The following is a 56,214-nucleotide window of genomic DNA, read 5'->3' on the forward strand; positions in this document are numbered from 1 at the left end:
CTCGGACGCCACCATCAACCGGCACGGCATCCGCATGGGCACCAGCGAGTTGTACCGCGTGGTGGAAGACCTGCCGGAAGTGCTCGACAGCATGGTGGTCGACCTGGAATACCTGGGCCGCGAGTCCTATATGCCGCTGTTCGTGGTGCTGCGCGAAGGCATGGTGCTGGACGACACACTGCGCGACACGCTGCGCGCGCGCATCCGCGACGCCTTGTCGTCGCGCCACGTGCCCAACGAGATCGTGCAGGCGCCCGGCGTGCCGCGCACGCTGTCAGGCAAGAAGATGGAGGTGCCGATCAAGAAGCTGCTGCTTGGCCATGCACCCGAGAGCATTGCCAACCGCGATGCGATGGCCAACCCGGATACGCTCGACTGGTATTTCGATTACGCCGCGCGCTTCCTGAAGGCGCGGCAGGATGAGTCGGCGACGACCTGAGTCCCGATGCGCCGGCCAGCTATGATGTGGCCGGCGCATCGACCATTCACTGCCATGCCATCGCTTCCGATTCAAGACTTCCAGGGCCAGCCGCTGGTCCGCGTCGGCACCGCCGATTCTTTCCTGCTGCTGGCCCCGCAATATGGCGGGCGCCTGGTCCGCTGGGTGCACCGCGGGCAGGACATCCTGTACTGGCCCGAGGGCGCGGACTGGAGCCGCCCGGCCAAGGTGCGCGGCGGCAATCCGCTGCTGTTCCCGTTTATCGGCCGGCATTTCGTCGATGGCCAGCCCGGCCAATGGCGCGACCCGCACGGCATGGTGCATACGCTGGCGCAACACGGCTTTGCCCGCGATCTGCCGTTCGATGTCAGCGCCATCGATGCGCAAGCCGCAATCACGATGACGCTGCGCGACAGCGAAGCGACGCATGCCGGCTACCCGTATGCGTTCGTGTTCGACGCGGCCTACGCCTTGCTGCCGGACGGGCTGGAAGTCACGCTGTGTACCACCAATACCGGCGACCAGCGCCTGCCGTGCTACCCCGGCCATCACTTCTATTTCACGCTGCCGCATGCGCAGCGCGCATCGGCATCGCTCACGCTGGCGCGCGCCGATCGCGTGCGCCAGCTGCCCGATGGCAAACCCGGCCCGGCTGAAGCGGGAGAGCCAGGGTACCGCCTCGACGATCCGCGGCTGCAGGACACCTTCCATGTCTTTCGCGATGCAGCCGCCGCCACGCTGGCGATGCCGGCGCGCACCATCGCCTTCGAGCTCGGCCTGCCCGGCAGTACGCCATGGCATGCGGTGACCACGTGGTCCGAAAGCGAGAGCTCGGATTTCTATTGCGTCGAGCCGTGGGTAGGGCTGCCCGATGCCATCCACCACGGCCAGGGGCTGCGGTGGATCGAGCCGGGGCAGACGGAAAGCGCGGTGTGCCGGCTGCGGATATCCGCCTGACAAAGCCAGCCCGGCGGGCACTTCAGCGCTCGAAATCCAGCCCGCCGATCAGGATTGCCGCGTCCACCTGCGACAGCGAACTGAAGTCAATGCCGCGCGGCTCCTGCCAGGCGCGCAGCTTGCCCGGCAGCGCGGCCAGGTAGCCGTCAAAGCGCGCCTCGCCGCCGGCAGCGAACAGCCGCTGCACTTCCAGCCCGTCCCAGGCCAGCGTGATGTCGAGCGCAAACGGATGGCGCCGCAGGTCCGGCGACACCTCGCCGGTCACGTGCAGGCGCGCGGACCGGCCGGGTGCATCGGCGGGCAAGGTGTGGAGTCGCACGCGCCGGTCCAGCTGGCCGATGGCGGTGGCAATCCGTGGCAGGTATTCCGCTTCAAAGCGGGCGAAAAAATCCGTGGTCAAGGTTGGGGCGTCCTGACGTTGCAAGTGGAGCGATGGCGAAACACTAACGTGTGCCATGCAGGCAGAAACTATACGCCGTACGCCGGCCTTGGGCCTGCGGACTTCAGCGCTGATTTGCCGCTGCATTGCGGCTGGCCTGTTGCTGGGCATCGACCGTCGCGATATCGTCGCGAGCCTTCACCAGTCCATGGTCAAGCGCGGCTTCAACGGTCGGGAAGAGATCCGTACCCACGTTGAGCTCATAGGAACTCACCGTCGGGAAGCCCGGGCGCACCGGCGCCCCGTCGGTGCGCGCCAGCGTGTACCGCACGGAATAGCCCGTGACCCTACCCGGCTCGTCGCCCTCGCATTTGGGCTCCGCCTGCAGCGAAACCCGATAGTGGCCAACGACAACTTCTCTTTGCATGGCTACCTCCGTTCCATGGGGACAGGTCGGTGCACGGCGAAAAAACCAGGGCGGCGAGCGCCATGCCGCCATCGGAGTATAGGTGCCCGTCACGACGGGTCCGGCTGCTGCCCGGCCAGCCCGGTGCCGTCCATATGCGCTGGAATGCACTTCCCGCGCCGCCGCGATCTTGTATTGCTTGCGCCCTGGCCGGAATTCCGCATAGAATCGCGGGTTCGCGGGCGTCGTATAATGGCTATTACCTTAGCTTCCCAAGCTAAAGACGTGGGTTCGATTCCCATCGCCCGCTCCACCTCCAGTCGAGACAAGCCGCCTTTGCCACCGTTACGGTGATGTGCCCGGCGGCTTTTTTGTTGCCATGCTTCCCCAAGACCCCAGCACCGAACCGACGCCGGCCGATGACGCCGCGCCGGTAGACAGCGCCGGACCAGCGTCCGCTCCCTCCCCTGCCGATCCCGAAGGCGTTGCGCATCCGCGCCGGATCCGTTCGTTCGTGCGCCGCGCGGGACGGACTTCTACGGGGCAGCAGCGTGCCATCGACGAAGTCGGTCCGCGCATGATGGTGCCGTACGCGCCGCAGCCGCTGGACTGGGAAGCGACGTTCGGGCGCAAGGCGCCGTCGATCCTGGAAATCGGCTTCGGCATGGGCGAAACCACCGCGCATATCGCCGGGCTGCGGCCGCAGGACAACTTCCTCGGCTGCGAGGTGCATGAGCCGGGTGTAGGCGCGCTGCTGAAGCTGATCGACGAGCGCGGCCTGACCAATGTGCGCATCATCCAGCACGATGCGGTGGAAGTGATCGCGCATATGCTGACCGACAACAGCCTCGACGGCGTGCATATCTATTTCCCCGACCCCTGGCACAAGAAGCGCCACAACAAGCGCCGGCTGGTGCAGCCGCCGCTGGTCAAGGTGCTGGCCGCGCGGCTGAAGCCGGGCGGCTATATCCATTGCGCGACGGACTGGGAGGAGTATGCGCACCAGATGGTGGAAGTGCTGTCGGGCGAGCCGCTGCTGGAGAACACCTCGACCGCACCAGGGGGTTTTGCCGAGCGGCCCGAGTACCGGCCCGTGACCAAGTTCGAGCGCCGCGGCGTGCGGCTCGGGCATGGGGTGTGGGACGTGGTGTTCCGCAAGCACGGGTAAGGATTCCGACAGGCAAATAAAAAGGCGTGGCAAGTGCCACGCCTTTTTGCACTGGAACATCGCTCTGGGTGCTCCCCTCTCCCGCAAGCGGGAGAGGGGAGCAAACCCTCAGCAAGCGAAAGCCGCCACCGCCATCACGCGTGCCAGCTCACCAACCCCGAGTAAGCCGTCGCCAGCACCACGATCCCGAACGCGATCCGATACCACGCAAACGGCTTGAAATCATGCGTGGCGACAAACCGCAGCAGCCAGCGCACGCACAGGAACGCCGACAGGAACGCAAAGACAAAGCCCACCGCGAAGATGCCAAAGTCGTCGCCGTTCAGCAGCGCGCGCGCCTTGTACAACTCGTACACGGTAGCGCCGAAAATCACCGGGATCGCCAGGAAGAACGAGAACTCTGTGGCCACCTTGCGCGACAGGCCGAACAGCATGCCGCCGATGATGGTGGCGCCCGAGCGCGACGTGCCCGGCACCAGCGCGAAGCATTGCGCCACGCCGACCTTCAGCGCATCGCGCCAGTCCAGGTCGTCGACCGATTCGATCCGCGGCGCGCCGGCCTTGGCGGCTTCCAGCAGCGCATTGCCCTGCGGATGCGAGACCGTGCCGCGGCGCGCGTCGCGCCATTCGGCCAGCAGGATCACCACGCCGCCGACGATAAAGGCCAGCGCCACCGAGATCGGGTTGAACAGGTGGGCCTTGATCCATTTGCCGAAAATAAAGGCCAGCATGATGGCCGGCACCGAGGCGATCACCACGTTGCAGGCAAAGCGCTGCGCCAGCGGATCGGAGCCCAGGCCGCGCACCACGTTGCCGATGCGTTCGCGGAATTCCCAGCAGACCGCCAGGATCGCGCCGAACTGGATCACGATCTCGAAGATCTTGCCCTTCTCGTCGTTGAAGTCGAGCAGCTGGCCGGCCAGGATCAGGTGGCCGGTGCTCGAGATGGGGAGGAACTCGGTCAGTCCTTCGACGATGCCGAGTATCACGGCTTTCAGGGCAAGTGCGATTTCCATGCGGAACGGAGAAACGTTGTCATCGGCGTTGCCCGGCATGCGTGCCGGGCCGCCTGGATTGTTGTTCGGGAGCGCCCCGGTCAGGGGCGGTTGATCTTGACGTTGATGCCGTCAGGCAAGACGGTGATTGTACCGGGCTCCACATGCGTGCCGGCTACACGGAGCTGGTCGTCGCGGAAGGTATAGAGCGGATAGCCCTGCAGCAGCTGCTCGGCAAGGATACCGCCCAGCGCGTTGAGCTGGCGCGAGAACTGCGCGGGCATGCCCTGCACGTCGAAACGCTGCACTTCGGGGTCCTGCAGCACCAACGACCGCGTCGGCTCGTCATAGCGCAGGCCGCTGTCCAGCGCGAAGCGGCCGTTCAGCGCCTGGCTGAAGAACAGCTTGTTGTCGATGCTGGCATCGAACTGCACGTTGACGCGGTTGCGGGTCGGATCCAGCGTCAGGCGCGGGTTGGTGAGCTGGATATCGAACAGCTCCATATAGCGCTTGTTGAACGGAAACTTGCGCTCCAGCGCGGCCTGTAGCTGGCTTTGCGAGAAAGTGTACTCGTTGCGGAAGGCGCCGCAGGCGGCGAGCCCCACCGCCAGCGTGGCAGCGGCGGCGAGTGCCAGCCAGCGCCGTCGGGAAGTCCGGATCATGTTGCCTCCGATTGCAGGATGTCAGGCGTGCGCGCCGGCACGGCGGCGGGCGTCATGCACGCGCAACCGGCCGCACGGGCGAAGCCTGCGGCGCGGTCAGGATTTCGAGTCGGGTCAGCCAGCGCAGCGCCGCCTCGCGCGACGCGCCGCACATCTCGGCCGACGGCTTCAGGCCGGCGCAGAACGCGGGCCGGTCGGGCCTGCCGAACACCGCGCAGCGCATGTCGGGCATCAGCTGCACGCACGGCTCGCCGGCCGGCTTGCCGTCGGGCATACCGGGCAACGGCGAGGCGATCGAGGGCGCGATGCAGCAGGCGCCGCAGCCCTCGCGGCAGGGAAAGTCTGACCGACAAGTCATGGCAATGGTTCAGGAATGGCCGCCCGCGAGGCGGCCTGCATGGAAGGCGTCATTGTGCCCGAAGGGCCGCCGGCGTCCTGTAAGAAAAGGCAAGCACTGTGTCAGCCGGCGCGCTGCCCGCGCGATTGACGAGCATCTTCAGGCACTTTCCCGCAATTTAGGGCCGACGGGTATCGCTTGTGTCGACTACAAGGTAGCTTGACCCCTCCCATAGCGCTCCTCTACATTACTGACCGACAAGTTATTAACACACCACCTCCCGTTTCACGTGCCCCGCAGTGCCCGCAACCCATCCTTGAAGCCCCCCGCCGATCCGCATAAGGACACCGACGCCCCGCGCTGGAGCCGGCGCAAGGCCGCGCGTCCGCAGGAGCTGGTGGCCGCCGCGCTCGAGCTGTTCGTGGAGCGCGGCTACGCCGCCACGCGCCTGGAAGACGTGGCGGCGGCAGCCGGTGTATCCAAGGGCACGGTCTACCTGTATTTCGCCAACAAGGAAGAACTGTTCAAGTCGGTGGTGCGCGAGAATCTGGTGCCGACACTGGCGCGCGGCACGGATCTGGTCGAGACCTATACCGGCAGCACGCCCGAACTGCTGCGCGAGCTGCTGCGCGGCTGGTGGGGCCTGATCGGCTCCACCCCGGTGGCCGGGCTGACCAAGCTGATCATGGCCGAGTCGGGCAATTTCCCCGACATCGCGCGCTTCTACAACGACGAAGTGATGGTGGCGGGCGACGAACTGTTCGCCAAGGTGCTGGCCCGCGGCGTGGCGCGCGGCGAATTCCGCCCGATGCCGCCCAATCCGACCACCACGCTGATCTGCGCGCCGCTGGTATTCCTGATGCTGTGGCAGCGCGCACTGCGCGCCACCTCGGAACGTGACATCGATCCCGAGGCCTTTCTCGACAGCCTGCTCGACACGCTGCTGTTCGGCCTTACCACCGGCGAGGCCCGCAACCGCCCGCTGGCGCCGCAGACCGGCCCCTACGTCTGGGAACAGATCCGCGATGAAATGCTGGCGCAGCGCGCCGCCGCGGACGCCGAACCGGACGCCTCAGCGCCGCGCGCCGGCGCCCGCACATGACGCGCAAGACCCCGCCGATCCGAGCGCCCCGCCGGCCACCCGCGGCCGGCATCCGGCCAGCCTCCTGCCTGGAATTGCCGGCGCCGCCGGAGGCCAGCACGGAATGAGCCTGGCGGCGTGCGCAAGGTTAAAATAGTGAGTTTGATAAGACTGTCCGGCCGTGGGCACCGCGCGGCCGGCGCACAGAACGACAGCGGTTGGCATTGGTAAGGAATGGCAAGATGGATCTCGAAAAAGCCCGATTCAACATGATCGAACAGCAAATCCGCCCTTGGGACGTGCTGGACCAGGAAATCCTGGACCTGCTGGCGGTGGTCAAGCGGGAGCAGTTCGTGCCGCGCGCGTACGCCTCGCTGGCGTTCGTCGACATGGAGATTCCGCTGCCCGCCGGGCAGAACATGCTGGCACCCCGCGTAGAAGCCCGCATCCTGCAGGACCTGGCCGTGCGCAAGCATGAGAACGTGCTGGAAATCGGCGCCGGCTCCGGCTACATGGCCGCGCTGCTGGCCAACCGCGCCCGCCACGTGCTGACCGTGGACATCGTCCCCGAGCTGGTCGAACTGGCCCGCACCAACCTGGCCAACGCCGGCATCACCAACGTGGACGTGGCCGAAGGCAATGCCGCCGACGGCTGGAGCGCCGCCGCGCCGTACGACGTGATCTGCATCTCGGGCTCGCTGCCGGCCATTCCGCAGTCGATCCTGTCGCAGGTGAAGGTGGGCGGGCGCATCGCCGCCTTCGTGGGCGATCTGCCGGTGATGGAAGCGCGCCTGGTCACGCGCGTGTCCGAGAGCGAATACCAGGTCGTCAACCTGTTCGAGACCGCGGTCAAGCCGCTGCAGGGCGCGGCCCGGCCGTCGCAATTCCAGTTCTGAGGACGGAGGCACCATGCAGGTCATCAAGCCGACCGAGCTGGCCCAGTGGCTGGCCGATGCCAGCCGCGCCCAGCCGGTCCTGCTCGACGTGCGCGAAGGCTGGGAGGTGCAGACCTGCGCCATGCCCGGCATCACCCACATCCCGATGCGAGACATCCCCGCGCGCGCGGCCGAACTGGATGAAGACGCCGACATCGTCTGCATCTGCCACCACGGCATGCGCAGCATGCAGGTCGCCAACTACCTGGAGCGCCAGGGCTACGGCAAGGTCTACAACCTGACCGGCGGCGTCGACGCTTGGGCTCACGAGGTCGATCCGGCGATGCCGAAGTACTGAAGCGCCGGCCGCACGCCAAGCAGCAAATCCGAAGAAGAAGCTACCGTAGGTCGTGGCCAGCGCCCGGCCAACCTGGAGGTGTCATGACGTTTGCGCCCAACGCCCTGCCCGGAGCAATCCGGAAGCGCCTGGCGATCGCGGTTTCCCTGCTTGCCCCGCTGGCTGTGATGCCCGCGGCACCGGCAGGCGCGGCCGACCTGCTGCAGGTCTATCGCGATGCGCAAGCCAATGACGCGCAGTTCGCCAGCGCCCGTTCGCAGCTGCTCGCCACGCGCGAGAAGCTGCCGCAGGGGCGCGCCGGGCTGCTGCCGCAGGTCGTCGGCGTCGCGGGCGCCAGCCGCACCAAGCTCGACCAGACCGCGTCGGTGCCGATCGGCACGGGCGGCAGCGCCACCGGCACGCGCTTCTTCAACAATAACAACTGGCAGCTTCAGCTGAGCCAGCCGCTGTTCCGCTGGGACCGCTGGGAAACCTACAAGCAGGGCGAGCTGGCCGCGCTGGCGGGCGAAGTCAGCTTCCACCAGGCCGAGCTCGACCTGATCACGCGCGCGTCGCAGGCCTACTTCGACGTGCTGGCCGCGCAGGACAACCTGTACCTGGCGCGCGCACAGAAAAAGGCGATCGGCGAGCAGCTGGAACAGGCCAAGCGCAATTTCGAGGTCGGCACCGCCACCATCGTCGACACCAACGACGCCCAGGCGCGCTACGACCTGGCCACTTCGACCGAGATCGCCGCGCAGAGCGACCTGGAAATCCGGCGCGCGACGCTGCAGCAGATCACCGGCAAGCCGGTCGACGAACTGATGGGCCTGCGCACCGAGGCTCCCATCCCCGGGCCGCAACCGCCCGACGTCAACGCGTGGGCCGCGCAGGCCGAGACCAGCAATCCGCAGGTCAACCTGGCCAGCTACAACCTGGAGACCGCGCAGCGCGAAACCAACAAGGCCAAGGCCGGGCACCTGCCCTCGGTCGACCTGGTGGCGTCGTACGGCTTCAACAACCAGACCGGCAGCGCCACGCAGGCGGTCTCGACCCACTACAACGCCTCGCAGATCGGCGTGCAACTGACCATGCCGATCTTTGCCGGCGGCCAGATCCAGTCGCGCGTGCGCGAAACCCTGGCGCTGGCCGACAAGGCCGCCAGCGACCTGGAGTTCGCCCGCCGTACCGCCGCGCAGACCGCGCGGCAGACGTACTCGGGCGTGTCTAACGGCCTGGCACAGGTGAAAGCGCTGGAAGCCGCCGAACGTTCGGCGCAGAGCGCGGTGGAGTCCAACCAGCTTGGCTATGAAGTGGGGGTGCGCATCAATATCGATGTGCTCAATGCCGAGGCGCAGCTTTTTTCCACCCGCCGCGACCTGGCCAGGGCCCGCTACGACACCATCATGAACGGGCTGCGGCTGAAGGCCACCACCGGCGTGCTGCAGGAGGCCGATGTCGTGCAGATCAATACGCTGCTGACTTCGTCGCCGGGGGCGTTGTACCAGTTGCCGGTGCCGGCGCAGGCTGGGGGCAAGGGGGCGGTGAAGCCGGGGGCTACGGCGGATCGGCGCGAAACCGGCGCCAACCGCAAGCCACGCTCCTGAGCGGGACAATAACGAGAACGGGCCGCTGATGCGGCCTGTTTTGCTAAGTACGGTGAAGGGCGACGGTTCTCTCCCCTCTCCCATTTATGCCCATTTATGGGAGAGGGGGCTACTGCGCCCGGGTCCTCGACTCCACATTCAGCAACTGCCACCGGATCGCCGGCGCATCCGCCGGCGGGTTCGGCACCTGGTATTCGCGCACGCGCAACCTGTAGGACACGCCCTGCTCGAAATCCAGCCCCTCGATCGGCCCATACCAGAGCTGCCACGGCGCCTCAGGCGATTCGCGCCAGCGGTAGCACATCATCTTGCCCACACCCGGGCACTCCACGCGCTGCGAATCGATATAGACAATCTTTTCGACACCGCCAGCATCCATGCGCGCACCGCGCTTGCCCACGCCTTCGCGCTCGACAAACTGCAGCAGGTCGCCGCTGGCGGTCTTCCAGATGATCTGCCGCCCGGTGCTGCCCGCCGACGGCTGCGTGCCGACGGTGGCGAACGGCGTCTGCATCGCATTGAGCAGCGTGGATTCCAGCGCCATGCGCGGCGGCGGGCAGGCCATGCGCGTACCGGCCACGCGATCGAAGCGGATGCCGGTATCGGTCTTGCCATAGCTGCCGGTAAAGCGGTTGCAGCCGCTGGTGCCGCTGACCGTGCCCTGCGCGGCATCGATGCCTTCGCTGAACTCAAAGATGATGGGCTCGCCGGTGTCGCCATGCGGGATGTCGCGCTGTGTGCCATCGGGCTGCTGCCAGCGCACCAGTTCCCAGCGGCTGGGGCCGGAAGGTTGGGTCTGGCTCAGGCTGGCGCCCGCGCTGGGCAGGTCCGGGGCCGGGCCGGTGGCGCAGGCGGCAAGTGTGGCGGCGGTGACGAGGACAAGGGCGGCACTGCGCAGGCCGGTCGCCCGACAGGTACCGCGAAGGGATGTCTGCATAGGGTAAGCTCCTGTGAACAAGGCGGGAAGGCCATTTCGGACACTGGCAGCTTCCATCGCTACATGCTGGCTTAGAGCCTGGCGCAATCCTGCAAGTTCAGCATTGCCGGCCTGGCGATGCTGTCAGGCAGTGTACCGCGCAGGCATCTGACATCACGAATGCCACCGGCACAGGCCAAAGCAAGGATAATTGCACGCCTCCGCCGCAGCCTTGCCCTGTTCACCTTGCCAGCCACAAACCGCCACATCTCCGAGCCGCGCCCATGATGACGGGCCGCAATATCTGCTTCCTGACCGGCACGCTGAACGCGATGGCGGGCGCCGAGCGCATGACCGCGACCATCGCCAATGCGCTGGCGGAGCTCGGCCACAACGTCACCATCGTCAGCCTGTGGGACGCGGCCAGCCAGTTCGCGCTGCATCCGCGCATCCGCCATGAAGCGCTGTTTGCGCGGCGGCCGTCGTTCAAGCGGCAGTATGCCGCCACTGTGGCCGGCATCCGCCGGCATTGCGTCGAGCATCGCATCCACGTGCTGGTGCAGGTCGACACCATGCTTGAACTGTTCGTGCTGCCGGCCACCATCGGCCTGGGCCTGCACCATATCGCCTGGGAGCACTGCCACTTCGACGAGGATCTCGGCAAGCCAGCACGCAAGGTTGCGCGACGGCTGGCGGCGCTCTTCTGCCGGCAGGTGGTGGTGCTGACGGAACGGGATCGCAGCCGCTGGCTGGAAGCGCTGCGCCCGCGCAGCGAGGTCGTCTGCATTGCAAACCCGCTGCCGTTCCCGCTGCCCGCCGCACCGGCGCCGCGCGCGAACAAGACAGTGCTGGCGATGGGCCGGCTGGTGGCCGCCAAAGGCTTCGATGTGCTGCTGCACGCCTGGCGCAAGGTGGCCGCGCAGGAGCCGGACTGGCAACTGGTCATCCATGGCGAAGGCGAGGAACGCCCTGCCCTGGCCGCGCTGATCGACAAGCTGCGGCTTGCAGGCCGGGCCAGCCTGCCGGGCGTCTGCCACGATCCAACGCTGGCCTACGGGCAAGCATCGGTCTTCTGTCTCAGTTCGCGCTATGAAGGCTTCGGGCTGGTGCTGATCGAGGCGATGGCCTTTGGCCTGCCGATCGTCTCGACCGATTGCGAAACCGGCCCGCGCGAACTGCTGACGCCGGGGCAGGATGCACTGGTCGTCCCGGTGGAGGATGCCGATGCACTGGCCAGGGCGCTGCTGACCGTGATCCGGCAACCGGATCTGGCCCACCGCCTCGGCGCCGGCGGCCGCGGCAAGGCGGGCGCATTCACGCTTGAGCAGATCGCCATGCAGTGGGATGCGCTGGTCAGGGCGCCGCGGTAGCCGACGGTTTCAGTCTTCCAGCGCCGGCGCAACCGCGGCGAGCGTGCGCACGGTGGCGCCGCGATGCAGGCTGGCAAACGTCTGCGCATGCGCGCGCATGTCCGCGAGCCGCGCCGGATCGGCCAGCACGCTGGCGGCGGTACGCACCAGCTCATCGGCATTGCCGACGCGCAGGCAGGCCCCCGCCGCAATGGCGTCTTCCGTCGCCTGCGCAAAGTTGAAGGTATGCGGGCCGATCAGCACCGGCGTGCCGACCGCGCAGGCTTCGATCAGGTTCTGCCCGCCCAGCGGCAGCAGGCTGCCACCGATAAAGGCCAGGTCCGACGCGGCAAAGTACATGGCCATCTCGCCCATCGAATCGCCAAGGACGATATCCGCGGTCACCGGTCCCCGCACCTTGTCGAGATCCAGCGCGCTGCGGCGCTCGACCGAGAAGCCGGCGCGTGCCGCCATCGCCGCCACCTCATCGAAGCGCTGCGGATGGCGCGGGATCAGCAGCAATGCCGGCCGCGGCACGTCCCCGGCCAGTTGCTGCCAGCGCGCGAAGGCGTCGAGCAGCAACGGCTCTTCCCCTTCCCGCGTACTGGCCGCCGCCAGCACCACGCGGCCGCCAAACACCTTGCGCAGCCGTTCGCCCAGCGCCACGCCGGCCGGCGCCGGCTGCATGTCGAACTTCAGGTTGCCGGTGATCTGCACCGCCGGCACACCCAGCGCGCGAAAGCGCTCGGCATCGCCCGCTGTCTGCGCCAGCACGCCCTTGAAATCCCGATACATCGCCGCCGCCGCGCGCCCGAAACGCGCCGTGCGCCGGAAGCTGCGCGGCGACAGGCGCGCGTTGACCAGGTACAGCGGCACCCCCGCCTTGCGCGCGCCGCGCACGACATTGGGCCACACTTCGGTTTCCATCAGCATGCCCGCCTCTGGCCGGAAATACCGCATAAACCGTCCCACCAGCCACGGCAGGTCGTACGGCAGGTAGCACTGCTGGATGCGTGGCTCGTGGCCGAACAACTGCGCGCCGGTCTGGCGGCCGGTCGGCGTCATGTGGGTGAGCAGCAGCCGGTGATGCGGATAGGCGCCGAGCAGCGCCTCGATCAGCGGTTGCGCGGCGCGGGTCTCGCCGACCGATACCGCGTGGACCCATAGCCACGGGCCCTTGCGCGGCAGGCCACCGTAGACGCCCAGGCGCTCGCCGACATGGTGCACATAGCCCGGCTCCTTGCGTGCGCGCCATGCCAGGCGCAGCAGCGCGAGCGGCAGCACCACCACCCATAGCAAGCTGTAGATCAGGCGCAGCATCAGGCAGGCACCCCGCGCACGCGGCAGGCCGCTTCGTAGACTTCATCGACCGACGGCACCACGCCGTCGTCGCCGACATTGGCAATGCGTTCGGACCAGTAGCCCTCGGTCTTCCAGCGCCAGGTGGCGGTGTAGATCTCCACCGTCGGCCGGCACAGCGCCGCGGCGATATGCACCAGGCCGGTATCGACGCCGATTACCACCTCGGCGCGGTTGATCAGGCCGAAGCCCTGCATCACCGAGAAGCGCGGCAGCACCCGCGCCTGCGGCACGCCGGCGGCGATCTCTTCGGCGGCGTGGCGCTCCTTGTCATTGCCCCACGGCAGCAGCATGGCCAGGCCCTCGGCCTGCAGCCGCTGGCCGAGCGCATGCCAGTTCTGTACCGCCCATTTCTTGCGCGCGCCGGCGGTGGCGTGAAAGCACACCGCATAGCGCGCCGGCAGGTCCGCCCACAGCGGATCGTCGACATGCAGCGATTGCGCCGCCGCGCCGAAGAACCGCGGCGGCTCCGCCGGTTCGAGCCCGGTCAGCGCGGCACCCAGCAGGCGCGAGCGCCGTACCGAATGGGTCTGCCGGGGCACCTGCACCGGATCGGTATAAAGCAGGCGCGCCGCCGGCTCATAGCCAGAGCCCTGCGTGGCATTGCCCAGTCCGATGATCGGCGCACCCGGCGCGCGCGAGGCCACGCGCGCCACCACTGCGGTCTTCAGCAAACCCTGGCTTTCGATCACCGCGTCATAGCGTTCCTGGCGCAGCGCATCGCGCACCGCGCCCATCTCTTGCCAGGTGCCGCCCTGCAGGATGCGCTTGCGCCAGCGCCGCAGCGCAAACGGGATCACCCGGCGCACATCCGGCAACAGGCGCACGAGCTCGACGTAGCCCTCTTCCACCACCCAGTCGATCTCGGCATCCGGCCAGCGCGCGCGCAGGTCGTGCACCAGCGGCATGTTGTGCACCACATCGCCCAGCGACGACACCTTCACCAGCAGGATGCGCGGCCGCTCCGGCAACGGGAACGGCGCCGCCACCGGCATGGGCTGCGCCACGCCGGCGGCCTGCGCCGATCCCTGCGGCATTGCCGCCCGCTCAGAACGGGAGCTGAGCATCCGGTTTCTCGGCCAGGATCACACGCTTGAATTCCGCCTGGATACGCGCCAGCGCGGCGTCGTTGTCCGCCTCGAAACGCATCACCACCACCGGCGTCGTATTCGACGGGCGTGCCAGGCCAAAGCCGTCGGCATATTCCACGCGCACGCCGTCGATCGTGATCACCTCGCGCGCGCCTTCGAACTTTGCGTTGGCCTTGATCTTGTCGAGCAGCGTGAACGGCTCGCCCTCGGCGCACTTCAGCTGCAGCTCGGGCGTGTTGTTGGCGTTGGGCAGCGCGTTCAGCACCGCGCTCGGGTCGGCGTGGCGCGACAGGATTTCCAGCAGGCGCGCACCGGTGTAGAGGCCATCGTCAAAGCCATACCAGCGGTCCTTGAAGAACACGTGGCCGCTCATCTCGCCCGCGATCGGCGCGCCGGTCTCCTTCAGCTTGGCCTTCACCAGCGAATGCCCGGTCTTCCACATCAGCGGCTCGCCGCCATGCTGGCGGATCCACGGCGCCAGCTTGCCCGTGCACTTCACGTCGTAGATGACCTGGGCGCCCGGGTTGCGCGACAGGATCTCCTCGGCAAACAGCATCAGCTGCCGGTCGGGGAAAATCACCTGCCCGTCCTTGGTCACCACGCCCAGCCGGTCGCCATCGCCATCGAAGGCCAGACCCAGCTCGCAGTCGGTTTCGCGCAGGCACTTCATCAGGTCCTGCAGGTTCTCCACATGGGCCGGATCCGGATGGTGGTTGGGGAAGTTGCCGTCGACCTCGCAGAACAGCTCAGTCACTTCGCAGCCCAGGCCACGGAACAGATCGCCGACGAAGGCGCCGGCCACGCCATTGCCGGCGTCCAGCGCGATCTTCATCGGTCGGGCCAGCTTGACGTCGCCGATGATGCGATCGAGGTACGTCTGGCGCACATCGACTTGCTTGTAAGTGCCGGCACCGCTGCTGAAATTGCCAGCCTCGATGCGCTGGCGCAGCGCCTGGATCTGCTCGCCGTAGATTGCCTGGCTGGCAAGCACCATCTTGAAGCCGTTGTAGTCGGGCGGGTTGTGGCTGCCGGTGACCATGATGCCGGACGTCGGGCGCACACCGCCGATCTCGATATTGGCGGCGAAATAGACCATCGGCGTGGCTACCAGGCCGATATCGATCACATCGACGCCGGCGGCGCGCAGGCCTTCTACCAGGCCGGAAATCAGGTCGGGGCCCGAGAGGCGGCCATCGCGGCCGACGACGACAGTCTTTTCGCCGAGTTCCGCGGCCGCAGAACCGAACGACAAGCCAATCAGGCGTGCAACGTCGCGGGTGAGCGTTTTGCCCACGATGCCGCGGATGTCATAGGCTTTGAAGATGGAGGGTTCGATTTGCATGTGGCTTCCTGTTGTACTGGTCGGCCGAGCCGCACTCCGGCATGGGAAAATGCGGCTTTCCAAAGGGCGTATTTTGCCGGATTGCGAAGTCCGCGGGCGGTATAATCGCCGCATTATCACGGGTGGTCACAATTTTCGGTGTCTGTCCTACACTTTGCGGCGCTTATTCGCCGCGTACCGGCGCCCGCGGCCGGTCGGGTTGCGATAGCGTCAACCAGGCACTTTGCCGGCGCCGCCGGCCAAAGTCTTTTCCGATGTGCAGTGACATGTGGTGCCCTAGAACCCGCCCTCGCCGCTCTGCCGGCCGCGCCTTCTAACCTTCGTACGAACCCTTGAGACCAACCGCCCAGCCTTCGCCGCAGCCTCGCATCGCCTACCTGATCACCAATTCGGAGATCGGTGGCGCGCAGTCGCATGTCGCGGACCTGATGCAGTCGCTCGCGGGCAAGGCCGACATGGTGCTGCTGGCCGGCGGTGACGGACCGCTGTTCGATATCGCGAAGCGCGCAGGCGCCCGGACCATCCGGCTGGCACGACTGGACAATGCGCTCTCCCCGTGGCGCGCCGTCACAGCCCTGCGCGAACTGGTCAAGGCGCTGAAACAGGCGGCACCCGACCTGATCCACGCGCACAGCGCCAAGGCGGGCGCGCTGGGCCGCATTGCCGGCTTCCTGCTCGGGATCCCCGTGGTCTACACGGTCCACGGTTTTGCGTTCAAGCCGCAAGCGCCGGCGCGCCAGCGCATCGCGGCGCGGGTGGCGGAATGGCTGCTCGCGCCATTGACGGCGCGCCTGGTCTGTGTGGCCGAAGCGGAGCGACAGCTTGCGCGGTCACTGCCAGTGCCAGCCGATCGCATTGCGGTCGTGCCGAACGGAATCGCCGATACCGGCCAGCGGGCCACGCCAGAAGACCCGATGCGCCGCATCGTCATGGTGGCGCGGTTTGCCGCGCCGAAGCGGCCGGACGCGGTGATCCGGGCGTTTGCGCGCTCCGGCCTGGCCGATTGCGAGCTGGTATTGGCGGGCGACGGGCCGGAGCGTGAGGCGATGCAGCGCCTGGCCGACGCCATCGCGCCCGGTCGGGTGCAATTTCCGGGCAACGTGGCGGATATTGCCGGGTTATTGTCGACCGCGCAGGCCTTCACGCTGGCGTCTGACCACGAAGGCTTCCCGCTTTCCGTGCTGGAAGCCATGCGAGCCGGCTTGCCTATCGTCGCCTCGGACCTGCCCGGCATCCGCGAGCAACTGGAAGATGGCAGGCACGGCCTGCTGGTCGACCACCGCGACGAAGCCGCACTGTCCACAGCCTTCTCCGGGCTCGCCGCGGACGCCCCCCTCCGCGCCAGCCTGGGTCATGCGGCCCGGCAACGCTGGGAGCAACACTACGGCCTGAAACGGATGGCCGACGCGACATGGAACCTTTACCAGGCCACGCTTACGACGGCGCCTCGCGCGACGCGCGTGCCCACATGATGCATTCAATCGAGACCGACAGCCGCCACCGGCAGACCATGCGCCGCGGCATCGTCGGATCGGAGACCATGCGCCGGATCAGCCGGATGCTGGCATGGGCGGCGCTGGGACTGGCGCTGTTTGCCGTCAACACCGCACTGGCACAGGTGGCTTACCACGCCGGGTTCGTGACCCACGTCTTTACGCGCACGCTGCTGTGGTCCATCGTTCCCTACTTCGCAGGCTTCATGGTCCTGCACCGCTCGCTGCATCTGCCGGCGATGGAAGGCAACAGCCTGGTCGGGCTTGCCGCCACGCTTCCCTTTGTGGCGCTGCTGTTCGTCTTCGCTGCGTTCCATATCGAATATTCGCGAGGCGCCATGCTGCTGGCCTATCTCACCACGCTGGCGTGGATATGGCTGGGCTACCGCCGTTTCGTGCAGAACTACGTACCGCTGTTCGGCTATGCCGATCCCAATACCCTGAGCCAGCTGGACACCATGCTTGCCATGCCGGGCGCGGCGCCGCCCGCATCCGTTCACTTTGAACTGATCCGGTCGCTGGAAGACGCCAAGCATTGCGACGGGCTGATGGTCGACCGCAGCGCCACGGCGGACCCTGAGCGCACGCGGCAGCTCGCCCAGTACAAGATGAGCCATGTGCGGATGTACTCAGTGGAACGCGTCGGCGAGATGCTGACCGGCCGCGTCGGATTGGCCCATATCGACGAGAATTTCCTCGACGACTATGCCGCCCACTACCTCTACGGCTATCTCAAGCGAGCCGTCGACATCCTGGCGGTGCTATGCCTCGCCCCGCTGGCGGTACCCCTCGGCCTGGCGGTAGCGCTGGCGATCCGGACGGAGACAACGGGCGGCGTCATCTTCCGCCAGTCACGCGTGGGACTGTTCGGCAAGCCCTTCGTGATGCTCAAGTTCCGCAGCATGGGCGTGGACAACAGCGCGCCCGCACAATTCGCCGCGCGGCGCGATCCACGGGTTACGCGCGTGGGCCGGGTGATCCGCAAGTACCGCCTGGACGAGATCCCGCAACTCTGGAACGTGCTGGTCGGGCATATGAGCCTGATCGGGCCGCGGCCGGAGCAGGCGCCGATGGTGGAGCAATTCTCCGAAACCATCCCCTACTACCCGTACCGCCACCTGGTGCGGCCGGGCCTGTCGGGCTGGGCACAAGTGCAGCAGGGCTACGCCGGCAGCCACGAAGAAACCGTGACCAAGCTGAGTTATGACCTGTATTACGTCAAGCATTGCTCGCTGGCGCTGGATTTGCTGATTGCGGTGAAGACGCTGCGGACGCTGCTGACCGGCTACGGGGCGCGCTGATGGCGGCCGAGCAACCGGCCACCGTGGCAAAGCCCTTGCGCATCCTTGTCATCACCACCGGCCTGCGGCTGGGCGGCGCGGAACAGCAGATCGCGGCACTCGCCCGCGCCTTTGTCGCGCTGGGCCACAGCGTGGCCATCGTGAGCCTGACCGAAGGACAGGAAATCGATCTCCCTGCCGGCATTCCGGTCACCGAACTTGGCATGCGCAAGACCCCGCTGTCGATGCTGGCCGCGCTGCGCAAGACGCGTCGGGTCGTACGCCAATGGCGCCCGGACGTCATCCATTCGCATATGGTCCACGGCAACCTGTTCGCGCGCGCACTGACCCGGACCGGCCGCATGCCCCCGGTTGTCTGCTCCGCGCATAGCGCACGCGAAGGCGGCACGCTGCGCACCCTCGCCTATCGCCTGACCGACCGCTGGTGCGCACTGACCACCCATGTCAGCGAAGCCGGCCGCCAGGCGATGGTGGCAAGCGGCGCCGCGCCGGCCCGGCGCGTGATCGTGATGCCCAACGGCATCGACACCAGCCGATTCCGGCCGGACGACGCCGTGCGCGAGCGTGTGCGGCGCGATCTTGGCCTTGGTGCGCAGGACGTACTGGTACTGAATGTGGGCAGGCTTGTGGCCGAGAAAGACCAGGCGACGCTGATCGAGGCGTTCCGGCTGGTTGCCAGGGCTGTGCCGGATGCGAGGCTGGTGATTGTTGGGGAAGGTCCGATGCGTTCGGCATTGGCGGCCCGAATCGAGCAGTGGGGACTCGCGTCAGCAGTCACACTGGCTGGCGCGCGGAGCGACGTGCCAGACTTGCTGTGCGCGGCCGACATTTTCGCGCTTTCGTCGCAAATCGAAGGCATGCCGCTCGCCGTCGGCGAAGCGCTGGCCACTGGCTTACCCGTCGTCGCCACGGCCGCAGCGGGCGTTGCCGAACTGGCGGGCAGCGCCGCCGTCATCACGCCAGTCGGCGATGCTGCCGCACTGGCCCGTGCGCTGACGGCCGCAATCGACCAGTTACCCGGCACGCACGTGGACCGGGACCAGCGCCGGCAACAGATCGTCAGCCGATTCGATGTATCAGCCATCGCGCGGCAATGGCTGGCCCAGTATCAGCAACTAAGAGGACGCCAGTGATGCGCAGCAGGGTCGCCGGCAACCTGCTGTGGATGCTTGCCGATCGCGGCTTGCAGGTAGCAGTTGGCATCGTAGTCGTTGGCATGTTGGCGCGTGCCCTGGGAGCCGAGGGGTTCGGGCACTTTCAGTATGCACAGTCGCTGGTGTTTATTGCGGCGTCGATCCCGCTGATCTGCTCTGCGGAGGTGGTGGTTCCGCGGCTGGTGACCTTGCCCACACCGGTGACCCGGCATGTCCTGGTCGCGCATGCTTTCGCGATTCGGCTTACCGCAGGCATCGCAGGCTACGTGCTGATGTGCCTCTGGCTGGCGATCACGCTGCAGCCCGCCGACACCTGGATTCCTGCCGCTATCCTCGGTACCGCCGTCATGATGCGCGAGCCGTTCGGCGTCGTCATCGCGTGGATGCAAGCGCGCACCCACAACCGGCCGAACGTCGTATTCAACCTGATCGCGCTTGCAGCGAAGGCTAGCCTCATTGCAACGCTGTTCTTTGCCGGTATTGAGCTGGTGCCAGCCTACGCCACCGCCTTCGCCATCGAGCCGCTTATCGCTGCGGTGCTGCTCACGTGGTACTACCTGGCTCGAGCGCCCAAGGCTATCCCGACATATAACTCGGCACTCACTCGAGACCTGGTGCGCGATGGGTCGCTGTTCTGGATAAGTTTCATGCTGATGGTCGCCGCACGCCGAGCCGATCAGTTGATTCTGAAGCCGGCTGTGCCGCTGGCTGAACTGGGTACGTATGCGGCCACCATGCAGGTACTCGACAATTTCACTACGATCGCGACCATCCTGGCTGCGGGCGTGGCGCCGCTGTACGTGTTTGCACAGCAATCGGTCCTCGCAGCGCGGCGCAACGTGCTGCGCGTGGCGGCTGGCATGACGCTCATCGGATTAACGGGCGCCATCGTGCTTGCGCTTTGCGCCGAGCCGGTTGTGCGCCTGCTCTATGGCACGGCATTCGGCGAAACCGTGACGCTGTTGCGACTGGCGGCACTAGCGTCCACCCTGGTCTTCGCCGACGTTGGTCTGAGCCTGCTACCCATCTACCTGCGCAAACCGCGCTGGGTGGCGTTCAAGTGGGCCCTCGTGCTTGCTACCACGGTTATTGTTGACATAGTCGCGGTGCCGCGTTTAGGCACCCGTGGGGCCATTCTTGGCTATGCCGTCGGTAACACTGTCGCCGTCATATTCGGACTGGTTTTGGTCTTGCGGACCCGCCGCGCTACCGCCACTGCGGCGGTTTCTGCATAGCTATCTGACTCTGGCCTCAGCCCTGCCCCGTTTTCAAACCGGGGTGGGGGCAGCACGAACGGTTTAATTGTCGCCGTTGCGGTCACTGAGGCGACGCTTGCCGCGCAGGACGATGCGACGGCCGACGCGAAGGCAACGCCACGCATTGCGCATCAGCAGCAAGTGAAACGCGGTGACACCCAGAAAAGCAAGGAACAGCACCTGCTCAGAGACGCCTTGCTTCCAGCCATAGACACCGATAAAACCAAGCAACGCATTGCTCACCAGAATCGCCCAGACAATCGCATCTGGGCTGAGCCCAAGGCGGAGCAGCACATGGTGAAGGTGTGTTCGATCTGCGGACAAGGGGTTGCGACGCTTCATCGCCCGGCGGATAACCACCACAAGCAGGTCGATCAGCACGAAACCGAGCACCCAGAGCATCACGACGGGTGGAACATGGCGACCGTTGTTGTATGGCTCCTGAGAGAGTTCCACCGCGAACCAGACAATCCCATACCCGAGCATCAGGCTGCCGGCGTCGCCGAGAAATACGCGCAGGCTTCCGCGGAAGGGATTCCGCATATTGAAGATCAGAAAGCCGAGTATTGCGCCGCAGAAGATCACGCATACGCGCTGGGCAGCCAGGTTACCAAGTTCGCCGGCAAGATAGCCGAACCAGCCAAATACGATAAATGACAAGCCACCGGCCAACCCATCAAGCCCGTCGCTCATGTTCATGGCGTTGATCACAGCGACGACGGCAAAGAGCGTCAGCGGGATAGCCCAGTTTGCCAACTCAATCTCGCGCCGGCCGAAAATATCGCCCAAGGAGGTCAGGTACACGCCACCCCATGAGGTCATCAGGATGGCAGCAAAGAGTTGCGCCGCAAGTTTGGCGACCGGCGACATGCCTTGCATGTCGTCGATAAGGCCAACGAAGGCCAACAATGTCAGCCCCCCCAGCAATGCCACGTAGTAGCCCTGATTGCGCATGAACAGCAGGCAACCCGCCCAGACGGCAAGCGTTACGGCGATTCCGCCTACAAGTGGCACCGCGCCGAGGTGGCGCTTGCGGTTATCGGGGCGGTCCAGCAGGCCTCCGACCATTGCTACCGGGCGCAGAAGAAGGACCGCCAACGCCGAGACAAGAAAGGCAAAAGCGGGAACCCAGAAAAAGTCGAACATAGGGCTATGGGTGGCATCTCATTTGTTGAATTCGCGGTAGGCTTGAGAAGTCATGAGCCGCCACATGCTTGACATATGCCATCGGAAATATCGCCCACCCATACGGCGACTCTGCCGCCTGGCATCGTGCACGACCACCGCATCCTGGACCCATAGAACACTTCTCCCGGCGAGATGCAAGCGCAAACAAATATCGACATCTTCGCAATATAAGTGATAGCGCTCATCGAAACCTCCCACTCTTTCATATGAAGCCCTATCGAACATTAAGAACATTCCCGCAAGCCAATCGACCTCCTGTACCGGTCGCGAAACGTCGTAGTCCAACCCTCTGGATTTCATAAGCACCCGCTGCGCCAATCGTGCAATAGTCGGAACTCGCCTTGCACTGTCCTCGACTGAACCGTCTGGCGCTAACACGCGCGGCCCTGCCGCTCCCGGCTGGCGGTCGAGCCGGTCCAACAGCAAATCAAATGTGTGCGGATCAGGTAGTCGCACGTCCGGATTCAGGACAAGAAAAAATGGGGCTGTACTGTGCTTGTATGCGGCGTTATGATTTGCACCAAATCCACGGGGCGCGGCATTCTGTAACAGCTTGCACTTAATTCCGGCTTGACTAGTAATTGTGGAAAGGTTGCCCGGCAAGTTTTCGGTCAGCAGGATTTCTAATTGGCGTACTGCGCCGATTCGCCTCAGGTCGTGCAAAAGAGGACGAATCAGCGCATCGTGCCCATGGCTGACGATCGAAACAGCGATAGTCGGTCCTTTCGTCATTTACAGTTAAGAGTCAAGCTTTTGGCATGAGCAAAACTGCTTCCAAGGATCCGCGGACTCCAAAGATATCCGGTCAGTGCTGCGGCAACGCTGGGATCATCCCAAATAATGTCATCAAAATAAGAGTTAAACTCCCGGACGAAGTTGACCGCTGGCACCCGAAGGCCGCCCCTGAGATCAGCAACACAACTTGCGCCTTCAACCCAGTGCTTCTTCAATGTCGCAACTGAAATGGCAGCGTCATTGATTGGGATAATCCTCTGAACAGAATTTCCGCGCTGCGAATCTGACTGCCCGTTCTTCATCCATCGCTCGGAAAACTCGCGTCTCAGCACATTTGTCTTCCGAAATTGGGCAACGAGATCGCTTCTTGTCACCGAGGCGGAATGTACACGATGCTTATAGAGAGTCTGCGGAATATAGCGGAAACGATAGTGCTCCGCGATCCGCAGCGCCAGGTCCCAATCCTGCACCCCTGAGAAGGTCGAGTTGCACCCGCCCACCGCAATATAGGCGGAACGGCGTATCACCTTCAGATGGGACGCGACCATCCCGTCCAACAGGTCGTCTCGGATAGTTTCTTGAGAGCGAAAGTGAATCCATTCGTAACCGCCATATCGCGAAGTCCGTACCGTCTTGCCTGACTCATCAATATCGATCCGATCGGTAAAGAAATAATCAACATCATCGTTGAGCGCCATCTCGCGGCCGATCACCTCCAGCGCGTTAGGGGCCAGTTCGTCATCGCAATCCAGGAAGGCAATGAACTCGCCCCTTGCCGCTTCGACAGCAATGTTCTGAACCTCACTAATTCCTTGATTAGTGGTTTGCTGAATGACCCTCAAACCTGACAGCCGATCTTTGAGCGCATCCATCAGCGCTGCGACCCTGGGATCAGGGGACGCGTCATCCACACAAATAATCTCCAACGACACGTTGCCTTGATTTGCAATGGAGTTGAGACAACCCTCAAGGTAGTTGTAGTGACCATAAATCGGGACCACAACGCTAATTAGGGGACTGTCTGAGCCCCCCACCACTGGCTGCAGTATCGCAACGATACGATCGGCCTTCTTGGCAATTGCTTCCGTATCAGCCGGCCGTGCAGTGGACTCTTGGGCTGGCGTAGAGACCAAATGCTGGCTTTCGCCTGAATGCTGGCCACCCAGCAACTCGACTTCGGCTTTATACGCCGGATTGGCCCGATAACAGTGGTCGAACCAGGCCACCATCGAGTCAAAGAACTTTGGCTCTCGCCCTTGCAGCCGGGCCTCAATTTTCAGACCCGCTTGGAGCCACGCCTTCCCCATCTTCAGATACGATCGCCGCATACTGGCGCCATGTTGCCGGTACGTGGCCCAGTGCCCATGCACATAGGCAAAGCGAGCGCCCTCCAAGGCAAGACGCGTCCAGAAAAGCCAATCTTCCTTTGCCCGTGCTTCGGTATCAAAGGGCGCCGCGCCAATCACAGTCCGACGGAAAAGGCCGCAGTGGATTGGAATTGAAAAGCCGCGTTCCCAACGAAAGAGAAAATCGTTCAACGAAATGTCGAACTGGGCTATCGCCTCATCGGGCTTAGAGAAATCCGTCTTGGTTTCGTCGCACAGCAGAAAATTACAGACCGAGATGTCGATGGCCGGGTTGGCGGCGATCTGGGCAAGCTGTACATCGATTTTGCCAGGCGCGAGCACGTCATCGGCATCCAAAAACTGGATGAACTCACCGCTAGCGAGCGCGACACCGGCATTGCGTGCGCCAGAGAGACCCTTGTTGCTCTGGCGATGAACCTTGATACGTCCCGGAATAGTTTGTTCAGCTTCGGCGAGAAGCCTCGCGGTATTCCCGTCTGTACTTCCGTCATCGACCACAATAATTTCGAAGGAATGCTCAGCGCAGGCGACGGCAATGGAGGCAACCGCTTCAACCAGATATTTGGCTTGGTTGTAGCATGGCACAATGATAGACACCCGCGGCGCGCGCACACCATCGGGCCGATTTTGCCCCGACGCGAGTTCCGGCAGCCGCGTATCAGCGCTCTCGGAATGATCCAGATATCCGGGAAGCAGTTGCACAGCCTCTACAAAGTTCGGCCACGTGTGCCGACTTTCAATCACGTCGAGCAGGCGTGTCGCCCGATTGAGGGCATCAGTGCGATCCGAAAGTGCTCCGTTCAGTGCGCGCTTGTAATCCTCTACTGTAGGCCTTTCGGCAAGGAGATAGCCCGTTTCCTTCGAGATCAGTTCGCCTACACCGCCGACGCCCGGCGCAATAATTGGAATGCCAAGTGAGCCCACTTCGATAAGCACATTGGGCATTCCTTCCCACTTGGAGGTAAATATGAAGGCATCGAAATCGAATCGCTCGACCCACTCCAACGGTGAACTAAACGGCCCCTCATATGAGAGATTTGGAAGGGTAGGCAATTCTTGCCCATCCTGAAGAACGATTTGGCCAAACACGCGAAAGTCCGCGAATTCGCATGCCTTTACCAAATCAAGGAAGAGATCAAGGCGCTTCTCTGCATCCAGCCTCCCTGCCCAAAGAACTTGAGGCCGATCGCCCCCCCCTCCATTGCCGCGCTCGATACGCGCGCGCTGCGCCGCGAGCCTCTGTCGCCCCAGCGAAGCACCCGACATGCGATGAAGCAATCGACAAGGCTGATAGACGGTCCACAAGCGCTCTAGCGCGTCGCCTTTGATGCCGTATTCAGCTGCAGCGTCTACTACAAATCGTCTGTTGTCCGACACTAGCCCGGACAAGTGGGGAAGACCCTTCGGAAGGAAGTATGCCGCGTATCCGATCTTGGTTTTGCCATCCGGTGCAAACTGGAAGGCGAAGATACTGGCATAGAGGCGCACAAATCGCTTAATTCTTTCACCTTCCGAGAGGATTAAGTGCCATGCAACCTCACTGTTAATATTATGGAAACTCTTTGGCCGTACAGAAAGCAGCAAATCGCGCAACAACGCCTGCTTTCGCGCGTAGCTGCCGTCTTCTTGCAAATGATCATCGAAGACGATCAGGACGACACCATCGGGCAAGACGACCTGTTCGTTCACGTATTTGCGGTCGGTGACCAGGATGGCAACGGATTCTGCCGGACGTAGTTCGCGCAATGCCCTGCAAAAATTCAAAGCCACCATTTCGGCCCCGCCGGTAGCCAAAAAGGGTAGCGCAATCCACCGGGTAACCGGACCAAACTGGGTTGCGTGGTTCCCAAGGACACGCAGAATTGAGGCCAATGCAGCTTCACGCCCATCATCCCGGACGAGCGTACCCTCTGGTCTGCCGAGAATAGCCTTTACGACACCTTGTGTAACGCCCTTCAGATCGTCCGCTTCGCGCAAGGCCACCACCGCCGGAAATAGCCGCTCGCGGATTCGCCATTTCGTCTTTTCTGACAGCGGAAGCCGGTGATAGATGGTTCGCGCCAATGCGCGTAGACGCGCGCGGGAGGCACGCGCGTCACTTGCCTGCTTGCCGGTCACCGCATTAGTGTTTTTTTTTCTCATTACGCGGCCGAAGACCCTGAGAGGAGTCGTTATGCGCCAGGAACTCGACGTGTAGATCTCGTGGATCTGCTGATCCCGCTCCCAAATTACCGCTTGCAGTTCCGTTGCTCTTTCCTCAAGCACGGAAAGTTGCACGCTTCTCTGGCTCAACAACGCTCGCTGACGCGCCACCTCCTCGGACTGCTGCTGGAGTTCTCCTTGAAACGTGTCAAGCTGAACCTCGCGCTCTGCGGCCTCCGAACGCAGTGAGGCGACAAGCGCCCTCTCCGTAGCTAACTCTTGCAGCAACGTATTTCGCTTGACCTGAAACGAATAGTTATCGCGCTTCTCGAGGACGCCTTTCTTAATGCCCCAAAAATAAATATCGCAGGTATCGAAATTATAGGAGAAAGCATATCGATCAAAAATTCCATCGACATCGAGTACCTGCCGGATATCGCTTTCGTCGAGGTTCTTATAATAATCACCCCAATCACCAAACTCCTGCGTAAACGGCGCATCCTCGGGTTTGGTGCGCCGCGTCCCATGCTCGGGCCGCCCTGTTGTTGCACAGGAAAAGAAAAACAGCCCACCAGGCTTGAGCATCCGAACAATATTGCTCAGAGTCTGAGCATAGTATTGGTCGTGCTCGAAGCACTCCGTAGACACCACGACATCTACACTCTCGTCCGGTAGATTCAGCTCATGCCCCTTCGATGCGATATCCACATTCCGACCGGGCATCAAATCGACACCCAGGTACATGCAATCGTCAAAGAGATACTGGTTATTGCCGTTTATATCGAGCGAGCCGATGTCAACAACGAAACACCCGGAAAAGAACTGAGGCAGATCTCGTTTTACGGACTCACAAAAGTCGATTTGCTGCTGATGCGCCATATTTTATCTATTGCCTTTCAATCACTCACCCGTGCATCATCATGAACAGTAATATCAATCCGTTGCATGGGAATGCCGATCAGACCCGTACTAACCGAAGAGGAAATCGACTTCACGATGATTGCATCATGAATCCAGTGATGCTGAACATGATCCGCTTGGGTTCCGGTCGCCACCGCTACTGCCACACTATAGTCCCCGCGAGGCAACACCGGCATCACAAAACCAAATTCCCCGATGAATGTACTTTGCGACTGCACGACAATGCACTCGTCTTGATAGCTCAAATAGGTATTGTCGCCAAACAGCGTTTGACCAAGTCTATCCTTGAAGGAAAAACCGATAATTGGCTGCTCAATATCCTTTAGCGCCCTGACTTCTATGCGAAGGATTACGGACTCACCCCCGACCGCATAGGTCAAAGTAGAACCACTGTCCGCATCGACAATTGAGACATGCACGATGTCGGCACCTCGCAAGCCGAACTCGGCACTCTCACCCGGTGAAAACTCGAAGATCTCCAAATCGTTGCGCAGGCTCGATCTATTTATAAGCGCCGAACGGACATCAGGCAATACCACCTTTTCCTTTGGTATGCGTGACGTTTTCTTCGGGCCTTTATCAGCATTGCCTCCCACCGCCTTTCGCGGCTCGGATTCATACAAGGACGCGAGATATTGTTCGGATACGAGTTTCGCCGGACCGTATACCTGCGCACGGCCCTTATCGAGCCAAAGTGCCTTTTCGCAGAGGCCGGTCACCGCCCCGGCATCATGGCTCACGAAGATGAGGGTACCAGTTTCCTTAAACCGCCGGAGGAACCGCATGCATTTCTGAGTGAAGAAAGCATCCCCCACCGCCAGTGCCTCGTCAATGACAAGGATATCCGCGTCCACATGTGCTACCACGGCAAAAGCCAAACGCACATACATGCCACTGGAGTAAGTCTTCACCGGCTGATCGATGAAATCCCCGATATCCGCAAATGCGGCAATTTGGTCAAATCGCGCCGTTACTTCCTCCTTGGTTAAGCCGAGCACGGCAGCGTTCAGAAAGACATTCTCGCGACCGGTAAATTCGGGATTGAAACCCGAACCAAGCTCCAACAGTGCCGCAACTCGACCATTAACCTGGGCCGTTCCTGCGCTAGGGTTTAGCGTGCCACAGATAATTTGCAGAAGTGTGGACTTCCCGCTCCCATTGCGCCCCACTATCCCTACGGTCTCGCCTCTTTTGATTTCAAGCGATACGTTATCAAGCGCCCAAAACTCACGGAAATACTTCTTCCGACCGCGCACCAGCATCTGGAGCAACCGATCTCGCGGGCGCTCATAGATGTGATAGCACTTGCTTGCGCCCGAAATCTTAACCGCAATATCAGAGGACATCGGCGAACCCCTTTCGTGTCTTCTGGAACCAGGCGAAGCCAAACCAAGCAACCAATAAAGAAAATGCGGAATAAAGAAGTGCCGGATACAGATCCGGCAGCTTTCCCCAAATCAGGACATTACGCGCTGTTTCCACCACTGGCGTGATAGGGTTCAACGTGATGAGCAATCTGTAGTCCGGCGGCAGTGACGAAGCAGGATAAAATACCGGTGTCAGAAACATAAGAGCGGTAGTGATTATGCCGATCACCTGACTAACATCACGCAAGTACACGCCGATCGCAGCCAAAAACCAAGTAACTCCAAGCACGACAAAAACAAATGGCAATAATACCAGCGGAAATAACAAGGCCGTCATCGGCGGCGTGCCGATGAATAATACGTAAAAGCACAGCCATGCCATGAAACTAACGACGAAGTGAAACATTACCGCCCCAAGCGCAACGGCGGGCAAAATTTCAAGGGGAAACACCACCCTCTTGACGTAGTTAACATTGGACAGTATTAAGCTCGGCGATCGGTTGACAGCCTCCGAAAATAGATTGAAGACCATCAACCCGGAGAACAATATGAGTGCGAATTCCGCCTTCGACTCGCCCCCGCCAGGCCAGCGAGACTTGAATACCACGCTGAACATGAACGAATAGACCAGCAACATGAAGAGCGGATTAAACAGGGACCACAACAAGCCGAGAAAGGACCCCTTGTAACGTCCAATCACCTCTCGTTTGGTCAACGTGCCGATCAGTTCGCGATTTCGCCAAAGCGTTGACGCCAAAGCAAACGGGGAAATACTGAATTGTTGCATTGATATAACTGCCCAACTACGGGCGCCAGTTGAATCAAGGTGTCAGCACGCCACGCTCGGGGCTGTTTCAAATATCCCCTTAGGAAGCTACGGGTGCTAGTCAGCCTACAGTTCGGCATCGACGAACGCTGCCCCTCGACGGTCTTTGTCAGAAAGTACCGGCGTAGTGCCGGCCAGTGGCCATTCTATGCCAATCGTCGGATCATCCCATTTGATGCAGCGATCGAACTCAGGAGCGTAGTATTCTGTGGTTTTATAAAGAAATTCCGCGAACTCGGATACAACCAAGAATCCGTGCGCGAAGCCTTCCGGGACCCACAACTGCCGCTTGTTCTCCGCAGACAAGCTGACACCAATCCATTTACCAAATGTCCCGGACTCTCTTCTCAGATCAACGGCAACATCAAAGACCTCACCGGCTACCACACGGACAAGCTTCCCTTGAGGGCGACGGATCTGATAATGCAATCCGCGCAAAACGCCTTTTACTGATCGCGAGTGATTATCCTGAACAAAATCGCGCTTTAGCCCGGTTGCAGCGTCAAAGTCCTTGGCATTGAAACTCTCAAAGAAGAAACCGCGATCATCGCCAAATACCTTTGGCTCAAGAATGAGCACATCGGGAATGGCGGTCTGAATGGCTTTGAGATTCATAGTCTGGGCTGCTTGCAATTTATTACTTGATAGACTCAGAGACAATTCGCTGCAGATACTTGCCGTAACCGTTCTTCGCAAGAGGATGCGCCAACGCGGCGACCTGTTCCGCACTTATCCATTTGCTTCGATAGGCAATTTCTTCTGGACATGCCACCATCAGCCCCTGTCGGTTCTGCAATGTCGCAATAAAACTGGCCGCTTCCAGCAGCGAATCATGTGTGCCGGTATCCAACCAAGCATAGCCACGCCCCATGATTTCCACATTGAGCTGAAGTATATCGAGATATCTCTTGTTGACATCGGTGATTTCCAACTCGCCGCGTAAAGACGGTTTGATATCAGCGGCAATGTCGCAGACCTGGTTGTCGTAGAAATACAGGCCCGTCACCGCGTAGTTGGAGCGCGGCTTCGCCGGTTTTTCCTCGAGCGACAGGGCGCGAAAATTCTCGTCGAATTCCACCACGCCGTAGCGTTCCGGATCGTGCACGTGGTAAGCGAATACCGTAGCGCCTGCCTCTTGGGCCGAAGCGCGCTGCAATTGCGCCACCAGATCGTGGCCGTGGAAGATGTTATCGCCCAGGATCAGGGTGCTCGGGTCGTTGCCGACAAAGTCACGGCCGATAATGAATGCCTGCGCCAGTCCGTCAGGGGAAGGCTGCACCGCATATTGGAGATTGAGACCCCACTTGCTGCCGTCGCCCAGCATTTCGGCGAAACGCGGGGTATCTTCCGGCGTGGAGATAATCAGAATATCCCGAATCCCCGCCAGCATCAGCGTGGACAACGGATAGTAGATCATCGGCTTGTCGTAGACCGGCAGCAACTGCTTGGATACCGATCTCGTGATCGGGTAGAGCCGGGTGCCGGAACCCCCAGCCAGGATAATGCCTTTACGCATGGTGTCTCGCTCAGGAGAAGATCTGGTCCAGCAGGAAATGCACGCCCTGCTGCCAGTCTGGGAGATGGATGCCGAAGGTGTGGCGCAGCTTGCTGGTGTCCAGGCGCGAGTTCGCAGGACGGGGGGCAGGCAGCGGGTACGCCGTGGCCGGAATCGCTTCGATGCGGGCCGGGTCGACCTTCAGTTCGATGCCTTTGGCGGCGGCATAGCGCAGCACTTCGCTGGCGTACGCGTGCCAGGTGGTTTCGCCAGCCGCGGCAAGATGGTAGATGCCGGATGCAAACGCTGTCCGGTCGCCCGACAGCCAGTGGCGCGCCACCACCTGTGCGGTCACGTCGGCAATCAGCGCCGCCGTAGTCGGTGCGCCGAACTGATCGGCAATCACGCGCAGGCTGTCGCGTTCGCGACCCAGCCTGAGCATGGTCTTGGCAAAGTTGCCGCCGTGCGCACCGGCGACCCAGCACGTACGGAAAACGAGGTTTGCTGCGCCGGCCGCGGCGATGGCCTGTTCGCCGGCGAGCTTGCTCTTGCCGTACACCGATTGCGGGTTCACCGCGTCGGTTTCGACATAGGCGCCCGCCTTGGTGCCATCAAAGACGTAGTCGGTGGAGTAGTGCACCAGCAGGCTGCCGAGCGCCTTCGCCTCTTCCGCCAGCACGCCCACAGCCGTGCCGTTGATGGCGTAGGCCAGTTCCGCTTCCGACTCGGCCTTGTCGACCGCCGTATAAGCGGCAGGATTGACGATGACATCGGGCCGGTACTCGCGCACCACGCGACGGATATCATCGGGCCGCGACAAGTCGCAGCCCGAACGGTCGAGTGCCACGACCTTGCCCAGCGGCGCCAGGCTGCGGCGCAGTTCAAAGCCGACCTGGCCGTTACTGCCGGTTACGAGAAGAGTGGGAGTGGCGGCGTTACGCTGCATATTGCTTCGCCACCCAGTTCCGGTACTCCCCCGACATCACGTCCTGCACCCATGCCTGATTGTCCAGGTACCACCGGACCGTCTTGCGCATGCCGGACTCGAAGGTCTCGGCCGGTTTCCAGCCGAGCTCACGCTCCAGCTTGCGGGCGTCGATGGCGTAGCGGCGGTCGTGGCCGGGACGGTCCTTGACGAAGGTAATCTGGTCGCGGTACGAGCCGGCGGCCTTCGGACGCAGCTCGTCCAGCAGGTCGCACAGCGTATGCACGACGTCGAGGTTGGTTTTCTCGTTCCAGCCGCCGACGTTGTACGTTTCGCCGAGGCGGCCACGAGCCAGTACTTCGCGGATCGCCGAGCAGTGATCGCGCACATAGAGCCAGTCGCGCACGTTCAGGCCATCGCCATAAATCGGCAGCGGCTTGCCCCCCAGCGCATTGGCGATAATCAGCGGGATCAGCTTTTCCGGGAAATGATAAGGACCGTAGTTGTTGGAACAGTTGGTCGTCAGGACCGGCAGGCCGTAGGTATGGTGATACGCGCGCACCAGATGGTCCGATGCGGCTTTCGATGCCGAGTACGGGCTGTTGGGCGCGTAAGGCGTCGTTTCCGAAAACTGCGGGTCGGCTTCGCTCAGCGAGCCGAACACTTCGTCGGTGGAGACATGCAGGAACCGGAACGCGGATTTGGCCGGTTCTTCCAGGCTGCCCCAGTAGGCGCGTGCGGCTTCCAGGAGCGTGAACGTGCCGACGATATTGGTCTGGATGAACTCGCCGGGGCCGTGAATGGAGCGGTCTACGTGGCTTTCCGCCGCGAAGTGCACGACGGCGCGAGGCTTGTAGGTGGCGAAAAGCGTGTCCAGGGCGGCACGGTCGCAAATATCCGTTTGCGAAAACACGTGGCGAGGATCGTTCTCCACAGACGCCAGCGTCTTTCGGTTGCCTGCATACGTGAGCTTGTCGACGTTGATGATGCCGTCAGCCGACTTGTCGCCCAGCCATGCCAGAACGAAATTGGCACCGATAAAACCTGCGCCGCCTGTGACCAAAATATGGGACAAAACTTGCTCCTTGCCTCGATATGTTTCGATGACCCGACAAAAGCCGAGCGCCCACCTTGTCCCCTTCAGGACGGCGGGACGTTAAGTGCCTGCAGAAGTGGCGGTATTCTATCCGACGGAATGCCCCATCCTACGTGCGTGATCGCTCTTTTTGTAGCCTCATGTAACCAAACCAAGCTATATCGGTCACAAAACTACAAATAGAAGCGAAATAATTCCTCCTTGCCGATGCCCGACTACCAAGTGCCCCTTGCAACACCCTACGCCCTCGGCGACCTTCAAGGCTGCGCCCCCTCCCTGGAGACGCTGCTTGCCCGGTTACCCCTTGACGTCCCCCTCCGCCTGGTCGGCGACGTCGTCAACCGCGGCCCCGCCTCCCTCCAGACGCTGCGCACCATCCATGCAATGGGGACACGCGCCGAAACCGTCCTCGGCAACCACGACATCCACCTGCTCGCCGTAGCCGCCGGCGTGCGCAAGAAGGGCAAATCCGACACCCTTGACGACATCCTCGCCGCGCCCGACTGTGATGTGTTGCTTACCTGGCTGCGCCATCGCCCGCTGGCGCTGTTCGAGAACGGCTTCCTGCTGATCCACGCCGGCGTCCTGCCTCAATGGACCGCGAGCCAGGTCATCGACCTCGCGCGCGAAGTGGAGGACCAGCTACAAGGACCGAACTGGCAAGGCTTTCTGGCCGATGTCTTCGGCAACGCGTCCGACCGCTGGCATGACGGCCTGCGGGGTATCGACCGTTACCGTGTGGTGGTGAACGCCCTGACCCGGCTGCGCTACTGCACGGCCGATGGCGTGATGGACTTCAAGACCAAGGAGGGACCGGGCAAGGCGCCGGACGGCTTTATGCCTTGGTTCGATGTGCCCGGGCGGCGCACCGCGGAGGTGACGGTGGTGTGCGGACACTGGTCGACGCTGGGCCTGGTGATGCGGCCGGACCTGATGGCGCTGGATACCGGTTGCGTCTGGGGCGGCAAGCTGACCGCAGCCAGGATGGCGGCGGATCCGGCGCAGCGGACCGTGGTCCAGGTCGATTGCCCGCAATATTGCGATCCGCTCGGCTGAGCGGCAGCCGGCCGGGTTAGCCGATCGGCGCCGGGGCGGGCTCGGTTTGCGGGCTCGCTGGCGTGCCGGCGTTCAGGCGCTGTGCGGTATCCATCGCATGCTCGGCAGCGCCCTGGCTGAGATGCACCACGACTTCCCTGGCCGATCCGGCCAGCTCACGGCGATCCCCTGAAACCGGTACCAGCGCCGGTCCGATCGCCAGCCGGGCCTTGATCGGCGGTGCGCGCAGGATGGTCTCGAGCGATTGCAGCAGCGTGGTGTCGCCGATATAGGCGGCCGCGAGCGTGGGCTGGCCGGTCGCGGCGTCGAGGTAGTTGAGCCCCAGCGGCTGCACCGGCAGCCCGCCGGAGATCGGCGCCTGCATCAGGTTGGCGTGGAACGGCAGCACGCTGGTGCCATCCGTGGTGGTGCCTTCGGGGAACACGCCGACCAGGTCGCCCTGCAGCATCACGTCGGTGATGTCGTGCAGTACGCGATGCGCGTCGCGCTTGCGGCCGCGTTCGATAAAGAGGGTGCCGGTCTTGTCGCACAGCCAGCCGATCACGGGCCAGCTACGGATCTCGGACTTGGCGACGAAGCGGACCGGCTGCCAGCTATGGATCACGTAGATGTCCAGCCACGAGATGTGGTTGCAGACCACCATCGCGCCCTGCCGCGCCGCGCCGTGCGACGCCACGCCGGTGGCGTCGACCACTTCGACCTCCACGCCCAGGATGCGCAGCAGCCGGCGCGACCAGCGCCGGATATGCCATTCGCGCGCGCGCACGCCGAGCCACGGGAACAGCAACGCGCAGGTGACCAGCCCGCGCAGCAGGTGCAGCCCCAGCGCGGTCTTGCGCAGCCAGATCATGCGGTGACGTGGTTGCCCTGGTTGCCGTACACGACCTGGCCGCCGACCAGCGTCATGCGGACCTTGCCTTCCATCTCGTAGCCGAGCCATGGCGAGTTCTTGCCCTGGCTCTTGATGGAGCGGCGGTCGACCTTCCACACCTGCTTCGGGTCGAACAGGCAGATGTCGGCGGCGCTGCCGGTGGCGAGCGTGCCGGCCTTGAGCCCGATCACGCGCGCGGGCTCGGAAGTGATGCGCGCCAGCGCCTGCGCCAGCGGCACCTTGTGCTCGGCGGCCCAGCGCAGCGTCAGCGGCAGCAGCAGTTCCAGGCCGATGGCGCCGGGGGTGGCCTCGGCGAACGGCAGCAGCTTTTCGTCGTCGTCCACCGGGGTGTGGTCGGAGCACAGCGCGTCGATGGTGCCGTCGGCCAGCGCGGCGACGATGGCGTCGCGGTCGCGGATGCTGCGCAGCGGCGGCGAGAAGCGCATCTGCGAATTGAAGTAGCCGATATCCATGTCGGTCAGCGAGACGTGGTGGATATTGACGTCACAGCTGACGGGCAGCCCTTCGCGCTTGGCCTGGCGCACCAGTTCCAGCCCGGCGGCGGACGACAGCCGGCACAGGTGCACGCGCGCGCCGGTGCTGCGCATCAGCTCGAAGATGGTGTGCAGCCGCACGGTCTCGGCGATCACCGACACGCCGGACAGGCCCAGCCGCGACGCGACCGCGCCGCTGGCCGCCACGCCGCCGCCCAGGAAGGGGTCTTCCGGGCGCAGCCAGACGGTGAAACCAAAGGTCTGCGCGTACTGCAACGCCCGCAGCAGCACCTGGGTGTTGCGCACCGGCTGCTCGGCCTGGCTGAAGCCGACGCAGCCGGCTTCGGTCAGCTGGTTCATCTCGGTCAGGATCTCGCCCTTCAGGCCCAGCGTCAGCGCGCCCAGGGGGTAGACGTGGGTCTGGTTCAGCGTGCGGGCGCGGAACTTGAGCATCTCGACCAGGCCGGGCTCGTCCAGCACCGGGTCGGTGTCGGGCGGGCAGACCAGGCTGGTGACACCGCCGGCGGCGGCCGCGGCGACTTCGGATTCGAGCGTGGCCTTGTATTCGTAGCCGGGCTCGCGCAGCCGCGCGGACAGGTCGACCAGGCCCGGGCACACGATCAGGCCCCGGGCGTCGATGGTCTTGTTGGCGGTGAAGTCGGCCGGGGCGCTGCCCACGCCGACGATCTTGCCGGCGGCGAGATAGAGGTCCTGCGCGGCGTCGGTGCCGGTGGCCGGATCGATCAGGCGGCCGCCCTGGATGTGAATCTTCATAGCTTGGCTTGTCGTGTCGCTTGGCGTGTTCGGTGTGTTCTGGCTCGGGTGCGGCATGTTCAGTCGTTGTTCCCGGCGACGATGCCCATCACGGCCATGCGCACGGCAATGCCGAAGGTCACCTGGTTGAGGATCACCGACTGCGGGCCGTCGGCCACGGCGGAGTCGATCTCGACGCCGCGGTTCATCGGGCCCGGGTGCATCACGATGGCATCCGGCTTTGCCAGCGCCAGGCGCTCCGGCGTCAGGCCGTAGGCCTTGAAATACTCCTGCGCCGATGGCAGCAGCGCGCCGCTCATGCGCTCGTTCTGCAGCCGCAGCATGATCACCACATCGACGCCCTTCAGCCCCTCTTCCATGTTGTGGAAGACGCGCACGCCCATCTGCTCCAGGCCCGACGGCAGCAGCGTGCGGGGCCCGATCGCACGCACTTCCGGCACGCCCAGCGTGGTCAGTGCGTGGATATCCGAGCGCGCCACGCGCGAGTGCAGGATGTCGCCGACGATCGCTACCGTCAGGTTGGTGAAGTCCTTCTTGAAGTGCCGGATCGTGTACATGTCCAGCAGGCCCTGCGTCGGATGCGCATGGCGGCCGTCGCCGGCGTTGATCACGTGCACGTGCGGTGCGACATGCTCGGCGATCAGGTAAGGCGCGCCCGAGCTGGCATGGCGCACCACGAACATGTCGGCGGACATCGCCGACAGGTTGTTGATGGTGTCCAGCAGCGACTCGCCCTTGCTGGTGGACGACGCATTGATGTTCAGGTTGAGCACGTCCGCCGACAGCCGCTTGGCCGCGATCTCGAACGTGGTGCGGGTGCGGGTGGAGTTCTCGAAGAACAGGTTGAACACGCTCTTGCCGCGCAGCAGGGGCACCTTTTTGACTTCGCGGTCGGAATCGGACAGCGATACGAACTGGCTGGCGGTGTCGAGGATGTGCGTGATCATGTCACGCGACAACCCCTCGATCGACAACAGGTGCTTCAGTTCGCCGTTCTTGGTGAGCTGCGGGTTGCGGAACGTCTTGGTCATGGCTGGTCGGGCGCGGGCAAAAAACGGGGGGTCTGGTCTCAGGGCGTGGTGTCAGGCGCGCCGGGTGCGCGTCGGGCAATCTGGCATCGATCTGGCGGGCGGGCCGGCTCAGTTGCCGGCGGTGGGTTCGGTGGCGAAGGCGAAGCTTGCGGCGGCGCCCTCGCCCTGGCGCGAAAGCACCAGCGTGGTGCCAGGCGGCAGCGCCATCTCGGCGGCGGTCAGGTCGGCGGCGATGGGCAACTGGCGCCCGCCGCGGTCGACCAGCACGCCCAGCGCCACGCGCGCGGGGCGGCCGTAGTCGAACAGTTCGTTGACGGCGGCGCGGATGGTGCGGCCGGTGGCCAGCACATCGTCGATCAGCAGGATATTGCGGTCCTCGACCGAAAACGGCAGCGTCGTCGGCTGGGCCTGGCTGTGCAGGCCTTTTTTGGCGTAGTCGTCGCGATGGAAGGCAACGTTGATCACGCCATGCTCGGGCAGATTCAGGTCGGCGGCGAGCCGCGCGGCAATCCAGGCGCCGCCGGAATGGATGCCGGCCACCGACCAGCGCGCACGCTCGGCATCGGGAATCAGGGCCCGGGCCTGGTCCAGCAGCTTGCGGTACAGCGACTCGGCGTCGGGAACGGAAATCTGCGTCATAGCGGGAATTGGTCGAAATACTGTTGCAGGATGATGCGGGCCGCCTCGGCGTCCAGCTCACCGCGACGGGCGCCAGCCATCGAGGCGGCACGCGATGAATAACGTTCGTCCACCCATTCCACCGGCAGGTTGAAGCGGCCGTTGAGCTGGTTGCCAAAGCGCCGCGCCAGCCGCATCGACGGCTGCTCGCCGCCTTCGGGGTTGACCGGCATGCCGACGACCAGCTGCACCGGGTTCCACTCGCGGATCAGCCCGGCCACGGCCTCGAAGCGGCCTTCGACGGTGATATTGGGGAGGATGCCCAGCGCACGCGCCTCGCGCGTGATGAAATTGCCCAGCGCGACGCCGATCTTTTTCTCGCCGTAGTCGAATGCCAGGACCGTGCCGTCGCGGGGCAGTTCGCGCCCCACGGCGTCAGGCATGCCCGGCCTCGCCCGACAGCATGTTGACGTCGACGCCCAGCAGGCCGATGGCCGCGGCAAAGCGCCCTTCGGGGGGCACACTGAAGATGATCTCGGGATCGGCCTGCACGGTCAGCCAGCCGTTGCGGCTGAGCTCTTCCTCGAGCTGGCCGGCACCCCAGCCGGAATATCCCAGCGTCAGCAGGAAACGGTGCGGGCCGCTGCCATTGGCCACGGCCTCGAGCACGTCCTTGGAGGTGGTCATTTCCAGTCCGCCCGGCACTGCCAGCGACGAAACGTAGACGCCGACCGGGTCGTGCAGCACGAAGCCGCGCTCGGTCTGCACCGGGCCGCCGAAGTAGACCGGCTGGTGCGCCACGGGCTGGATTTCGAGCTTGAGGTCGATCTTGTCGAACAGCGTGGCCATGTCGATATCGATGGGCCGGTTGATCACCAGCCCGAGCGCGCCACGCTCGTTGTGTTCGCAGATGTAGACGACGGAACCCGAAAAGGTCGGATCGGCCATGCCAGGCATGGCAATCAGGAACTGATTGGTCAGATTGATGGGTGCTTCGGGCTTCGCCATGCCTTGCATTTTATCAAATCGCCGGGGGTCTTCCGGAAAAGATTGGCGGGCGCTGCAGTGCAGCAACGAGCGCCCGGCCACGCTGCGTGATCGCAGCCACGAAGGTCATTCTTTATCCGTCAGGGCCGCCAGGTCCTGCGCCGTCAGCCAGCGCCACTCGCCTTCGGCCAGCGTCGGGTCGAGCTGCAGGCCGCCGATGGCGCTGCGATGCAGGGCCTCCACATGGTTGCCGGCAGCGACCACCATGCGCTTGACCTGATGGTACTTGCCTTGCACCAGCGTCAGCCGCAGGCTGCGTTCGCCGGTGATCTCGCAGGCTTCTGCGGCGATCGGAGCGGGTTCGTCGATCAGCTGAACGCCTGCGCGCAGCGCCTCGGCCTGCGCCTGCGTGACCGGCTCCGCAGTCGTCACTTCGTAGACCTTGGGCACCTTGCGCTTGGGCGAGGTCTGGGCATGGATGAACTGGCCGTCGTCGGTCAGCAGCAGCAGGCCGGTGGTGTCGTGGTCAAGCCGGCCCACCGCCTGGACCTCGCGCTGGCGCAGCGGCACCGGCAGCAGGTTGTACACGCTCTCATGATGGCGCGGGCGCTGCGAGCACTCGTAGCCCGCGGGCTTGTTCAGCATCAGGTAAGCCTTGGTGCAGGCGATCCATTCCTCGCCGTCGATCGTCAGGCGCAGGCCGTCCACCTCGAATTGCGCGCGCGGATCCTCGCATAGCTCGCCGTTGACCTCGACCAGGCCGGCGGCGATCAGGTCGCCGCAGTACCGGCGCGTGCCAAAGCCCTGGGATTGAAGGATACGGTCGAGTGTCATGTGCTTCGGTGGTGGTAATGATTGGTTGGTGGCACGGCTGCCGACGGCATGCCATGGCAAGTACCGCTATGTTAGGGTATCGCCGCGATCGTCCCCGGTTTCCGTTCTTCTTTTCCAACAACAGGCGAGCATGCAGGCAGCAGGCAACCCGGCTTCGGCGAGGCCACCCTATCGGATCGGCCGGAACTTCGAGCGTGGGCTGGTCTGGTTCCGGCGCGACCTGCGCGCCGCCGACCACGCGGCGCTGCATTATGCCCTCAGGCACTGTGCCCGGGTGTGGTGTGTGTTTGTGTTCGACCGCGACATCCTCGATCCGCTGCTGGCACGTGGGCTGCGGGCCGACCGGCGGGTGGGGTTCATCCGGGCATCGCTGCTGGAGCTGGCCGATACCCTGACCGCAGCGGGCGGTGGCCTGATCGTGCTGCATGACCGCGCCGACGACGCCATCCCGGCGCTGGCGCGCGAACTGGACGTGCAGGCGGTCTTTGCCAACCACGATTACGAGCCCGCGGCCAATGCCCGCGACGAAGCGGTGCGCCTTGCGCTGGCGGCACAGGCGCGCGCGCTCTTCAGCTTCAAGGACCAGGCGGTGTTCGAGCGCGACGAGCTCCTGACCGGCCAGCGCAAGCCGTTCTCCGTGTTCACGCCGTACAAGCATGCGTGGCTGCGCAGCGTGCAGCCGTTCGATCTGCGTCCCTATCCGATCGATCCCTACCTGCACGCGCTGGCGCCGGTGCCGCACGCGTACCGCCGGCCCTTGCCGACGCTCGACCAGCTTGGCTTCCGGACCAGCAATCTCGCCGAGATCGCCATGCCCACCGGCGCCTCCGGCGCGCAGGCGCTGTTCGAGGAATTCACCGGGCGCATCGGCGACTACGGCCGCCGGCGCGACTACCCTGCCCTGCGCGGTCCCAGCTACCTGTCGGTGCACCTGCGCTTCGGCACGATCTCGATCCGCACGCTGGCGCGCACCGCGCATGAGGCGGTGCTGCGCGGCGGGGCCGACAGCGCCGGCGCCGCGGTATGGCTGTCCGAGCTGATCTGGCGCGACTTCTATTTCATGATCCTGCACCACCATCCGCGCGTGGCGGCGGGCGCGGCTTTCCACCCGGCCTACGACGCGATCCGCTGGCAGGACGGCGACACCGGCGAGCGTTATTTCCGCGCGTGGTGCGACGCCGCCACCGGTTATCCGCTGGTCGATGCCGCCATGCTGCAGATCCGGCAAAGCGGCTATATGCACAACCGGCTGCGCATGGTCACGGCCAGCTTCCTGGCCAAGGACCTCGGCGTCGACTGGCGCCGTGGCGAACAGTACTTTGCCGACCAGCTCAATGACTTCGACTTCGCCGCCAACAACGGCGGCTGGCAGTGGGCGGCCTCAACCGGCTGCGACGCGCAGCCGTGGTTTCGCCTCTTCAACCCGGTGACGCAGTCGCAGAAGTTCGATCCGGATGGCCGTTTTATCCGCAAATACCTGCCGCAGCTCGCGGCGCTGCCCGATAAGTACCTGCATGCGCCGTGGACCGCGCCTGCACCCGTGCTGGCGCAAGCCGGCGTGCGTTTGGGCGACAACTACCCGCGGCCGCTGGTGCAGCATGACGCGGCGCGCAGGCAGACGCTGGCGCGTTATGCGGTGGTGAAGGAAGCCGGCAAGCGGGATGCTGCCGGCATGGGAGAGGCAGACGACCGGGGCGCCGATTCTTAAAGCCGCTGGTTGAACAAGTCATCCCCGCGCAGGCGCGGGATCCAGCGTCTTCAACTGCCCGCGGCTCAAGCCGCCAGCATCGCGCTCTCGCGATAGTGCCGCTGCGCCTCCTCGAAGCGCTCGGTCTCCTCGAACAGCCGCGCCAGCGCCAGGTGCGTGCGCACGCGCAGGCGGCGTTGCTGCTCGGGCTCCGCGTACTTCAGTGCGCGCTCGAAGCTGGACTGGGCCTTGCCCCACAGCTTCTCGCCCAGGCACAGCACGCCCAGCGTGTAGTAGAGGTCGGCGTCGGCCGGATGCTCGGCCAGCCATTTCTCGGCCTGCTGGATCTGCGGCAGCGCATGGCCGGGCACGGCGCAGTCGGCGTAGCGCAGCACGAGGCGGCTGTCCCAGTTGACCTTGAGCGCGTCCTCGACGATGCGGCGGGCTTCGTTCTGGCGGCCCAGCGCGGCAAAGTAGCGCGCCGCCGGTTCGGCGATGCGGGTGGCGCGGCGCTCGTCGGCGGACAGCGAGCGCCAGAACTCGGTCAGCGCGTCGGCATCGTGGCGGCGCTCTTCCAGCATGGCCTCGACCGCCATTTGCTTGAGCCGCAGCGCCAGCACCGGGTGCAGCGCGTTGCGTTTCTCGAGCGAGCGCGCCAGGCGCAGCACTTCGGACCAGTTCTTCAGGTGCTGGTGCGCGCGCAGCGCGATGCGCTGTACGTGGATCTGGCGCGCGCCCTGCGCCTGCAGCTGGGCGATGGTTTCCAGCGCGCCGTCGGCGTCGCGGGCATCGACCAGCAGCTCTGCCATCGACACCAGCCGCGCCTGCTCGCGCTCCGGGTCCGTGACCTGCGCCATCCAGGCATCGCGCCGGTCGGTTTCCTGCATCCGGTGCGCGGCGCGGGCGCCGATCAGCGCCGCGGTCTGGGACTGGTCTTCCCACGACTGGGCCTCGCGGGCGCAGCGCTCGGCGCGGGCGAAGCGGCCCGCGAACAGGTTCTCGATCGATTCGCGCAGCGCCGCCTGCGCCTTGTTCATGCGGCTGCGCTCGCGATAGGCGGCCGCGCGGCGCGGCATCTCGGACAGATGGCGGATGGTGGTCATCACCGTCCACACCACGAAGAACAACAGCAGCAACAGCGCGAGCGCAAGATTCAGCGACAGCTCAACGCGATACGGCGGATAGAACAGCACCACATTGCTGTGGTTGAACTGCGTGAACAGCGCCAGCCCGACGGCGCCGCCAAACAGGACCGCAACCCAGAACAGAAGGCGCATGGGCTTACTCCTTCTTCAGGGCATGCAGCGCGCCCAGGCTCTCGGCCATGGTCGGCAACTGCACGGTGACCGCGCCGGCCTGCGCCTGCTTCAGCAAGGTCAGCACGCCCTGCACGCGGCGCGACTTGGTGTCGAAATAGCGGCCGATCATCGCCTGCGCGGCCGCCAGGTCGTTGCGGAACACGGGCTCGTTGCGCGACAGCAGCGCCAGCCGCGCATTGAGCAGGCGCAGCTTGACGTTCTCGCGCAGGAACCAGCCCTGGTCGCCGGACAGCAGCAGCGCCTCGGCGTCGTCGACCTTGCGGATGCGGATCACCTGCGCCAGTTCTTCGCGCAGATAGTCCCACAGCCGCGTGAACCAGCCGCCATTGCCGTTGGTGGCCGGGGCGCTGGCCCCGTTGGCGCCGTTGGTGCCATTGGTACGTGCCGCGTCCTTGCGCGCGCTGGCTTCGCTGCGTTCCAGCATGCGTTCGCTGGACAGCAGCGGCAGCACGTCGACCTGGTTGATGGCCTCGTCCAGCTTGATCGCGGCGCCGGTCAGGTCGGTGTCGGGCACCGCCTTCATGCGCGCGATATCGCGCGCGATCGCGCGGCGCAGCAGGTTGTATTGCGGCTTGTCGGTGCGTGCCAGGCGGGCGTCGGCGCTTTGCAGCGCGGCCAGCGCCACCTGCACGTTGCCGGTGAGCTGCAGTTGCTGGCCGGCGTTGGTCAGCAACTGCTGGATCTCGGCGATTTCCCAGTCATCGCGGTTGCGCATCAGGTCCTGGTAGACCTGCTCCAGCGCCACCTGCTTGTCGCGCGTTTCACCGACCTGGCTTTCCAGCGCGCCGACCTTGGCCTGCAGCTCCTTGACGGTGTCCTGCGCATTGCGCGTCAGTACGCGCGACTCCTGCACCAGCGCATCGTTGCTCTGCTGGCGCCGGGCCAGTTCGTCGGTCAGGTGGTCGACGCGCTGCTGCAGCCACCAGAAGCCGCCGGCGGTTGCCACCACCAGCACGGCGACCAGCGCCCACAGCGCGGCGGAACGCCGCGGGGCGGCACCGGGCCCCGGCCTTGGAGCTGCGCCGGCACCGTTGGCCGAACCAGAAGCTGAACCAGGAGCGGATGCCGCGATCGGCGGCGGCGTAGCGGAGGAGGACGTGGTTTCTTGCGTCACGCGTTCGACCTTCGTTGACGTTGCGGGGACTGCTGCGGGCGCCGGGATGGCGACCGGCATGGCGGGCGGCGGCACCTCGGCATCGCCTTGCACCGGCACGACCTGCGCTGGCGTGCTGGCCGGCGCCGGGCCGGCATGGGCATCGCCCCATTGCATGCACGCCGCCAGCAGGCCGGCATCGCCCGGCGCGGCGCGCTGGATATGGCTGAAGCCCAGCGCCAGCGCCTGTTCGGCGATTCTCGCATGCGGTGCGATGCACTGCACCTGGCGCAGGGCGGCAACGTCTTCCGGCGTCAGGTGCTGGCGCGCCAGCGCATCGAGGTTGCGCACCGCTTCGGAGCTGGTCAGCAGCCAGGCGGAGGGCGCAGCGCCGGGGCGCAGGCTGTCGCGCACGGCCTGCCATTGCATCGAGGTGGGCTCGGGCAGCGTGCGGCGGTAGGCTTCGACCGCCTCGACCTGCGCGCCGGCTTCACGCAGGCGGTCGCCCAGCCAGTCGCGCCCGCCGTTGCCGCGGATGATCAGCACCGGCTTGCCCGCCAGCGCGGCGGGATCGAGCTGGGCCCACAGGGCTTCGGAATCGAAGCGCGGCGTGTCGGACTCGTGGCCGCCTTCGTGCGGAGTGTCGGCGCCGTTACCGTTGGTGTCGGCGCCGGCCGGCGCGATCACGCTAAAGCCCGGCGGCGCGATACCGCGTTCGGCCAATGCGGCCACACTGGCCGGGCCAACCACGGCCACCGGCACCTGCGCCGGCCATTGCGCCACGGTCGTGCCCTGCACGGCGGCCAGCGCATCGAGCGCATAGGCAATGGCATTGGGGCTGACAAAGACCACCAGCGCGAATTCAGGCAGCCGCGTCAGCGCCGCGCGCAGCGGCGCGTCGTCGGCGGCGGGGCCGATCGTCAGCAAGGGAAAGCTCAGTACGTCCAGACCCGCGGCCTGCAGCGCCTCGGTCAGTTGCCGGGACTGCCCGGCGGGTCGTGTCACAACGACGGTCGGGCGGGGCATCGGGCGGCCTCAGGCGGGAGCTTGGGAGCCGGCGGGGCCTGCCGGATCGGCTAGCGCCGCGAGAATGGCTTCGGCGCCCTGCGCGAGCAGGTCGCGCGAGCAGGCCTGGCCCAGCGCCTCGGCGGCGGCCAGGTCTGCAGCCGGGCCGGTGGCCGAGGCGTGGATGGCGCGCGTGCCGTCGGGCAACGCGACAAAGGCGTCGAGCCGCAGCTGCTCGCCCTCCCAGCGGGCATGGGCGCCCAGCGGCACCTGGCACGAACCGCCCAGCATGCGCGCCACGGCGCGCTCGGCGCTCACGGCCAGCGCGGTCGGCTGGTGGTTCAGCGGCGCCAGCCACTCGGCCAGCTCGGGGCGGCCGGCCTTGATCTCGATGCCGAGCGCGCCCTGCCCCGCGGCGGGCAGCGATACCTCGATCGGGAGCAGCGCGCGGATGCGCTCGCCCAGCCCCAGGCGCTTGAGCCCGGCCGCGGCCAGGATGATGGCGCCATATTCGCCGCGGTCCAGCTTGCCCAGCCGGGTATCCAGGTTGCCGCGCAGCGGCTTGATCACCAGTTGCGGGTAGCGGCTGCGCAGCGCGGCTTCGCGGCGCAGGCTGGAAGTCCCCACTACTGTGCCAGCCGGCATCTCGTCGAGCGACGCGTAGGTGGAGGACACCAGCGCATCGCGCGGATCCTCGCGTTCCATCACCGCGGTGAGCGCGAAGCCCTGGGGCAGCTCCATCGGCACATCCTTGAGCGAATGCACCGCCAGGTCCGCCCGGCCTTCGTCCATCGCGAACTCCAGTTCTTTGACAAACAAACCCTTGCCGCCGACTTTTGACAGCGTACGGTCTAGAATCTGGTCTCCGCGCGTGGTCATGCCAAGAATGGACACGTCGCACGAGGGATAGTATTGTTGCAACGCAGCACGCACATGTTCAGCCTGCCACAGGGCCAGACGGCTCTCCCGGGAGGCAATGACGAGCGTTTGCGGAAGATTGCGCGACACGGCAGCGGTAGACGAAAACGAGGTGGCAGAGATGGCGGGTGCTTGCATCCGTTAATGGTAGCACGCGACCCAATAGCCGCTCCGTACCATTAGATAAGCAGAACGAGGAGATTGCATGACGCAGCATGCTGCGCGCCCCAGCGGGCGGCGGACCGGTTCGGCCGCCAAAGACCAAACCCAAGTCGCCGGCGCCGGCACGAGTGACGCAAGCGGCGCACCCACCACCAAATCGCCCCGTACCGCACCCCGTACCGCACCCCGTACCGCTCCTGCTCGCGGGAACAAGCGCGTTACCAAGCCCAAGCTTTCCATCGTGTCGAGCAACGGAACCACCCTCCCCGCCCCGGCGCGCCGCGCTTCCGACAAGGACCTGCCGCTGCGCGAGGACATCCGCTTCCTTGGCCGCCTGCTGGGCGACTGCCTGCGCGAGCAGGAAGGCGACGCCGCGTTTGAAGTGGTCGAGACCATCCGCCAGACCGCGGTGCGCTTCCGCCGCGAGAACGACCGCGCCGCCGGCGCCGAACTGGACCGGCTGCTCAAGCGCCTGTCGCGCGACCAGACCAACCAGGTGGTGCGCGCGTTCAGCTATTTCTCGCACCTGGCCAATATCGCCGAAGACCAGCACCACAACCGCCGCCGCCGCGTGCACGCGCTGGCCGGCTCGCCGCCGCAGGCGGGCAGCCTGCAGCACGCGCTGGAGAAGATCGACTCCGCCGGCGTCACCGGCAAGCAGCTGCGCAAGTTCCTGGACGAGGCGCTGATCGTGCCGGTGCTGACCGCGCACCCGACCGAAGTCCAGCGCAAGAGCATTCTCGACGCCGAGCGCGAGATTGCCCGCCTGCTGACCGAGCGCGACCTGCCGATGACCGCGCGCGAGCGCGAGCGCAACACCGCGCAGCTGCGCGCCAAGGTCACCACGCTGTGGCAGACCCGCATGCTGCGCGACGCGCGCCTGACCGTGGCCGACGAGATCGACAACGCGCTGTCGTACTACCGCACCACCTTCCTGCGCGGCATTCCGCAACTGATGAGCGAGCTGGAAGAAGACATTGCCGCGGTGTTCCCTGGCGCGCGCAAGCGCAAGGGCACGCCGGCCGGCAGCGCACCGGCGCCGCTGGCGCCGTTCCTGCAGATGGGCTCATGGATCGGCGGCGACCGCGACGGCAATCCCAACGTCACCGCCGACACGCTCGAGCACGCGGCCAGCCAGCAGGCGCAGATGATCCTGGACTGGTACCTGGACGAAGTGCATGCGCTGGGCGCCGAGCTGTCGATGTCGACGCTGATGGTCGATGCCAGCCCCGAGCTGCTGGCGCTGGCCGAACGCTCGCCCGACCATTCCGAGCACCGCGCCGACGAGCCCTACCGCCGCGCGCTGATCGGCATCTACGCGCGCCTGGCCGCGACCTGCAAGGCGCTGACCGGCCACGCCGCGCCGCGCCGCCCGGTGGCGCCGGCCGAGCCGTATGACAGCGCCGAAGCCTTCGGCGCCGACATGCAGGTGGTGATCGATTCGCTGCGCGCCCACCACGGCGAGGCGCTGGCGAGCACCCGTATCGATGCGCTGGTGCGCGCCATCGGCGTCTTCGGCTTCCACCTGGCCTCGGTCGATATGCGCCAGGTGTCGGACGTGCATGAGGCGGTGATCGCCGAGCTGTTCGCCGCCGCCGGCATCGCCCCCGACTACGCCGCGTTGCCCGAGCAGCGCAAGCTGGAACTGCTGCTGGCCGAGCTGCGCCAGCCGCGCCTGCTGACGCTGCCGTGGCACGAGTATTCGGAGCAGACGCGCAAGGAACTGGCGATCTTCGCCGCCGCGCGCGAACTGCGCGCCCGCTACGGCAAGCGCGTCGCGCGCAACTACATCATCTCGCACACCGAGACGCTGTCCGACCTGGTCGAAGTGATGCTGCTGCAGAAGGAATCCGGCATGCTCAAGGGCACGCTGGGCAGCAAGAGCGACCCGGCGCGCATGGAGCTGATGGTGATCCCGCTGTTCGAGACCATCGAAGACTTGCGCAACGCCGCCGGCATCATGCAGTCGCTGCTGGACCTGCCGGGCTTCGATTCGGTGATCGCGCACCATGGTGTCGAGCAGGAAGTGATGCTCGGCTACTCGGACTCGAACAAGGACGGCGGCTTCCTGACCTCGAACTGGGAGCTGTACAAGGCCGAGCTGGCGCTGGTGCAGCTCTTCGAGCAGCGCAAGGTCAAGCTGCGCCTGTTCCACGGCCGCGGCGGCACCGTCGGCCGCGGCGGCGGCCCGACCTACGATGCCATCCTGTCGCAGCCGCCGGGCACGGTGAACGGCCAGATCCGCCTGACCGAGCAGGGCGAGATCATCAACAGCAAGTTCGCCAACGCCGAGATCGGCCGGCGCAACCTGGAAACGGTGATCGCCGCCACGCTGGAGGCATCGCTGCTGCCGCAGCAGAACGCGCCCAAGGATCTGGACATGTTCGAGGCAGTGATGCAGCAGCTTTCGGACCGCGCCTTCACCGCCTACCGCGATCTGGTCTACGAGACGCCGGGCTTCAAGGACTACTTCTTCGCCACCACGCCGATCACCGAGATCGCCGACCTGAACCTGGGTTCGCGCCCGGCCTCGCGCAAGCTGATGGACAAGAAGAATCGCCGCATCGAAGACCTGCGCGCGATCCCGTGGGGCTTCTCGTGGGGCCAGTGCCGGCTGTTGCTGCCGGGCTGGTATGGCTTTGGCAGCGCGGTCAAGGCGCTGCTGGACACCGCCCCGGACGACAAGGCGCGCAAGACGGCCATCACCACGCTGCGCCGCATGGTCAAGACCTGGCCGTTCTTCTCGACGCTGCTGTCCAATATGGACATGGTGCTGGCCAAGACCGACCTGGCGGTGGCGTCGCGCTACGCGCAGTTGTGCGATGACGCGACCCTGCGCCGCAATGTGTTCAACCGCATCAGCAAGGAATGGCACCTGACTTCGGAGATGCTGGCGCTGATCACCGGGCACCAGGAACGGCTGGCGGATAACCCGCTGCTGGCGCGCTCGATCAAGAACCGGTTTGCTTATCTCGATCCGCTGAACCACTTGCAGGTGGAACTGCTGAAGCGCTACCGGGCGGGCAAGGACGGGGATGACATCCGGGTCCGTCGGGGGATTCATCTGACGATCAATGGGGTGGCGGCGGGGTTGCGCAATACGGGTTGAGGTGTGGGAAAAGGAGAGCGGTTTTGGGTGCTCCAAAGCCGCACGAACTAGCCTAAGCAAGGTGTTCTCCCTCTCCCGCGCGCGGGAGAGGGGAGCCTGATCCGGGCGGCGTTGGCTTCGGCCGTCGCCGGTTTGCCGGCCCGCGCAGCCTGATCGTGCGGCGTCCGGGCCACCTCGCACCCGCCCACCGCCGCCCAGCCTCCCGGCGGCGATATAATCCCCGTTTCCCAAATTTTCTCGTGCCAGCCGCCGCGGCCCCGCCCGCGCCGGCCGCCCGCCGCGCGAGCCACTGCAGCCGACGTCCATGTCCACCTCCCAACTTGCCAAGAAAGGCGAAGCCTGGTCCGCCCGCTTCTCCGAACCGATGTCCGACCTGGTGAAGCGCTACACCGCCTCGGTGTTCTTCGACAAGCGCCTGGCCCTGTTCGACATCCAGGGCTCGCTGGCCCATGCGGCCATGCTGGCAAAGCAAGGCATCATCGCCGAGGCCGACCGCGCCGAGATCGAGCGCGGCATGACGCAGATCCGCGGCGAAATCGAGGCCGGCGGCTTTGAATGGAAGCTGGACCTGGAAGACGTCCACCTGAATATCGAGGCGCGCCTGACCGCGCTGGTGGGCGATGCCGGCAAGCGCCTGCACACCGGCCGCTCGCGCAATGACCAGGTCGCCACCGACATCCGCCTGTGGCTGCGCAGCGAGATCGACAACATCATCGCGCTGCTGGGCGCGCTGCGCGTGTCGCTGCTGGACCTGGCCGACCAGAACGCCGACACCATCCTGCCGGGCTTCACCCACCTGCAGGTGGCGCAGCCGGTCACCTTCGGCCACCACCTGCTCGCCTACGTGGAAATGTTCACGCGCGATGCCGAGCGCATGGCTGACTGCCGCAAGCGCGTCAACCGCCTGCCGCTCGGCGCCGCCGCGCTGGCCGGCACCAGCTACCCGATCGACCGTGAATTTGTCGCACAACAGCTGGGCTTCGACGGCGTGTGCCGCAATTCGCTCGATGCCGTGTCGGACCGCGACTTCGCCATCGAATTCTGCGCCGCCGCGGCGCTGGTAATGACGCACGTGTCGCGCTTCTCGGAAGAACTGGTGCTGTGGATGAGCCCGCGCGTCGGCTTTATCGATATCGCCGACCGCTTCTGCACCGGCAGCTCGATCATGCCGCAGAAGAAGAACCCCGACGTACCCGAGCTGGCGCGCGGCAAGACGGGGCGGGTCAATGGCCATCTGATCGGCCTGCTGACGCTGATGAAGGGCCAGCCGCTGGCGTACAACAAGGACAACCAGGAAGACAAGGAGCCGCTGTTCGATACGGTCGATACCGTGGTCGACACGCTGCGCATCTTTGCCGACATGGTGCCGGGCATCACCGTCAAGCCCGAAGCGATGCGCGCCGCCGCGCTGCAGGGCTACGCCACCGCCACCGACCTGGCCGACTACCTGGTCAAGAAGGGCCTGCCCTTCCGCGATGCCCACGAAGCCGTAGCCCACGCGGTGCGCGCCTGCGACAGCCGCCAGTGCGACCTGGCCGACCTGACCGTGGCCGAGCTGCGCGAGGTCTCGGGCCTGGGTGACAAGGCCGCGCTGATCGGCGACGATGTGCACACGGTGCTGACGCTGGAAGGCTCGGTCGCCGCGCGCAACCATATCGGCGGCACCGCGCCGGATCAGGTGCGCGCCGCCATCGCGGCCGCGCGCGCGGCGCTGTAATGCCGGACCGGTTGTAAGCTTCGCGTAAGTTTTGCGCAAGAAAAAGCCACCGCGGCGCGAGCCCGGTGGCTTTTTTTCGGTGCAAAGCGCAGCCTGGCGCAATGTCATTCCCGCCGGTAGGTAGTAGCCCCTAGCGCCGCGTCAATTTGTTACAGATAAACTAAGCGCCGCAAAAACCGGGGAGACAACCCATGTATTACTTGCTTGGTCTGTCACGACAGATCGACAGGTTGAATCAGTACACAGGCAGGCTTGCAAACATCATGATCCTGCTCTCGTGCCTGATCAGCGCAGGCAACGCCCTCCTGCGTTACGGCTTCAACTTGAGCGATAACTGGCCGCTTGAACTGCAGTGGTATATGTTTGCCATTGCCGTGATGTTTGGCACCTCCTACACCTTCCAGCGCAACGAGCATGTCCGCGTAGACCTGATCTATGGCCACGTGTCCGAACGCGCGCAGAACTGGATCGACATCTTCGGCATCCTTGTCTTCCTGCTGCCCTCGACCATCCTGTTCACCTGGCTGTCGTGGGATTCCCTGTTCCTGCCCTCGTGGCGCATCCTCGAGCAATCCGGTAATTCCGGCGGCCTGCCGCGTTACCCGATCAAGCTGGTGGTGCCCCTCGGCTTCGCCTTGCTCACCTTGCAGGGCGTGTCCGAACTGATCAAGCGCATCGCCGCCCTGCAAGGCCTGGTGCGTATCGAATCGAAATACGAGAGGCCGGTGCAATGATCCCGTTGGAATATATGCCGCCGCTGATGTTCGGCGGCCTGGTGGTATTCATGCTGATCGGGTTCCCGGTCGCATTTTCGCTATCCGCCGTCGGCCTCGCCTTCGGTTTCCTGGCCATTGAATGGGGCTATTTCCCCATCAGCTTCCTGCAGGCCGTGCCGAGCCGCATATTCGGCAGTGTGCTGGCCAATGAGCTGCTGCTGGCCATCCCCTTCTTCACCTTCATGGGCGCCATCCTGGAGAAATGCGGGCTGGCGGAAGACATGCTGGACTCCATGGGCCAGCTCTTCGGGCCCGTGCGCGGCGGTCTTGGCTATTCGGTGATTATCGTCGGCTTCATTCTCGGCGCGATTACCGGCACGGTGGCGGCGCAGGTCATTGCCATGGCGATGATCTCGCTGCCGGTGATGATCCGCTACCGCTACAACATGAAGTACGCCACCGGCGTGCTGGCCGCGTCGGGCACCATCACGCAGCTGGTGCCGCCGTCGCTGGTGCTGGTGGTGCTGGCCGACCAGCTCAAGACCCCGATGGGCAGCGCCGACGTGGGCAGCATGTACCTCGGCGCCTGGGGCCCTTCGGCGGTGCAGATCGCGTTGTTCGCGCTCTATACCTTCATGCTGGCCCGCTTCAAGCCCGACTGGCTGCCGCCGGTGCCGCCCGAGGCGCGCACGCTGCGAGGCTGGGCGCTGTGGCGCAAGTGCCTGCGCGGCATCATCCCGTGCGCGGTGCTGATCTTCCTGGTGCTGGGCACCATCATGCTGGGCATCGCCACGCCGACCGAGTCGGGCGCGATGGGCGCGGTGGGCGCGCTCGTGCTGGCAGTGATCCGCGACAAGGGCTTCAACAAGATCGACCGCAGCATCTACCGCATCGGCATCGCCGCCGCGCTGGTGGCGGCTGGCATCGGTATCTTTGCCTTCGGCTCGCATGTCTTCCGCATCCCGCTGGCGGTCATGTACGTGGTCATCCTGTGGCTGCTGCTGCGCGCCGGCCAGCTGACGGACCTGCGCCTGCTGATCGTTGAGGCCTACCAGTCCACCGCACGCCTCACGGCCATGGTGGTGTTCATCCTGATCGGTTCCACCTGCTTCTCGGTGGTGTTCCAGGGCGTGGACGGCGGGGCGTGGGTCGAGCACCTGTTCACCTCGCTGCCGGGCGGCTGGATCGGCTTCCTGATCGTGGTGAACCTGTTCATCTTCTTCCTGGCCTTCTTCCTCGACTTCTTCGAGATCGCCTTCATCGTGGTGCCGATGCTGGCGCCGGTGGCGGTCAAGGTGCTGGCGCCGGTGGTGGCCGACTCCATGGGCGGCAACCCGGAGGCCGCCGCCACGGCCGCACTGGTGTGGTTCGGCGTGATGCTGTGCGTGAACATGCAGACTTCGTTCATGCATCCGCCGTTCGGCTTTGCGCTGTTCTACCTGCGCGGCATCGCCCCCAAGGAAGTGAAGAGCTCGGACATCTACTGGGGCGCCCTGCCCTGGGTGGGCCTGCAGATGGTGATGGTGGTCATGGTGATGTTCCTGCCGGGCATGGTCACCGGGCTGCTGGACAAGGGCACGCTGCGCCATAGCGGTGCCGCCGAGGTCAGCATCCCGCTTGGCGGCGAGCAGGAAAAGCCACCCACACGGCCGGGGCCGGTGCCTGGCGGTGCGGCCTCCGTGCCCGGTACGCTGGAACTGCCGGGCGCTGCGGAGCCGACCGAGCCGGCCGCGCCGCAGTTCGAATTCGAGAAAAAGAACTGAGCGGCACGACCGACTCCCGCACGGCCATGAAGCCCCGCAGCGATGCGGGGCTTTTTTATTGACCGGCGGATCCGGCTGGCTCCGCCGGCTGCAGGCAGTTCACCAGGAAATCCACCGTCGCGCGCACGCCGGGCAACTGGCCGCGCCGGGCGGGCATCAGCAGCGTGGTGGTCACGCTGCCCGCGGTCCAGTCCGGGAGCACCCGCACCAACTGGCCAGAGGCCACTGCCGCGCGGCACAGCTCTTGCGGCAACGGCACGATGCCGAGCCCGGCCATGGCGGCGCCCAGCAGCACGACGGATTCATTGACGGTCATGCGGGGGACTGGCGCGACTTCCATCCGGGCGCCATCTGGCCCGCTCAGGCGCCATGTGCCGGCGGCCACGCCAGTCAGCAGGCCATCGTGGCCGGTGAGGTGCCCCGGCGCTGCCGGCACGCCGCGCGCAGCCAGGTAGGAGGGCGCCGCCACCAGCACGATGGCTTCCACGGCCAACGGACGCTGTACCAGGCCGGAGTCCGGCAGCGGAGCGAAATGGCTGCGAACGGCGATATCGAAGCCCTCCTGCACCAGGTCGACCATCCGGTCGGACACCTCCAGTTGCACGTGCAGGCGCGGGTAGGCGCGCGCCAGCGCCGGCAGGTGCACGGCCAGGTACTGCTGCGCGGTCGGCACCGACGCCGTGATCCGCACCGTGCCGCTGGGCTCCGCCACGCGCCGCTGTACCGCCTCCTGCGCCGCCTCGGCCTCGATCAGCGACGCGCGTGCGTGCTCGTAGAAGTCGCGGCCTGCGTCGGTCAGCGTAAAGCTGCGCGAACTGCGGTACAGCAGCCGCGCCTGCAGCGCCTGCTCCAGCTCGGCCACGCGCTTGCTGACGGTGGACTTGGGCACGCCCAGCGCGCGCCCGGCGGCGGCAAAGCCGCCATGGGTCACGGCCATGACGAAGAAGCGCAGGTCGTTCAGGTTCAGCATCGGCGGCAAAGTCTGCATTTGTGGACGATAGGTCGGATTTTTGCCCACTACTCGCGTAAAGTCCACGGATCTACAGTTCTCCCGTGCCCGGCTTCGCGGGCCCGCAACCCTGCAAGGAGATCTACTGATGCATTCCACCCTCTTCTATGGCGTGCCCTCCGGCTGCTCGTTCGGCTCCATCGTCGCGCTCGAATGGCTGGGCGAGCCGTATCGCCTGTGCCGCATCGAGATGCCCGAAGTCGTGACCAGCGACGCCTATCGCCGCATCAACCCGATCGGCGAAACGCCTACGCTGATGGACGCCGACGGCCGGTTCATCAGCGAAAGCCTGGCGATCCTGAACCACCTCGGCGCGCGCGGCATCGGCGCGGGGCTGGGCTTCGCCCAGGGCACGCGCGATTTCGACCGGCTCAACCAGATGCTGGCCTACCTGAACACCAGTTTCTTCGGCGCCTTTGCTCCGCTCTGGTACGCGCTGGAGCACGGCGCCCAGGGCGACGAGCATGCCGCGCTGACCCGCTACGGGGCGGCCGAGGTCCGCAACGTGCATGCCGAGCTGGAGGCCATGCTGGGCAACAGGCCGTGGCTGCTGGGCGAGCGGCGCACGCTGGCCGACGCGTATTTCATCGGCATCGCCCGTTGGACCAGGTACCACGCGGTGCTGCAGCGCGAGGACTACCCCAACCTGCAGCGCCTCTATGAACAGCTTGAAGCGGATCCCGCGGTGCGCTTCGCGCATGCCATCGAGCAGCAGCGGCCCGCCGAAAGCAGCGGCGGTTTCCAGGGGCATGTGACGCTGGACGAAGTGCTGGCGTCGCGCTGAAGCGGCCGCGCCACCGTGCCCGGAATTGCGAATCGGCTTATCGACCGGCAACCGGGCGCGGCGCAGACTGGGCTCTCCGTTCATCCGCTCCCAAGGAGATCGCCATGCTTGCCATCACGCCCTTGCCGTTACCGGAACCAGCCGGGCCGCATACCGCCCTGCAGCCTTTGCTTGACCGCCGTAATGATATCAATGCTATCATGTCTCCATCCGATGGTGAGGAGCACAAGATGGCAACACTACTCGTTCGTGGCATCGAAGAATCCCTGGTCCAGAGGCTTCGTGAGCAGGCCGCCGCCAATGGCCGCAGCGCCGAAGCCGAGCACCGCGCCATCCTGGCGCAGGCGCTGGGCGGCACGCACCGGCGCAGCCTGGCCGAGGTGCTGGCCAGCATCCCGGACGTCGGACAGGACGCCGACTTCGAGCGCGTCCAGGAAGCAGGCGAGGCGCGGCGTGTATTTGATTGACACGAACGTCATCAGCGAAGCGCGCAAGCGCGAGCGCGCCAACGCCGGCGTGCGCGCGTTCTTCCGGCAGGCCGCGCGCGAAGGCGCTGCGCTCTACCTGTCCGCGCTGACCGTGGGTGAGCTGCGGCGCGGCATTGCGCTGATCCGGCATCGCGGCGATATGGCGCAGTCCGAGACGCTGGAGCGGTGGCTGGCGGAAGTGCTGGAGGACTTCGGCCGGTATGTGCTGCCGGTCGATGCGGAAGTGGCGCAGGTCTGGGGGCAGCTAAGGGTGCCGCGGCCGGAACATGCACTGGACAAGTTCATTGCGGCGACGGCGCTGGTTCACGACCTGACTATCGTCACGCGCAATGTGGATGACTTCAGCGGGACGGGGGTGGGGTTGGTGAATCCGTTTCGTTGATTCGTACAGCGCTGGCGGGAGTTCAATGACCGGTTGTGTACCCCCTCTCCCGCTTGCGGGAGAGGGGAGCAACCCTCTCACCCGCCTTGCTTCACACAATCCACAAAGTACGCCTTCTTCCCGTCGACCTCATCCTCCACCAGCCCGTGGATATCGGTCTCAAACCCGGGGAACAGCTTGTTGAACTCGCGCGCAAATTTCAGGTACTGCACGATGGTGCGGTTGAAGCGCTCGCCCGGGATCAGCAGCGGGATGCCCGGCGGGTACGGCGTCAGCAGGATGGCGGTGACGCGGCCTTCCAGTTCGTCCACCGGCACGCGCTCGATCTCGCGGTGGGCCATCATCGCCCAGGCGTCCGACGGCTTCATCGCCGGTTCCATGTCCGACAGGTACATCTCGGTGGTCACGCGCGCCACGTCGTTGGCCTTGTACACGCTGTGGATCGCATCGCACAGGTCACGCAGGCCCATGCGCTCGTACTGCGGATACTTGGCGACGAATTCCGGCAGCACGCGCCACAGGGGCTGGTTCTGGTCGTAGTCGTCCTTGAACTGCTGCAGCTCGGTCACCAGCGAGTTCCAGCGGCCCTTGGTAATGCCGATGGTGAACATGATGAAGAACGAATACAGCCCGGTCTTCTCGATGATGATGCCGTGCTCGGCCAGGTACTTGGTGACAATGGCCGCCGGGATGCCGCGCTCGCTGAACTCGCCGTCGACGTCCAGGCCCGGGGTGATGATGGTGGCCTTGATCGGGTCGAGCAGGTTGAAGCCGTCGGCCAGGTCGCCGAAGCCGTGCCAGCGCTCGTTGGCCTTGAGCATCCACTCTTCG

51 protein-coding genes and 1 tRNA gene (2 of these 52 only partly in view) are annotated in these 56,214 nt (G+C 64.8%); 22 read left to right on the plus strand and 30 right to left on the minus strand.

The window, feature by feature from the left end; genetic code table 11:
- Both AB1I47_RS01605 and AB1I47_RS01610 read left to right on the plus strand, forming a co-directional pair.
- On the plus strand, positions 1-439 hold the 3' end of the coding sequence (locus tag AB1I47_RS01605; RefSeq protein ID WP_407935786.1) for an acetoacetate--CoA ligase. 1,586 nt of this gene lie to the left of the window's left edge; 439 of the gene's 2,025 nt are visible here — the last part of the coding sequence; its start codon lies off the left edge, out of view; the stop codon is at positions 437-439.
- Between the two features lie 54 nt (positions 440-493).
- Positions 494-1,396: an aldose epimerase family protein gene (locus AB1I47_RS01610; protein ID WP_354682034.1), complete on the plus strand. Its 903-nt coding sequence runs from the start codon at positions 494-496 to the stop codon at positions 1,394-1,396.
- Between the two features lie 22 nt (positions 1,397-1,418).
- Here the strand turns inward: AB1I47_RS01610 and AB1I47_RS01615 are convergent, their stop codons facing one another.
- Complete coding sequence (locus AB1I47_RS01615; protein WP_354682035.1) at positions 1,419-1,796, minus strand: DUF5594 family protein; 378 nt, start codon at positions 1,794-1,796, stop codon at positions 1,419-1,421.
- 103 nt (positions 1,797-1,899) lie between these two features.
- Positions 1,900-2,202, minus strand: coding sequence for a hypothetical protein (locus tag AB1I47_RS01620; protein WP_354682036.1), 303 nt, complete (start codon positions 2,200-2,202; stop codon positions 1,900-1,902).
- A gap of 217 nt (positions 2,203-2,419) precedes the next feature.
- On the opposite strand from AB1I47_RS01620, the gene AB1I47_RS01625 reads away from it, so the two are divergent.
- Together AB1I47_RS01625 and trmB are read left to right on the plus strand one after the other, a co-directional pair.
- Positions 2,420-2,494: transfer RNA gene (locus tag AB1I47_RS01625), tRNA-Gly, on the plus strand.
- 66 nt (positions 2,495-2,560) lie between these two features.
- On the plus strand, positions 2,561-3,349 hold the full coding sequence (gene trmB, locus AB1I47_RS01630) for a tRNA (guanosine(46)-N7)-methyltransferase TrmB (RefSeq protein WP_354682037.1): 789 nt from the start codon (positions 2,561-2,563) through the stop codon (positions 3,347-3,349).
- A 134-nt stretch (positions 3,350-3,483) separates the two neighbouring features.
- Here the strand turns inward: trmB and AB1I47_RS01635 are convergent, their stop codons facing one another.
- The 3 genes from AB1I47_RS01635 to AB1I47_RS01645 all read right to left on the minus strand — a co-directional run bounded on the left by AB1I47_RS01635 (position 3,484) and on the right by AB1I47_RS01645 (position 5,364).
- Positions 3,484-4,365 carry an undecaprenyl-diphosphate phosphatase gene (locus tag AB1I47_RS01635; RefSeq protein ID WP_354682203.1) on the minus strand — a complete coding sequence of 294 codons (882 nt, stop codon included), beginning with the start codon at positions 4,363-4,365 and terminating at the stop codon, positions 3,484-3,486.
- 80 nt (positions 4,366-4,445) lie between these two features.
- A complete protein-coding gene (locus tag AB1I47_RS01640; RefSeq protein WP_354682038.1) occupies positions 4,446-5,006 on the minus strand; it encodes a DUF1439 domain-containing protein in 561 nt (186 codons plus the stop codon).
- A 52-nt stretch (positions 5,007-5,058) separates the two neighbouring features.
- Positions 5,059-5,364 carry a YkgJ family cysteine cluster protein gene (locus AB1I47_RS01645; protein WP_354682039.1) on the minus strand — a complete coding sequence of 102 codons (306 nt, stop codon included), beginning with the start codon at positions 5,362-5,364 and terminating at the stop codon, positions 5,059-5,061.
- 295 nt (positions 5,365-5,659) lie between these two features.
- Between AB1I47_RS01645 and AB1I47_RS01650 the strand changes: the two genes are divergently transcribed.
- The 4 genes from AB1I47_RS01650 (at position 5,660) to AB1I47_RS01665 (ending at position 9,243) form a co-directional block, all read left to right on the plus strand.
- Positions 5,660-6,445, plus strand: coding sequence for a TetR/AcrR family transcriptional regulator (locus AB1I47_RS01650; protein ID WP_407935787.1), 786 nt, complete (start codon positions 5,660-5,662; stop codon positions 6,443-6,445).
- Positions 6,446-6,666: 221 nt separating this feature from the next.
- Positions 6,667-7,320 (plus strand): protein-L-isoaspartate O-methyltransferase family protein, encoded by a 654-nt coding sequence (locus tag AB1I47_RS01655; protein WP_354682041.1) that lies wholly within the window; start codon positions 6,667-6,669, stop codon positions 7,318-7,320.
- Positions 7,321-7,333: 13 nt separating this feature from the next.
- Positions 7,334-7,657: a rhodanese-like domain-containing protein gene (locus tag AB1I47_RS01660; RefSeq protein ID WP_354682042.1), complete on the plus strand. Its 324-nt coding sequence runs from the start codon at positions 7,334-7,336 to the stop codon at positions 7,655-7,657.
- Positions 7,658-7,740: 83 nt separating this feature from the next.
- Entirely contained in the window at positions 7,741-9,243 is a 1,503-nt protein-coding gene (locus AB1I47_RS01665) for a TolC family outer membrane protein (RefSeq protein ID WP_354682043.1), read from the plus strand.
- A 109-nt stretch (positions 9,244-9,352) separates the two neighbouring features.
- Here AB1I47_RS01665 and AB1I47_RS01670 read toward each other — a convergent pair whose 3' ends face one another.
- Positions 9,353-10,180, minus strand: a complete 828-nt coding sequence (locus tag AB1I47_RS01670; RefSeq protein ID WP_354682044.1) for an META and DUF4377 domain-containing protein — start codon at positions 10,178-10,180, stop codon at positions 9,353-9,355.
- A gap of 263 nt (positions 10,181-10,443) precedes the next feature.
- On the opposite strand from AB1I47_RS01670, the gene AB1I47_RS01675 reads away from it, so the two are divergent.
- The gene (locus AB1I47_RS01675) at positions 10,444-11,529 is read left to right on the plus strand and encodes a glycosyltransferase family 4 protein (protein ID WP_354682045.1); all 1,086 of its coding nucleotides are present in this window, start codon (positions 10,444-10,446) and stop codon (positions 11,527-11,529) included.
- 9 nt (positions 11,530-11,538) lie between these two features.
- Here AB1I47_RS01675 and waaA read toward each other — a convergent pair whose 3' ends face one another.
- Genes waaA through AB1I47_RS01690 form a run of 3 tightly spaced genes read right to left on the minus strand, consistent with a single transcriptional unit; the run spans position 11,539 to position 15,300 of the window.
- The gene (gene waaA, locus AB1I47_RS01680) at positions 11,539-12,828 is read right to left on the minus strand and encodes a lipid IV(A) 3-deoxy-D-manno-octulosonic acid transferase (protein ID WP_354682046.1); all 1,290 of its coding nucleotides are present in this window, start codon (positions 12,826-12,828) and stop codon (positions 11,539-11,541) included.
- Complete coding sequence (gene waaC, locus AB1I47_RS01685; protein WP_354682047.1) at positions 12,828-13,934, minus strand: lipopolysaccharide heptosyltransferase I; 1,107 nt, start codon at positions 13,932-13,934, stop codon at positions 12,828-12,830. The genes waaA and waaC overlap by 1 nt, the downstream gene beginning before the upstream one ends.
- Positions 13,915-15,300 (minus strand): phosphomannomutase/phosphoglucomutase, encoded by a 1,386-nt coding sequence (locus AB1I47_RS01690; protein WP_354682048.1) that lies wholly within the window; start codon positions 15,298-15,300, stop codon positions 13,915-13,917. The genes waaC and AB1I47_RS01690 overlap by 20 nt, the downstream gene beginning before the upstream one ends.
- Positions 15,301-15,632: 332 nt before the next feature.
- On the opposite strand from AB1I47_RS01690, the gene AB1I47_RS01695 reads away from it, so the two are divergent.
- Genes AB1I47_RS01695 through AB1I47_RS01710 form a run of 4 tightly spaced genes read left to right on the plus strand, consistent with a single transcriptional unit; the run spans position 15,633 to position 20,483 of the window.
- Complete coding sequence (locus AB1I47_RS01695; RefSeq protein WP_354682049.1) at positions 15,633-16,772, plus strand: glycosyltransferase family 4 protein; 1,140 nt, start codon at positions 15,633-15,635, stop codon at positions 16,770-16,772.
- Positions 16,769-18,094 carry an exopolysaccharide biosynthesis polyprenyl glycosylphosphotransferase gene (locus tag AB1I47_RS01700; protein WP_354682050.1) on the plus strand — a complete coding sequence of 442 codons (1,326 nt, stop codon included), beginning with the start codon at positions 16,769-16,771 and terminating at the stop codon, positions 18,092-18,094. Before AB1I47_RS01695 ends, AB1I47_RS01700 begins: the two co-directional genes overlap by 4 nt.
- Complete coding sequence (locus tag AB1I47_RS01705; protein ID WP_354682051.1) at positions 18,094-19,227, plus strand: glycosyltransferase; 1,134 nt, start codon at positions 18,094-18,096, stop codon at positions 19,225-19,227. The genes AB1I47_RS01700 and AB1I47_RS01705 overlap by 1 nt, the downstream gene beginning before the upstream one ends.
- The gene (locus AB1I47_RS01710) at positions 19,227-20,483 is read left to right on the plus strand and encodes a lipopolysaccharide biosynthesis protein (protein WP_354682052.1); all 1,257 of its coding nucleotides are present in this window, start codon (positions 19,227-19,229) and stop codon (positions 20,481-20,483) included. Before AB1I47_RS01705 ends, AB1I47_RS01710 begins: the two co-directional genes overlap by 1 nt.
- 63 nt (positions 20,484-20,546) lie before the next feature.
- Here AB1I47_RS01710 and AB1I47_RS01715 read toward each other — a convergent pair whose 3' ends face one another.
- From AB1I47_RS01715 to rfbB, 9 genes are all read right to left on the minus strand, one after another.
- Positions 20,547-21,650, minus strand: a complete 1,104-nt coding sequence (locus AB1I47_RS01715) for an MraY family glycosyltransferase (protein WP_354682053.1) — start codon at positions 21,648-21,650, stop codon at positions 20,547-20,549.
- A gap of 18 nt (positions 21,651-21,668) precedes the next feature.
- Positions 21,669-22,424: a glycosyltransferase gene (locus AB1I47_RS01720; RefSeq protein ID WP_354682054.1), complete on the minus strand. Its 756-nt coding sequence runs from the start codon at positions 22,422-22,424 to the stop codon at positions 21,669-21,671.
- Positions 22,421-26,815, minus strand: coding sequence for a glycosyltransferase (locus tag AB1I47_RS01725; RefSeq protein ID WP_354682055.1), 4,395 nt, complete (start codon positions 26,813-26,815; stop codon positions 22,421-22,423). The genes AB1I47_RS01720 and AB1I47_RS01725 overlap by 4 nt, the downstream gene beginning before the upstream one ends.
- A gap of 17 nt (positions 26,816-26,832) precedes the next feature.
- Positions 26,833-28,203 carry an ABC transporter ATP-binding protein gene (locus AB1I47_RS01730; RefSeq protein ID WP_354682056.1) on the minus strand — a complete coding sequence of 457 codons (1,371 nt, stop codon included), beginning with the start codon at positions 28,201-28,203 and terminating at the stop codon, positions 26,833-26,835.
- The gene (locus tag AB1I47_RS01735) at positions 28,193-29,011 is read right to left on the minus strand and encodes an ABC transporter permease (protein ID WP_354682057.1); all 819 of its coding nucleotides are present in this window, start codon (positions 29,009-29,011) and stop codon (positions 28,193-28,195) included. The genes AB1I47_RS01730 and AB1I47_RS01735 overlap by 11 nt, the downstream gene beginning before the upstream one ends.
- A gap of 105 nt (positions 29,012-29,116) precedes the next feature.
- On the minus strand, positions 29,117-29,665 hold the full coding sequence (gene rfbC / locus AB1I47_RS01740; RefSeq protein ID WP_354682058.1) for a dTDP-4-dehydrorhamnose 3,5-epimerase: 549 nt from the start codon (positions 29,663-29,665) through the stop codon (positions 29,117-29,119).
- Positions 29,666-29,687: 22 nt separating this feature from the next.
- Positions 29,688-30,566 (minus strand): glucose-1-phosphate thymidylyltransferase RfbA, encoded by an 879-nt coding sequence (gene rfbA, locus AB1I47_RS01745; protein ID WP_354682059.1) that lies wholly within the window; start codon positions 30,564-30,566, stop codon positions 29,688-29,690.
- Between the two features lie 10 nt (positions 30,567-30,576).
- The gene (gene rfbD, locus AB1I47_RS01750) at positions 30,577-31,491 is read right to left on the minus strand and encodes a dTDP-4-dehydrorhamnose reductase (RefSeq protein WP_354682060.1); all 915 of its coding nucleotides are present in this window, start codon (positions 31,489-31,491) and stop codon (positions 30,577-30,579) included.
- Positions 31,481-32,545 carry a dTDP-glucose 4,6-dehydratase gene (rfbB, locus tag AB1I47_RS01755; protein ID WP_354682061.1) on the minus strand — a complete coding sequence of 355 codons (1,065 nt, stop codon included), beginning with the start codon at positions 32,543-32,545 and terminating at the stop codon, positions 31,481-31,483. Before rfbB ends, rfbD begins: the two co-directional genes overlap by 11 nt.
- 228 nt (positions 32,546-32,773) lie before the next feature.
- Between rfbB and AB1I47_RS01760 the strand changes: the two genes are divergently transcribed.
- A complete protein-coding gene (locus AB1I47_RS01760) occupies positions 32,774-33,622 on the plus strand; it encodes a symmetrical bis(5'-nucleosyl)-tetraphosphatase (RefSeq protein ID WP_354682204.1) in 849 nt (282 codons plus the stop codon).
- A gap of 16 nt (positions 33,623-33,638) precedes the next feature.
- Here the strand turns inward: AB1I47_RS01760 and AB1I47_RS01765 are convergent, their stop codons facing one another.
- The 7 genes from AB1I47_RS01765 to AB1I47_RS01795 all read right to left on the minus strand — a co-directional run bounded on the left by AB1I47_RS01765 (position 33,639) and on the right by AB1I47_RS01795 (position 39,231).
- Positions 33,639-34,472: a lysophospholipid acyltransferase family protein gene (locus tag AB1I47_RS01765; protein ID WP_354682062.1), complete on the minus strand. Its 834-nt coding sequence runs from the start codon at positions 34,470-34,472 to the stop codon at positions 33,639-33,641.
- On the minus strand, positions 34,469-35,761 hold the full coding sequence (locus AB1I47_RS01770; RefSeq protein WP_354682063.1) for a dihydroorotase: 1,293 nt from the start codon (positions 35,759-35,761) through the stop codon (positions 34,469-34,471). Before AB1I47_RS01770 ends, AB1I47_RS01765 begins: the two co-directional genes overlap by 4 nt.
- A gap of 59 nt (positions 35,762-35,820) precedes the next feature.
- Entirely contained in the window at positions 35,821-36,792 is a 972-nt protein-coding gene (locus tag AB1I47_RS01775; protein WP_354682064.1) for an aspartate carbamoyltransferase catalytic subunit, read from the minus strand.
- Positions 36,793-36,900: 108 nt separating this feature from the next.
- The gene (gene pyrR, locus AB1I47_RS01780) at positions 36,901-37,431 is read right to left on the minus strand and encodes a bifunctional pyr operon transcriptional regulator/uracil phosphoribosyltransferase PyrR (protein WP_354682065.1); all 531 of its coding nucleotides are present in this window, start codon (positions 37,429-37,431) and stop codon (positions 36,901-36,903) included.
- Positions 37,428-37,853 carry a Holliday junction resolvase RuvX gene (gene ruvX / locus AB1I47_RS01785; protein WP_354682066.1) on the minus strand — a complete coding sequence of 142 codons (426 nt, stop codon included), beginning with the start codon at positions 37,851-37,853 and terminating at the stop codon, positions 37,428-37,430. The genes pyrR and ruvX overlap by 4 nt, the downstream gene beginning before the upstream one ends.
- The gene (locus tag AB1I47_RS01790; protein ID WP_041681585.1) at positions 37,846-38,418 is read right to left on the minus strand and encodes a YqgE/AlgH family protein; all 573 of its coding nucleotides are present in this window, start codon (positions 38,416-38,418) and stop codon (positions 37,846-37,848) included. Before AB1I47_RS01790 ends, ruvX begins: the two co-directional genes overlap by 8 nt.
- Before the next feature lie 105 nt (positions 38,419-38,523).
- Positions 38,524-39,231, minus strand: a complete 708-nt coding sequence (locus tag AB1I47_RS01795; protein ID WP_354682067.1) for a 16S rRNA pseudouridine(516) synthase — start codon at positions 39,229-39,231, stop codon at positions 38,524-38,526.
- Between the two features lie 130 nt (positions 39,232-39,361).
- On the opposite strand from AB1I47_RS01795, the gene AB1I47_RS01800 reads away from it, so the two are divergent.
- Positions 39,362-40,939, plus strand: coding sequence for a cryptochrome/photolyase family protein (locus AB1I47_RS01800; protein ID WP_354682068.1), 1,578 nt, complete (start codon positions 39,362-39,364; stop codon positions 40,937-40,939).
- A 65-nt stretch (positions 40,940-41,004) separates the two neighbouring features.
- Here the strand turns inward: AB1I47_RS01800 and AB1I47_RS01805 are convergent, their stop codons facing one another.
- From AB1I47_RS01805 to hemC, 3 genes are read right to left on the minus strand one after another with little or no spacing between them, the layout of a single operon-like run.
- Positions 41,005-42,195: a heme biosynthesis protein HemY gene (locus AB1I47_RS01805; RefSeq protein ID WP_354682069.1), complete on the minus strand. Its 1,191-nt coding sequence runs from the start codon at positions 42,193-42,195 to the stop codon at positions 41,005-41,007.
- Positions 42,196-42,199: 4 nt separating this feature from the next.
- Complete coding sequence (gene hemDX / locus AB1I47_RS01810; RefSeq protein WP_354682070.1) at positions 42,200-44,356, minus strand: fused uroporphyrinogen-III synthase HemD/membrane protein HemX; 2,157 nt, start codon at positions 44,354-44,356, stop codon at positions 42,200-42,202.
- 9 nt (positions 44,357-44,365) lie between these two features.
- Positions 44,366-45,391, minus strand: coding sequence for a hydroxymethylbilane synthase (gene hemC / locus AB1I47_RS01815; RefSeq protein WP_354682071.1), 1,026 nt, complete (start codon positions 45,389-45,391; stop codon positions 44,366-44,368).
- Between the two features lie 67 nt (positions 45,392-45,458).
- Between hemC and ppc the strand changes: the two genes are divergently transcribed.
- The 4 genes from ppc to AB1I47_RS01835 all read left to right on the plus strand — a co-directional run bounded on the left by ppc (position 45,459) and on the right by AB1I47_RS01835 (position 52,720).
- Positions 45,459-48,524 (plus strand): phosphoenolpyruvate carboxylase, encoded by a 3,066-nt coding sequence (gene ppc, locus AB1I47_RS01820; RefSeq protein ID WP_354682072.1) that lies wholly within the window; start codon positions 45,459-45,461, stop codon positions 48,522-48,524.
- 304 nt (positions 48,525-48,828) lie between these two features.
- Positions 48,829-50,241: an argininosuccinate lyase gene (argH, locus tag AB1I47_RS01825; protein ID WP_354682073.1), complete on the plus strand. Its 1,413-nt coding sequence runs from the start codon at positions 48,829-48,831 to the stop codon at positions 50,239-50,241.
- A 191-nt stretch (positions 50,242-50,432) separates the two neighbouring features.
- Positions 50,433-50,975: a TRAP transporter small permease subunit gene (locus AB1I47_RS01830; protein ID WP_354682074.1), complete on the plus strand. Its 543-nt coding sequence runs from the start codon at positions 50,433-50,435 to the stop codon at positions 50,973-50,975.
- Positions 50,972-52,720 (plus strand): TRAP transporter large permease, encoded by a 1,749-nt coding sequence (locus tag AB1I47_RS01835; protein WP_354682075.1) that lies wholly within the window; start codon positions 50,972-50,974, stop codon positions 52,718-52,720. The genes AB1I47_RS01830 and AB1I47_RS01835 overlap by 4 nt, the downstream gene beginning before the upstream one ends.
- A 55-nt stretch (positions 52,721-52,775) precedes the next feature.
- Here AB1I47_RS01835 and AB1I47_RS01840 read toward each other — a convergent pair whose 3' ends face one another.
- Positions 52,776-53,708 carry a LysR substrate-binding domain-containing protein gene (locus AB1I47_RS01840; protein ID WP_354682076.1) on the minus strand — a complete coding sequence of 311 codons (933 nt, stop codon included), beginning with the start codon at positions 53,706-53,708 and terminating at the stop codon, positions 52,776-52,778.
- A gap of 109 nt (positions 53,709-53,817) precedes the next feature.
- Between AB1I47_RS01840 and AB1I47_RS01845 the strand changes: the two genes are divergently transcribed.
- The 3 genes from AB1I47_RS01845 to AB1I47_RS01855 all read left to right on the plus strand — a co-directional run bounded on the left by AB1I47_RS01845 (position 53,818) and on the right by AB1I47_RS01855 (position 55,383).
- Positions 53,818-54,513: a glutathione S-transferase family protein gene (locus tag AB1I47_RS01845; RefSeq protein ID WP_354682077.1), complete on the plus strand. Its 696-nt coding sequence runs from the start codon at positions 53,818-53,820 to the stop codon at positions 54,511-54,513.
- A 230-nt stretch (positions 54,514-54,743) separates the two neighbouring features.
- Entirely contained in the window at positions 54,744-54,980 is a 237-nt protein-coding gene (locus tag AB1I47_RS01850; RefSeq protein WP_354682205.1) for a FitA-like ribbon-helix-helix domain-containing protein, read from the plus strand.
- Entirely contained in the window at positions 54,967-55,383 is a 417-nt protein-coding gene (locus AB1I47_RS01855) for a type II toxin-antitoxin system VapC family toxin (RefSeq protein WP_354682078.1), read from the plus strand. Before AB1I47_RS01850 ends, AB1I47_RS01855 begins: the two co-directional genes overlap by 14 nt.
- A gap of 77 nt (positions 55,384-55,460) precedes the next feature.
- On the opposite strand, the gene AB1I47_RS01860 is transcribed toward AB1I47_RS01855, so the two are convergent.
- Positions 55,461-56,214: the 3' end of an arginine/lysine/ornithine decarboxylase gene (locus AB1I47_RS01860; protein ID WP_354682079.1), read on the minus strand. It continues 1,517 nt past the right edge of the window; the window shows 754 of its 2,271 coding nt (coding positions 1,518-2,271); its start codon lies beyond the right edge, outside the window; its stop codon occupies positions 55,461-55,463.

Source organism: Cupriavidus necator (genome assembly GCF_040578825.1).
GTDB classification, from domain to species: domain Bacteria; phylum Pseudomonadota; class Gammaproteobacteria; order Burkholderiales; family Burkholderiaceae; genus Cupriavidus; species Cupriavidus necator_E.

Bases quoted from the DNA above. Each gene is read 5' to 3' on its own strand.
- AB1I47_RS01610 (WP_354682034.1), top strand. From the start codon at position 494: ATGCCATCGCTTCCGATTCAAGACTTCCAGGGCCAGCCGCTGGTCCGC.
- AB1I47_RS01620 (WP_354682036.1), bottom strand. From the start codon at position 2,202: ATGCAAAGAGAAGTTGTCGTTGGCCACTATCGGGTTTCGCTGCAGGCG.
- trmB (WP_354682037.1), top strand. From the start codon at position 2,561: ATGCTTCCCCAAGACCCCAGCACCGAACCGACGCCGGCCGATGACGCC.
- AB1I47_RS01635 (WP_354682203.1), bottom strand. From the start codon at position 4,365: ATGGAAATCGCACTTGCCCTGAAAGCCGTGATACTCGGCATCGTCGAA.
- AB1I47_RS01640 (WP_354682038.1), bottom strand. From the start codon at position 5,006: ATGATCCGGACTTCCCGACGGCGCTGGCTGGCACTCGCCGCCGCTGCC.
- AB1I47_RS01645 (WP_354682039.1), bottom strand. From the start codon at position 5,364: ATGACTTGTCGGTCAGACTTTCCCTGCCGCGAGGGCTGCGGCGCCTGC.
- AB1I47_RS01655 (WP_354682041.1), top strand. From the start codon at position 6,667: ATGGATCTCGAAAAAGCCCGATTCAACATGATCGAACAGCAAATCCGC.
- AB1I47_RS01660 (WP_354682042.1), top strand. From the start codon at position 7,334: ATGCAGGTCATCAAGCCGACCGAGCTGGCCCAGTGGCTGGCCGATGCC.
- AB1I47_RS01665 (WP_354682043.1), top strand. From the start codon at position 7,741: ATGACGTTTGCGCCCAACGCCCTGCCCGGAGCAATCCGGAAGCGCCTG.
- AB1I47_RS01670 (WP_354682044.1), bottom strand. From the start codon at position 10,180: ATGCAGACATCCCTTCGCGGTACCTGTCGGGCGACCGGCCTGCGCAGT.
- AB1I47_RS01675 (WP_354682045.1), top strand. From the start codon at position 10,444: ATGATGACGGGCCGCAATATCTGCTTCCTGACCGGCACGCTGAACGCG.
- waaA (WP_354682046.1), bottom strand. From the start codon at position 12,828: ATGCTGCGCCTGATCTACAGCTTGCTATGGGTGGTGGTGCTGCCGCTC.
- waaC (WP_354682047.1), bottom strand. From the start codon at position 13,934: ATGCTCAGCTCCCGTTCTGAGCGGGCGGCAATGCCGCAGGGATCGGCG.
- AB1I47_RS01690 (WP_354682048.1), bottom strand. From the start codon at position 15,300: ATGCAAATCGAACCCTCCATCTTCAAAGCCTATGACATCCGCGGCATC.
- AB1I47_RS01700 (WP_354682050.1), top strand. From the start codon at position 16,769: ATGATGCATTCAATCGAGACCGACAGCCGCCACCGGCAGACCATGCGC.
- AB1I47_RS01705 (WP_354682051.1), top strand. From the start codon at position 18,094: ATGGCGGCCGAGCAACCGGCCACCGTGGCAAAGCCCTTGCGCATCCTT.
- AB1I47_RS01710 (WP_354682052.1), top strand. From the start codon at position 19,227: ATGCGCAGCAGGGTCGCCGGCAACCTGCTGTGGATGCTTGCCGATCGC.
- AB1I47_RS01715 (WP_354682053.1), bottom strand. From the start codon at position 21,650: ATGTTCGACTTTTTCTGGGTTCCCGCTTTTGCCTTTCTTGTCTCGGCG.
- AB1I47_RS01720 (WP_354682054.1), bottom strand. From the start codon at position 22,424: ATGACGAAAGGACCGACTATCGCTGTTTCGATCGTCAGCCATGGGCAC.
- AB1I47_RS01725 (WP_354682055.1), bottom strand. From the start codon at position 26,815: ATGGCGCATCAGCAGCAAATCGACTTTTGTGAGTCCGTAAAACGAGAT.
- AB1I47_RS01730 (WP_354682056.1), bottom strand. From the start codon at position 28,203: ATGTCCTCTGATATTGCGGTTAAGATTTCGGGCGCAAGCAAGTGCTAT.
- AB1I47_RS01735 (WP_354682057.1), bottom strand. From the start codon at position 29,011: ATGCAACAATTCAGTATTTCCCCGTTTGCTTTGGCGTCAACGCTTTGG.
- rfbC (WP_354682058.1), bottom strand. From the start codon at position 29,665: ATGAATCTCAAAGCCATTCAGACCGCCATTCCCGATGTGCTCATTCTT.
- rfbA (WP_354682059.1), bottom strand. From the start codon at position 30,566: ATGCGTAAAGGCATTATCCTGGCTGGGGGTTCCGGCACCCGGCTCTAC.
- rfbD (WP_354682060.1), bottom strand. From the start codon at position 31,491: ATGCAGCGTAACGCCGCCACTCCCACTCTTCTCGTAACCGGCAGTAAC.
- AB1I47_RS01760 (WP_354682204.1), top strand. From the start codon at position 32,774: ATGCCCGACTACCAAGTGCCCCTTGCAACACCCTACGCCCTCGGCGAC.
- AB1I47_RS01765 (WP_354682062.1), bottom strand. From the start codon at position 34,472: ATGATCTGGCTGCGCAAGACCGCGCTGGGGCTGCACCTGCTGCGCGGG.
- AB1I47_RS01770 (WP_354682063.1), bottom strand. From the start codon at position 35,761: ATGAAGATTCACATCCAGGGCGGCCGCCTGATCGATCCGGCCACCGGC.
- AB1I47_RS01775 (WP_354682064.1), bottom strand. From the start codon at position 36,792: ATGACCAAGACGTTCCGCAACCCGCAGCTCACCAAGAACGGCGAACTG.
- pyrR (WP_354682065.1), bottom strand. From the start codon at position 37,431: ATGACGCAGATTTCCGTTCCCGACGCCGAGTCGCTGTACCGCAAGCTG.
- ruvX (WP_354682066.1), bottom strand. From the start codon at position 37,853: ATGCCTGACGCCGTGGGGCGCGAACTGCCCCGCGACGGCACGGTCCTG.
- AB1I47_RS01790 (WP_041681585.1), bottom strand. From the start codon at position 38,418: ATGGCGAAGCCCGAAGCACCCATCAATCTGACCAATCAGTTCCTGATT.
- AB1I47_RS01795 (WP_354682067.1), bottom strand. From the start codon at position 39,231: ATGACACTCGACCGTATCCTTCAATCCCAGGGCTTTGGCACGCGCCGG.
- AB1I47_RS01800 (WP_354682068.1), top strand. From the start codon at position 39,362: ATGCAGGCAGCAGGCAACCCGGCTTCGGCGAGGCCACCCTATCGGATC.
- AB1I47_RS01805 (WP_354682069.1), bottom strand. From the start codon at position 42,195: ATGCGCCTTCTGTTCTGGGTTGCGGTCCTGTTTGGCGGCGCCGTCGGG.
- hemDX (WP_354682070.1), bottom strand. From the start codon at position 44,356: ATGCCCCGCCCGACCGTCGTTGTGACACGACCCGCCGGGCAGTCCCGG.
- hemC (WP_354682071.1), bottom strand. From the start codon at position 45,391: ATGCAAGCACCCGCCATCTCTGCCACCTCGTTTTCGTCTACCGCTGCC.
- ppc (WP_354682072.1), top strand. From the start codon at position 45,459: ATGACGCAGCATGCTGCGCGCCCCAGCGGGCGGCGGACCGGTTCGGCC.
- argH (WP_354682073.1), top strand. From the start codon at position 48,829: ATGTCCACCTCCCAACTTGCCAAGAAAGGCGAAGCCTGGTCCGCCCGC.
- AB1I47_RS01830 (WP_354682074.1), top strand. From the start codon at position 50,433: ATGTATTACTTGCTTGGTCTGTCACGACAGATCGACAGGTTGAATCAG.
- AB1I47_RS01835 (WP_354682075.1), top strand. From the start codon at position 50,972: ATGATCCCGTTGGAATATATGCCGCCGCTGATGTTCGGCGGCCTGGTG.
- AB1I47_RS01840 (WP_354682076.1), bottom strand. From the start codon at position 53,708: ATGCAGACTTTGCCGCCGATGCTGAACCTGAACGACCTGCGCTTCTTC.
- AB1I47_RS01845 (WP_354682077.1), top strand. From the start codon at position 53,818: ATGCATTCCACCCTCTTCTATGGCGTGCCCTCCGGCTGCTCGTTCGGC.
- AB1I47_RS01850 (WP_354682205.1), top strand. From the start codon at position 54,744: ATGGCAACACTACTCGTTCGTGGCATCGAAGAATCCCTGGTCCAGAGG.